Origin of the sequence: Frigoribacterium sp. VKM Ac-2836, assembly GCF_013248995.1 — a bacterium.
Classification (GTDB): Bacteria; Actinomycetota; Actinomycetes; order Actinomycetales; family Microbacteriaceae; genus Frigoribacterium.
On record NZ_JABRPK010000001.1, the window covers coordinates 510,717 to 568,178 of the forward strand.

Consider the following 57,462-nt stretch of genomic DNA (forward strand, 5'->3'; position numbering starts at 1 on the left):
CTGATCGCCTGACCTGACGACCGTCGATGCGCCCCCGAGCCCGGCTCGGGGGCGCATCGACGTCGAACGACGAGGTCGGGCCTGGTCAGAGCACGTGGACGGCGGTGGCCCGCCACCGGCCGTCGTAGGTCTCGAGCCTGACGGCGACGGCTCGGCTGCGACCACGTCCGTGGAGGACGACGACGCTCTCGATCACTCCCGCGGCCGGAGAACTCGACCGGATGCTGCCGATCGTGAACACCGGTCGTCGGGTCCGCGTGCCGTGGGCCGACCGTGCTCGGGCCGCCAGGACCACGCGCTTGTGCAGCGTGCGGTAGACGTCTTCGGTGACCCATCGTGATACCTGGTCCAGCTCTCGGGCCCCGGCCAGGATCTCGACGACGCAGCGCACCAGGTTCTCGACGAGCAGGTCCGGGTCGTCGGGGAAGGGCGACGGGGGCGACGCCCTGGCGGGTGGGACGGGTGGGACGGGGCGGACGTGGGGTCGGCTGCCGGCCCGGGGGACGGCGGGGGTGTCATCCGTCGCCGGGGTGCCCGGGGCCGCGAGGGGAGGAACGGATCTCAGATGCGGCCGAGGTGGTGCCGGGGGACTCTGGGGCTCGGTGAGGGCGTAGGTGCTCGAGGGCATGGGCAGTCTTCCTGTTCACGTTCGACCGGGCATGACTCGAAGATATGACATGTGAGATGCCCACGACCAGGCATACTCCACGGTCTGTGGAGAAACGGTCGCGGCAGGGCCCCGTCTCGGGGTCACGGACGTCGCCCTACGGGTCGTCGACCTAGACTGGACGGGTGTCGACGCTCAGTGATCTCGTTCTCGCCCAGGGCCTCTCGAGCGAGGTGGACGTCGAGTGGTTGCACCTGCTGGTGGGGGACTGGCAGCTGCTGGCCGACCTCGCCTTCGCCGACATCGTCCTCTGGGTTCCCACTCAGGCGGGCAGCTTCGTCGCCGTGGCCCACGCGCGGCCCTCGAGCTCGGCCACGCTCTTCTACCGGGACTTCGTCGGGCAAGAGGTGCGCCTCGAATGGCGCGAGCAGATCGAGCAGGCGTTCACGACGACGCGCATCGTCGACTCGGCGGCTCCCGACTGGTACGAAGAGACGCCCACGAGAGTCCGTGCCGTACCCGTCCTTCGTCGCCTCGGGGCGAGTCGGCCCGACGTCACCGACGCACCGATCGCCATCATCACCAGGCACACGAACCTCAGTGAGGCTCGCACGCCCAGTCGCCAAGAACTGACCTTCAACCAGTGCTCCAACGATCTCTTCGCGATGATCGCCGCCGGCGACTTCCCCGACCTCGGGGCGCCGACGGGGCCGCGTCGCGGCGCACCCCGCGCCTCCGACGGGTTGCTGCGTCTCGACGTCGACGGCATGGTGACCTTCGCCAGTCCCAACGGACTCTCGGCCTTCAATCGAATGGGGTTCGCCGGCGAGCTCGAGGGGGAGTCGCTGGCCGAGGTCACCACCGGGCTGCTCGCCGGCAAGCTCGTCATCGACGAGTCGCTGCCCCTGGTCGTCACGGGCCGGGCCCCGTGGCGCACCGACATCGAGGCACGAGGGGTCACGGTGTCGCTGCGGGCGATCCCGTTGCGCGACCGCGGTGAGCGCGTCGGCGCCATCGTGCTCTGCCGCGACGTGACCGAGCTGCGTCACCAAGAACGCGAGCTGATCACCAAGGACGCCACGATCCGCGAGATCCACCACCGGGTCAAGAACAACCTGCAGACCGTCGCGTCACTGCTGCGCATCCAGGCGCGACGCACCCGCACCGACGTGGCCCGCGAGGCACTCACGCAGGCCATGCGTCGCGTGCAGTCGATCGCCGTCGTGCACGACACGTTGTCCGAGGGGCTCAGCCAGAACGTCGACTTCGACACCGTCTTCGACCGGGTGCTCATGCTCATCGCCGAGGTCGCGTCGAGTCACAACACGACGGTTCGCCCCACCATGACAGGGAGCTTCGGCGCCCTGCCGAGCGAGTACGCGACGCCCCTGGCCCTCGCCCTGACCGAGCTCGTGACGAACGCCGTCGAGCACGGTCTCGACGGCCGTGACGGCGAGGTCGAGATCGTCGCCGACCGCCGGGCGGAAGAACTCACGGTCAAGGTGCGCGACAACGGCGTCGGGTTGCCCGAGGGCAAGGTCGGCTCGGGACTCGGCACCCAGATCGTCCGCACGCTGATCCAGGGCGAGCTCGGCGGCACCATCGACTGGCACACGCTCGTCGGCAACGGCACCGAGGTCACCATCGAGATCCCGTTCCGCTGGCTCACTCAGCCCTGATCCGCCGCGCGCGCCCGAGCACGACGAAGCCCGACACCTGCGATCAGGTGCCGGGCTTCGTCATCGGCCACGAAGGCCGGAGGCCGGCCGCCGAGCGGCGACCGACGGGGGATCAGCTGGCGCGGCGGGCGCGAGCCGCGCGACGCTTCAGCGCGCGACGCTCGTCTTCGCTCAGACCACCCCAGACACCCGAGTCCTGCGAGGTCTCGAGTGCGTACTGCAGGCAGGTCTCGGTGACGGTGCAGCGTCCGCACACGGCCTTCGCCTTGTCGATCTGGTCGACGGCGGGACCCGTGTTGCCGACGGGGAAGAAGAGCTCCGGGTCAGCCTGCAGGCAAGCGGCTTTGTCACGCCAATCCATCGATGGGTACTCCTTAAAAGTGCAGAACCAGGCACGTCGAAGCGCCTGGTTCGTGGTGGGGAAAGAGAAGAATTCGGGAGGCGCGCACCGCAATGTGCGCGTCACTTCGACCTCGAATATGGTCGCATACTGGTACGGCCAAATCAAGGATTTTTCGGAGGCTCACACGTGACGACAGCAGGCCCGGACGGCCCCCGAGACGAGACCGGTCGGTCTGCCGAGACCCGTCGACCCGCCTTGCTCTGGATCGTGATCGTGCTGCTCGCGGCGGAGTTCGCGCTCGTCGCCGCGACGGCGGTGTTCCTGCTCGTCGAACTGCTCGTCGCCCGACCCGACTCGTATCCCTCGGCCGTCGCGATCTTCGTGCTGACCCTGCTGGCCACGGCCTGGCTCGGCTCGATCGTCCTCGGCACGCTCCGCGGACGGGCGTGGATACGAGGGGCGGCGATCGTGTGGCAGGTGCTGCAATTCGCCGTCGGCATCGGCAGCCTGCAGGGCGTCTTCGCCGACCCGCTCATCGGTCTCGCCCTCACCGTGCCGGCCGTCGCGGTCGTCATCCTGCTGCTCGTGCCGTCCGTCGTCGCCGCCACGTCGGCTCGCGACCAAGAGCCACACGTCTACTGAGGCCCCTCGAACACAGGAGGCGCGGTGTCGGCCTCGCGGACCGGCACCGCGCCTCCTGCGCTCGCGTCGACGACAGGCGTCAGTCGAGGCCGAGCTTCTTGCGGAGGGACGCCACGTGCCCCGTCGCCTTGACGTTGTAGAGAGGCAACTCGACGGCGCCCTGCTCGTCGACCACGAACGTGGACCGGATCGTGCCCGTCACGATGCGGCCGTAATTGTTCTTCTCGCCATAGGCGCCGTACGCCTGGTGCACCGTCAGATCGGGATCGCTCAGCAACGGGAAGTTCAGGCCCTGCTCGTCCTTGAACGTCGACAGGGCGGCGGGCTCGTCCTTCGAGACGCCCAGCACCTGGTAACCCGACGACTTCAGCGAGTTGATGTTGTCACGGAAATCGCACGCCTCGGTCGTGCAACCCGGCGTCGACGCCGCCGGGTAGAAGTACACGATGACCTTCTGGCCGGCGTAGTCGGCGAGCGAGACGGGCGAACCGTTCTCGTCGTCGAGGGTGAACGTCGGCGCGGCAGCGCCCTTCTCGAGCTTGGTGGACATGGTGCTCCGATCTGCAGGCGCCACGACGGCGCCGGTGGTTCTGAGAGGGTCAGAACTCATGCTAGTGTTGACCGTCGTTGCGAGAGATCGCAGCACGCACCTCTAGCTCAATTGGCAGAGCAACTGACTCTTAATCAGTGGGTTCTCGGTTCAAGTCCGAGGGGGTGCACGAAAGAATTGGGTCCCCCGTGTTCTGCTTCGCAGAACCGGGGGATTCTTTCGTCGTATGGGTCTGGTCCGCTCCGCGGACCGCGGCCCACCCCGCACGGGCGACCTGCCGGGCCCGCCAGGTCGCCCTTGCACGGGGGTGACGTCGCTTCGCTCGTCACGGGGGTCGAGGGGTGACTTCGCTTCGCTCGTCACAGGGGGGCGTGGGGATTCGGGGGTGGGGAGGCGCGGGGTGGGTTGGGCGACACCGCGCCTCCTGGGGGTGGTGGGGCTACTGGTTGTCGCGGGGGAGCTGCGAGGCGGCGTCGCGGCCGGTCACGGGGTAGGGGCCCGTCATGCCCTCACGGAGGCGGGCGGCGGCCAGGATGCGGTCGCGTTGCAGGTGCCAGCCGAGCATCAGCAACGGGATGATGACGACGAGCGACATGACCGTGAACGACCCGATCGGCCAGTCGATGGCCATGAGGACGACGACCGCGGCCAGGAAGGCCAGCGTCAGATAACTCGTCACCGGCGCACCGGGAAGCTTGAACGAGGGCTCCTTCGCCCTGCCCTGCTTCGCCCACTGACGCAGCCTCATCTGGCAGAGGATGATCGTGCCCCACGCCGTCAGGATGCCCAGGGACGCGATGTTCAGCACGATCTCGAACGCCGTGTTGGCCCCCACGACCGCATTCAGCACCACGCCCAACAGGGTGATGCTCGCAGTCAGCAGGATGCCCCCGAACGGCACGCCGCCCTTCGACATCTTCGTCGTGAACTTCGGGGCCGAACCGTTCATGCCCATCGAGTGCAACACCCGGCCGGTCGAGTAGAGCCCCGCGTTCAGGCTCGACAGCGCCGCCGTCACGACCACGAAGTTCATGATCGAACCCGCGATGTCACCCACCGCGGGGCTGCCGATGCTGCTGAAGAACGTGACGAACGGGCTCTCGCCCGCCTTGTACGCCGTATAGGGCAGCAGCAGCGACAGCAGCACCAACGACCCGACGTAGAACACCGCGATGCGCAGGATCACCGTGTTGATCGCGCGGGGGACCACCTTCTCCGGGTTCTGGGTCTCGCCCGACGCCGTACCCACCAACTCGATCGCGGCGTAGGCGAAGACGACTCCTTGCACGACGATCACGGCGGGCAACAGACCGTTCGGCAAGATGCCCGACGACGCCACGAGGGCCCAGCCGGTGTCGACCGTGGCGCCGTCGTGCGTGACCGGGAACGCCGCCGCGAGCCACACCACGCCGACCACGAGGAACACCACCAGTGCGGCGACCTTGATGATGGCGAACCAGAACTCCATCTCGCCGAAGACCTTCACCGCCAAGAGGTTGACCGAGAGCACCACGGCGAGGGCGACCAGGGCCAGCAGCCAGTCGGGTGCCGCGGTGAACGCCGACCAGTAGTGCAGGTAGAGGGCGACCGCGGTGACGTCGACGATGGCCGTCATGGCCCAGTTCAAGAAGTACATCCAGCCCGCCGCATACGCGAACTTCTCACCGAAGAACTCGCGGGCGTACGAGACGAACGAACCCGACGAAGGGCGGTGCAGCACCAGTTCACCGAGCGCGCGGAGGATGAAGAACGCGAAGACGCCGCAGATCGCGAACACGATCGCGAGCGCCGGGCCCGCCGACGCGAGACGGCCGCCGGCACCGAGGAAGAGCCCCGTGCCGATCGCGCCGCCGATGGCGATCATCTGCAGCTGACGCGGCTTGAGACCGTGTTGGAAGCCCTCTTGCTCGTGCGAGAAGTCTTGGGGGAGGTGCGTCTCGGTGGAGGCGTCGCCGCCCCCGTTCGTGGGACTCGTCATGGGACGACCGTAGCTCTTGTCGGTTCCGGACGCGTGGACGCGACACGGCAGGTGGATGCCCAGGAGGCGCGCAGCCGATCCACACGTCGGTAACGAAAGGGAAACGATCGTGAACCCCGCAGGCATGGGCGACACGCCGGTGCGGGGTACGTCTCGGGTCCCCTGGAAGCGGGTTCGCAATTCGGATGGACGACAGACGTCGGCTACGGTCATTGAGGCCCGAGAGATCGGGCCCGTCATCATCAGGACGCGCCGACCGATGGTCCGACCAGTTCGGGTTCCGGTCGTCGTACGGTCTGGTGACGCGAGGGTCCGGTCCCATGACCGACCCGGCGGAGGTCAGGTTCGCCCCGTGCCATCACGGTGGGCTTGAGTCGACACGATCCGCACGCGTCGTCGACCCGTTCGCCCGACCCGATCGCCGCCGACGGCGAACCGGCCCGAGCGGCCGGTGCCCCCTCGGCGTGCCTGGAGACATCCGTGACCACTACGCCTGCCGTGCGTGCCCGAAACCTGTACAAGGTCTTTGGTCGCCGACCCAAGGACGCCGTCGCCCGACTCGAGGCCGGTGCCTCGCGAGGTGAGGCCGCGGGCTTCGGCACCGCCGCCGTCATCGACGCGTCGTTCGACGTCCAGCCCGGCGAGATCTTCGTCGTGATGGGGCTGTCCGGCTCGGGCAAGTCGACGCTCATCCGCATGCTCAACGGCCTGCTCGAGCCGACGTCGGGTTCGGTCGAGATCGCGGGTTCCACGATCTCCGACGTCCCCTCCAAGCGTCTCCGCGAGGTGCGTCGCCAGAACGTGTCGATGGTGTTCCAGCACTTCGCCCTGCTGCCGCACCGCACCGTGATCGACAACGTCGCGTACGGCCTCGAGGTGCAGGGTGTCGCCAAGGGTGCCCGACTGGCCAAGGCTCGTGAGGTCACCGAGATCGTCGGCCTCGCCGGCTGGGAGGACAAGCTGCCGAGCCAGCTCTCCGGCGGCATGCAGCAGCGGGTCGGTCTCGCCCGCGCTCTCGCCGCCGAGACCGACATCCTGTTGATGGACGAGGCGTTCTCCGCTCTCGACCCGCTGATCCGGCGCGAGATGCAAGAACAGCTGATCGAGCTGCAGGCGAAGCTCGGCAAGACCATCGTCTTCATCACGCACGATCTGAACGAGGCCATGTTCCTCGGCGACCGCATCGCCGTGATGCGCGACGGTCGCATCGTCCAGATCGGCACGCCCGAGGACATCCTCACCGACCCGGCCAACGACTACGTCGCCCAATTCGTGCAGGACGTCGACCGGGCCCGCGTCCTCACCGCGGCGAGCGTCATGGAGCCCGCCCGCGCGGTCGTACCGCTCACGGTCGGTCCCCGGGGTGCCTTGCGCTCGCTGCGCGATCTGCAGACCGCCGCCCTGTTCGTCACCGGCCGCGACCGCAAGCTGCTCGGGTGGGTGCGGGACCGGCACGTCATGCGCCAGGTCAAGGCGAACGACACCGACCTCGCGGCCATCGTCAACACCGAGTTCTCGAGGGTCGGCCCCGACGCGGCTCTCGTCGACCTCTTCGAACTGGCCGTCGAGAGCCCGCTGCCGATCGCCGTGGTCGACGACGCCGATCGCCTGCTCGGCGTCATCCCCCGGGTGACCCTGCTCGCCGCCCTCGGCAACGTCGACACCACCACGTCGCCGATCCCCGTGCTCGAGCCCGTCACCCGCATCTCGGACGTCGAGCTCGACGCCACCCTCGAAGGAGTCACCCGATGAACGAGTACCTGCGCATCCCCTTCGGCGACTGGGTCTCGGACGTCGTCGACTGGATCACCACGAACCTCGGTGGCTTGTTCGACGTCATCCGTCTCGTCTTCTCGTTCTTGTACGAGTGGGTCGCGTACGCCCTGAGCGCGCCTCCGTTCTGGGCCGTCGTGATCGTGATCGCCGCCCTCGCCTTCGTCGCCAAGGGCTGGAAGTTCTCGCTCGGCACGGCAGTGGGCCTCCTGTTCATCGGAACGGTCAACCAGTGGGACAACGCGATGTCGAGCCTCGCGCTCGTGCTCGTCGCCAGCACACTGGCCATCGCGTTGAGCATCCCCCTCGGCGTCCTCGCCGCGAAGTCGAACGTCGCGTCGCAGATCATCCGGCCCGTGCTCGACTTCATGCAGACCACGCCCGCGTTCGTCTACCTGATCCCCGCCCTGCTGCTGTTCCGCGTGGGTGTCGTGCCCGGCATCGTGGCCACCATCGTCTTCGCGATGGCCCCCGGTGTGCGCCTGACCGAACTCGGCATCCGCGGCGTCGACTCGGAGGTGGTCGAGGCCGGCCAGGCCTTCGGCTCGTCACCGTGGCGCATCCTGCGTCAGATCCAGCTGCCGCTCGCGAAGCCGAGCATCATGGCCGGGGTCAACCAGGTCATCATGCTCTCCCTCTCGATGGTCGTCATCGCCGGCATGGTGGGCGCGGGCGGGCTCGGTGGCGACATCGTCGCGAGCCTGAACCGCATCGACGTCGGTCTGGGCGCCGAGGCCGGCGTCTCGGTCGTCATCCTGGCGATCGTGCTCGACCGCATGACGGCGGCCCTCGGGTCCGACCGTCACGGCCGTCGGGTGGCCCGCGCCCAGAACCGCCGGTCCGTCCCGCCGGCCCCCGCCCAGGACCAGCCCGAGACCGAGCAGCCCCTGCCCCCCGCCGACCGCCGCGAACCCGCGACGGCCTCGGCCTAGAGACCGACCATCTGCGGGACGGGAGCAGCCTCGGTTCCCCCGACCCGCGCCTCCTGCACCACCCGAAAGGATCACATGAAGAAGCGCACCATCGCCGCATCGATCGCCCTCGGCACCACGGCCGTCCTCGGACTCGCCGCCTGCTCACCTCCCGGCAGCAGCTCGTCCGCAGAGGGCGAGACCCTCGACAACGGTGACCAGGCCGTCGTCGACCTCGCCGTGTTCAACGGCTGGGACGAGGGCATCGCAGCCTCCTGGCTGTGGAAGACCGTCCTCGAGGAAGAGGGCTACACCGTCAACCTCAAGCCGGCCGACGTCGCCCCCGTCTACAGCGGTCTCACGACCGACGACTACGACGTCGTGCTCGACACCTGGCTGCCCACGACCCACGCGTCCTACATCGAGCAGTACGGCGACGACCTGACCGACCTCGGCGCCTGGAACGAGGGGGCCAAACTGGCCGTCGCCGTGAACGAGGACGCCCCGATCGACTCGCTCGACGAGCTGGCGGCCAACGCCGACCTGTTCGGCGGCAAGATCGTCGGCATCGAGCCCGGTGCCGGCCTGACCGCCGCCGTGCAGGACGAGACGATCCCCACCTACGGCCTGAGCGACATGCAGCTGCAGACCTCGTCGACCGCCGCGATGCTCACCGAGCTCAAGAGCGCCACCGACGCGGGCGAGAACATCGCCGTGACGCTCTGGAGCCCGCACTGGGCCTACGACGCCTTCCCGGTCAAGGACCTCGCCGACCCCGAGGGCACCCTGGGCGACGCCGAAGGCATCCACTCGTTCGGCGGCAAGAGCTTCACCGAGAACTTCCCGCAGCTGACCGAGTGGCTGCAGGACTTCACGATGGACACCGAGACGCTGTCCTCGCTCGAGAACGCGATGTTCAACGGCGAAGAGGTCGACGGTGACGACTACGCCCCCGTCGTCGAGAAGTGGATGTCCGAGAACCAGGACTACGTCGACGGCCTCACCAGCTGATCCGACCCCCGCACGACGACGCCCCGGCCGAGCCCAGCTCGCCCGGGGCGTCGTCGTGTCGGGCGATGCGCCGGGTGACGCGGCCGGGCGAACCCACAGCTGCGCGACACCCGACGCACAGCCAACCCCGAGGTCACACCCCGGGAGGCGCGGGTAGCGTCATCGACGGACGTCACCGAGACCTCCCCGCGCCAAGCGGAGCACCACCACGAGAGGCATCACCCGTGAGCACCACCGCACCGTCCGACGTCCTGAGGAGAATGGCCCGCGTCATCACGCGCACCGTCTCGTCCGACCTCGTCCAGGTGTCGACCCCCGACCGCGTGCTCGGCCACGTCCGAGCCGAGCAGGGTGTGTTCGTCGCCCTGCGCGGTGCCGACCCGCGCTGGGGTGAGGTCGTCGGACGTTACCCCTCCGAGGGTCTCGCCCTCGAAGCGCTGCGCCAGCGCAAGCGGTCCATCTAGGCCGCCGCACGTCCGGCGCTCGGCCGCGCACGTCGCAGTCCCGGCCCGGCGGCCCCCGGCGGCCTAGCCGCCCACGCCGGCGAAGAACGACGTGAGTTCACGCGTGATCCGGTCACGCGCCTCCTCGTCCGAGATGCGCGCCGAGCCGTCGCCCGGTTGCTCGCCGTAGCTGCCGAACTGGGCGTGGTCCGAGCCGTCGATCTCGACCACGGTGGCGCCGGACGGCAACATGTCTCGGTACTCCGCGATCGTCGTCGGGGTGCTCAGGCCGTCCTCCGAGCCACCCAGGCTGAGCACGGCCAGCTCGTCGTCGTCCGAGAGGTCGGTCGTCGCGCAGTACGACCCGAAGAGCACGAGTGCGTCGACCGTGAGGTCGTCGGCGGCGTACCGGCAGGCGCGCACACCGCCGAGTGAATGGCCGCCGACGGCCCACGCGTCGACCTCGGGGGCGAGGTCGGTGAAGGTCGACAGCGGGCGGGGGTCGAGGATGCCGAAGCCGAGCACCGGCCGCTCGATCACGACGGTCACCCCGGTGGCGACCAACCCCGCGAAGGTCTGCTCGTAGGCCTGCGGGTCGACCCGGGCACCCGCCACGAAGACGAGTCCCTGCCCGGTGGGCGCGGTCTCGGCGGGGCGCATGACGACCGTGTCGGGGGTGCTCGTGACGGCGACCCGGTCGTCGTCGGCGACCGCCTGGAGCGAGGAAGCCGTGGCCGACATGGGGGTCTTCGCCCAGACGAAGAACCCGGTGGCCGCGAGTACGACGGTGGCGAAGAGCCCGAGTGCCACGCCTTTCAGCACGCGTCGGCGACGAGAAGGCCTCGGGGTCGTGGCGGACTCGTGTCGGGAAGCTGTGGATCGTCTCACCGTTCCATCGTCCCAGGCTCCAGCCCTGCCGGAGCAGGGCATCTTGCGACAGGCTCGACGGATGCCCTGGACACAACTCGTCATCTCGCTCGTCGCCGCGGTCGTCCTCACCTTCGTCGTCTCGGCCGTGGTCGGCGCGGTCGTCGGAGTCGTCGCCAAGCGCAAGGAGTGGGCGCAGGCCTTCGTCAAGCGCATGCGGCGCCCGTTCCGCGCGACGCTGCTGGTCGTGCTGCTCGTCGTCGCCCTGACCACGTCGTTCGACACGCTGCTGCCCGCGGACTACCCGGGGGAGGGCTGGGTGTCGCAGCTCTTCCGATGCGCGATCATCGTCGTCGTCGCCTGGTTCGTGGGCGCTCTGGCGATCTTCTTCGAAGACCTCGGGCTGTCGCGGTACCGGGTCGACACCCCCGACAACCGGGTGGCCCGCCGCGTCCGCACCCAGGTGCTCATCCTCAGGCGGCTGACCGTGGCCCTCGTCGTCATCCTCGCGGCCGGCACCGTGTTGCTCGGATTCCCGGGGGTCGAGGCGGTGGGCGCGAGCGTGCTCGCCAGCGCGGGGCTCGTCTCGGTGGTCGCCGGCCTCGCGGCGCAGTCGACGCTGGCGAACGTCTTCGCCGGTATCCAACTGGCGTTCAGCGACGCCATCCGGATCGACGACGTGGTCGTGGTCGAGGGTCAGTGGGGTCTCATCGAGGAGATCACCCTGTCGTACGTCGTGGTGCACGTCTGGGACGACCGGCGTCTCGTGCTGCCGTCGACCTACTTCACGACGACGCCCTTCGAGAACTGGACGCGTCGCACCAGCGAACTGCTCGGCGCCGTCGAGTTCGACCTGGACTGGCGCGTCGATCCGGGTGCCATGCGGAAGGAACTCGACGTGATCCTCGCGGGCACCGACCTCTGGGACGGGCGCACGAAGGTGCTCCAGGTGACCGACGCCCAGGCGGGTTACGTCCGGGTGCGGGTGCTCGTGACGGCCAAGGACGCCCCGACCCTGTTCGACCTGCGCTGCCTCGTGCGCGAGGACCTCATCGCGTGGCTGCACTCGAAGAGTCCCCAGTCGATCCCGCGGACGCGCGTCCAGATGGTCGAGGCCGAACCCGTGCCGAAGGGGAGGGTCCACCGGTCGTCGTCGGACGCCTCGGGGCTGTTCAGCGGCGACAACGCCGACTCCGAGCGCACCGCACTCTTCACGGCGGCCATCCCGATCCACGGCATCGCCGAGTACCAGGCCTCGCTCGGTGCCGAGGCGGAACACGATCCGCACGTCGCAGGTCGACCCGGTGGCCGGCCGATCGATCGGCCCGACGGCGACCCGACCGGGCCGACGCCCGGGGTCCGCGGGCGTCGCTGACGCGACCACACGAACGAGGAGGCGCGCCCCGCCAGAGCGGGACGCGCCTCCTCGGTGTCTCGGCGGACGTCAGTCGTCGTCGTTGGCGGCTTCGATGACGTTGCCCACGGCGATCGCGGTGGACGCCGCCCAGCTGAGGGCCATCAGGGCCAGTCGCCAGTCACGGGGGCCGGCGCTGAGACTGCGGAGCAGACTGATGCCGGAGAAGATCGCGCTGATGATCGCGCCGTTGAAGAGGAATTTGCGCACGGTGGGGCTCCCAGGGTTCGTTTCGCCCACGGTACCGCGTGACGTCCCGGGAGTCCGGGTGGGGGTAGGTTGAGCTGCCCGGCGTCCCGTGCCGGTGCGTCCCGCGGTCGAAGGAGAATGCCGTGCGCACTGCCGTGCTCGGAGGGGTGTTCGTGGTCGTCGGTCTCGTCGCCGTGGTCACCGGAGTCCTGAGCGGCGACGAGCTGCTCGCCCTGGTCGAACGGGTCGCTCCCGTCCTGGGGTTCGTCGTCGGCCTCACGATCGTCGCCGAGCTGGCGGCGGAGGCCGGTCTCTTCGCCTGGTTGGCGTCCGCCTCGGCCCGGCTCGCCGGGGGGCGCGTGCTCGTGCTGTGGCTCCTGGTCGTGGCGCTCGCCGTGCTGTGCACGGTGTTCCTCTCGCTCGACACGACCGCGGTGCTCCTCACACCCGTCGTCGTGATCGTCGCCCGGCACGCCGGCCTGCCGCCCATGCCGTTCGCGCTGACGACGGTGTGGCTCGCGAACTGCGCCTCGATGCTGCTCCCCGTCTCGAACCTCACGAACCTCCTGGCCCTCCACGAGCTCGGATCGCCGGCGCCGGTGCAGTTCGCCGCCCTGGTCGCGCCCGCCGCCGTGGTGGGCGTCGTGGTCCCCGTCGTGGCGATCGGACTGCGCTACCGGAGGCAGCTGGTCGGCCGCTTCGACACGCCGCCCTCGGAACCCGTCGCGGACCGCGTCCTGTTCGGCGTGGCCGCGGTCGCGACGGGACTGCTCGTGCCGGCGCTCGTCTCGGGCGTCGAGGTCTGGATACCCGCTGCGATCGCGGCCCTCGTGCTCGTCGTGGCCACGGCCGTCCGTCGCCGGGGCGTCCTGCGGATCGGGTTGGTGCCGTGGGGCACGCTGCTGTTCGCCGGGGGGCTGTTCCTCGTCGTCGAGGCCGCCCACTCGCTCGGCCTGGCCGACCTGCTCGGCAGCGTCGTCGGCACGGGCGACCAGCTGCCCGATCTGTTGCGGCTCGCGGGCGGCAGCGCCGTCGCCGCGAACGTCGCCAACAACCTGCCGGCCTACCTCGCCCTCGAACCGGTGGCCGGGTCGCCCCTGCGGCTCGTCGCGGTGCTCGTCGGGGTGAACATCGGCTGCCTCGTCACGCCCTGGGCGTCGCTCGCGACACTGCTCTGGCACTCGCGGTTGACCTCGATGGGTGTCGAGGTCGCCTGGGGTCGGTTCGTGCTCGCCGGGCTCGGGGTGGCGGCCATCGCGGTGCCGCTGGCCGTCGTCGCGACGGCGCTGTTCGTCTGAGGTGCACGGGCGTCCACGCCCGGTGCCGGTACGGCCGCGAGGTGGCGGCGCGCGAAAGCGAGCGTCTGTCTCAGCTGGCCGAGCCGCGCCTCCTCGTCCCCGTCGGTGTGCACCTCGGCGGCGACGACGCCGGTCCACCCCGACCGGACCAGGTGGGTCAACACCTCGGCGACCGGCTGCGTGCCACGACCGGGCACCCGGTGCTGGTCGTGCAGACCGCCCGGTCGCGACGAGACGACGCCGTCGGTCAGGTGGACGTGGCGCAACCGTGGGCCGAGCGCCAGGGCGAGGTCGAGTGCGTCCCGGCCGGCGACGGCGGCGTGCGAGAAGTCGAGGGTGGCCGCGTCCACGTCGACGGTCGAGGGGTCGTGCCCGGGGCGGTACGGGTCGAACCCGGCCGGTCCGAGTCTCAGCGGGAACATGTTCTCGACCGCGAGGGTGACGCCGGTGGACTCGGCGACCTGCCGTACGACGTCCCCGAAGCGGGCCGCGAACGCCCGCTGCCAGACGAACGGCGGGTGGACGACGACGGTCGTGGCGCCCAGCTCGCGGGCGAGCTCGGCCGAACGTCTGAGCTTGTCGACCTGGTCGCGGCCGAGGGCGAAGTGCGCCACCGGCAGCACGGGGGCGTGCACCGAGAGCACGGGCAGGCCCCAGCGAGCCACGGCCGCCAGGAGCAGATCCGCACGCCGGGTCGCCCGGTCGGCGGTCACCATCACCTCGACCCCGTCGAAGCCGGTGAGCCGAGCGAGACGGAAGGCCTCGTCGGTCGACAGCGGGAAGACGCAGGACGTGCTCATTCCGACCGAGATCACGCCGTCAGGCTACGGCCGGTGCGGGAGGGCGACGGCATGGGGCTCGTCAACGGTCCGCGAACTCGTGGCGAACGATCCGGCCGCGTCGGCGAGGACAGGCCACTACGCTCAGGGCATGGCTGCCGACCGCCCCGGGAAACAGCCCGGCATCGCCGACGTCGCCCGGCTGGCCGGGGTGTCGATCGCCACGGTGTCGAGGGTGCTGAACGGCAGCGAACAGGTCAGCGATCGGCGACGCGCGATCGTCCGCCGTGCCGTCGACGAACTGGGCTACCGTCCCAACGAGGCCGCACGGGCGCTGGTCAGCGGTCGCAACCGTCTGGTGGGTGTGTTGACCGGCGACACCTCGCGCTACGGTTACGCCTCGACCATCCAGGGCATACACGAGGCGGCGATGGCCCACGGCCTCCTCGTGACGGTGGCGGTGGTCCCGGGTGAACACCCCGACGACGTGCGCGCAGCCGTCGACCTGCTGCTGAGCCTCCCGCTGGCCGGGGTCATCGGCATCGAGTTCGACCGGCCGGTCAGCCTCGCGCTCGAGTCGCTTCCCCGTGCCCTGCCCGCGGCGACCGCCACGTTGACGGGCACGCACGTCTCGGGACTGCCGCACGCCTCCATCGACGACGAACTCGGCGCCCGCCTCGCGACCGACCACCTGCTCGACCTGGGCCATGCCACGGTCCACCACCTGTCGGTGGACCACCCCGCCGTGTCGGGGCTCGGCCGCAGCCACGGCTACCTCAGGGCCCTCGCCGACCGTGGGGTCGACGCGCCCCCGGTGGTGCCGACCGGATGGCACCCGCTCCAGGCCCGTGACGCGGTCCTGGACTCGATCGGCCCCGAGGTCACGGCACTGTTCTGCTTCAACGACGACGTCGCCCTGGGGGCCGTGCGGGCGCTCGCCGAGCAGGGCAGACGCGTGCCCGACGACGTCAGCGTGGTCGGGTTCGACGACGCTCCGTCCTCGCAGGTGCTGACCCCGTCGCTCACCAGCGTGCGCATGGACTTCCGTGCTCTCGGACGCGCCGTGCTCGAGCAGCTCGTCGCGCGGGTCGAGGGCGTCGAGCGACCCGACGACGTCGAACTGCCGCCCCTGCTCGTCGAGCGCGAGAGCAGCGCACCGCCCCGCTGACCGAGGACGTGCCGCCCGATCGGCGCGCCCCCGGCCGGCTCAGGAGGCGCGGGTCACCCGGTACACGCGCGCGCCGACACCGGCATCCGGCGTCTCCAGTCGCAGACCGGCATCGGTCCGGACCGCCGTCCAGGCCGCCCCGGTCCCGGCCGGCGGGTAGACCTGCTCGACCTGCAGGTCGTCGGAACCGAGATGTGGCAGCGAGAGCTCGACCGTGGCGTCGGCGTGGTCCTGCCGCCAGGCGATCAGGTACGTCTCGGCCTCGTCGTCCGCCCGGGCGGGCACGTCGAAGGCGACCGTCGTCCAGGCGTCGTCCCACGAGGGCAGCCCGGTGGGGAACCTCGGGGTCGAACGTGCCAGGGCGCCGCGCATCCGTTTGTGCACCGCGACCGCCTGGGCCACCAGGTCGAGACGGTGCTCGTCCATCCCGCTCAGGACTCCGGCCTGGTACAGGCGTCCGGCGAGCCCGGTGCACTCGGTGAAGACGATCATCTCGTCGCTCATGTCGGGCTGCGGGTACGCCCAGTTGCCGGCCTGCTCGGGCAGCACGTGGGCGAGGGCGCCGACCGCGATGGCCGGATAGAGCAGCGGGTCCTGCTGGTCCGAGGTCGATTGCAGCTGCAGGACGCCGAGCATGCCGAAGTCCGAGCGCATGGCGCCCGACCCGCAGTTCTCGAGCACGAGGTCGGGGTGTCGGTCGAGCACCGTCTCGAGCCAGGAGAGCAGGGCCCGGTTGTGCTCGAGCAGCCCGGCCCCGACCGATTCGGCGGCGTAATCGGTGCCCGCCCCCGGGGTGACGTTGTAGTCCAGCTTGAAGAAGCCCACGCCCAGGTCACCGACGAGACGGTCGACCGCCTCGTCGAGGTGTGCGCGGGCCTCGGGTGAACGAAGGTCGAGGAGGTGGCGTTCGTGCTCGACGATCCGGACTCCGCCGCGTTGCAGGAACGCCGAGTCGGGCAGGGTGCCGGCCGCGCGACTCGTCACGCCCACGACCTCTGGTTCGAGCCACAGCCCGGGCACCATGCCGCGGGAACGGATGTGGTCGAGCACCGAGGCGAGCCCGGACGGGAATCGTGCGGTCGAGGGCTGCCAGTCGCCCACGCTGGCCCACCAGCCCGCGGTGTCGTCGTACCACCCGGCGTCGATGCAGAAGTACTCGGCCCCGACCTCGGCCGCGGCGTCGATCAGGGGCAGCAGCTTGCCCTCGGTGGGGTCGCCTTCGAGGGTGTTCATGTAGTCGTTGAACACCACCGGGAGGGTCTCGTCCTGAGGGTGGGGTCGGCGCGTCGCGCGGCGCTGGGCCGTGAGGGCCCCGAAGGCCTCGTCGAGCGAGTCGGCCACGGTGAAGGACACGGGCACGCTGGTGAAGGAGCGATCGCCTTCGAGGACGACGGACCAGTGATGAAGCGTGTCGGTCGGTCCGAGCACGGCGACGTACGCGCCGTCCTCGGAGCGGTCGCCCCGCGGGGGGCCGAACGGCTTCTCGCTGAAGAGGCGGTCCTCGAGGGGGACGCCGCCGTGGCCCCAGTGCGGGCTCTCGCCGAGTTCGAAGGTCCAGGCGCCGTTGTGCTCGATCTGCCAGGCGAGGGTGCGTCCACCGACACGGTCGCGCGCCGCCCCGAGGGGATTCGCGATGCCGGAGGACCACGTGCTGAGGCTCGAGACGGCCAACCGGTTGCGACTCGTCTCGCCCCGGGCCGTGCCATCGATCGCGGTGAGCCCCGGCGATCGCAGGGGCTTCGAGGTCCACCGGTTCTCGCTGCACCAGCCGCTGTCCGCCCACCACAGGTCGACGTCGTTCGGGGAGTCCGAGACGACGGCGCCCGTCGCGAAGCTCGTGACGGCCCAGACCAGCAGCGACGCGCCTCCCGGCTCGAGGGCCACGGTCGTGGTCGTCCTCACGGCCGGGACGCCCGTCCGGGCCTCGAACACCGTGGTGGCGACGAGCCCGGACCCTTCGTGCCGCTGCACGATCTCGAGTCGATCGACGCCCGCCGTGTGGGACGTCGTCGAGTCGACGTAGCGCAGGCCCGCCCCGATCGCGGTGGCGTCGTAGCGGTAGCTGTTGTTGCTGCGACCCCACGCAGGGGCGAGCACCTCGACCAGCGGCTGTCGTGGCGTGCGAGGCCGGGGGAGGGACGCGGAGGCGCGGGTCGCCTCACCGTCCGCGCCCAGGTCGTCGATCGCCACCAGGCGCACCGGCCCCTCCGCGTCGTGGTCGAACAGCAGCCTGAGTCGGGAATTGTCCCAGTAGAGGGTGGTCACGCGGGGTGCGTCGGTGAGGGTCACGATGAGCTTCCTTGCACGAGGTGAGAGATGGTCCTGGCGACTGTAACGGCTGACGACGATTCATGGAAGCGTTTCCATTTCGTTATCTCACCGTTATCTTTCATCGTTGTAACCCGTCGACCCGCCGGGCACACTGGGGCCACGGTGGCTCCGGCCACCGCCACGTCCGCAACGGTGCGGACGAGACGAAGGAGTCTGATGGCACTCTCGACGCACGATCCGGCACCCCTCACCCGCTCGGCGTCCGCGCCGGGACCGTCGTCGCCACCGATCGTCCCCACCCTGCGGGGTGCGCCTCCGGGTCGCCGCCGTCCGGACGACACGAGACTCGCTGTCCTCTTCGTGCTCCCGGCGGCGATCGGCCTCGTCGTCTTCTACTTCTGGCCGCTGCTGAGGGGAATCTGGCTGAGCTTCACCTCGTGGGACCTGCTCTCACCCGCCGAGTTCGTCGGACTGGCGAACTACGAGCGCATGATGGCCGATCCGATCTTCTGGAACGCGGCGCGGGTCACCGTCTACTACGTCGTGCTCAACATCGGGTTCCAGACGGTGATCGCCCTCGGCATCGCCGTCCTGATGCAGCGCCTCACCCGCTCGACCCTCCTGCGGGGAGTGATCCTGGCGCCCTACCTGGTCTCGAACGTGGTGGCCGCGCTGGTGTTCCTGTGGATCCTCGACTACCAGTTGGGCATCGGGAACCAGCTGCTCGACTGGGCAGGACTCGACCGCATCGGCTTCTTCACGACCGAGCAGTGGGTCATCCCCACCGTCGCCGGCGTCAACGTCTGGCGTCACATGGGCTACACGGCCCTGCTCATCTTCGCCGGGCTGCAGGCGATCCCGGCCAACTATTACGAGGCGGCCCGGGTCGACGGCGCGAGCGAGTTCCGCATGTTCCGACAGATCACGATGCCGCTGCTGCGACCGGTGCTCGGGCTCGTGTTGATCATCTCGGTGATCGGATCGTTCCAGGTGTTCGACACCGTGTCGGTGACGACCAACGGTGGCCCCGTCGACTCGTCACGGCTGCTGCAGGTCTACATCTACGACAAGGCCTTCGCGCAGTTCGACTTCGGCTACGCGTCGACACTGAGCGTCGCCATGTTGATCATCCTGGTGATCGTCACCTTCTTCCAGTACCGCATCACGCGGGCCGGCCAGACAGACCTGAACTAGGGGCGCACCATGACACGACTGCAGACACGTCCTGACGACAGTGACTCGACCTCGACCTCGACCTCGACCTCGACCTCCGATGGGACGGCCCGGCTCGACCGCGTCACCCGACCGCGCAAGCCGATCCGGTGGGGCCGGGTCGGTGCCTGGGTGGTGATGGGCCTGATCGTGCTCGTCACGGTCTTCCCGTTCTACTGGATCTTGCGCACGGCCCTGTCGAGCAACGGTGCGCTCTACGCCAACGCCACGTCGTTGCTCCCCGTGGACTTCACCTGGAACGGCTTCGCGCGGGTCTTCGGTGCCCAGTCGGTCGAGGACGCCATCGCCGACGGCGGTTCGGGCGCGAAGCTCGACTTCTGGCGATACCTCGGCAACTCGGTGATCGTCTCGACCACGGTCACGGTCTGCCAGGTGTTCTTCTCGTCGATGGCGGCCTACGCGTTCTCGCGTCTCGTCTGGCGCGGGCGCGACCTCGTCTTCGGGTTCTTCCTGCTGTCGCTGATGGTGCCCGTGATCTTCACGCTGCTGCCCAACTTCTTGTTGGTCAAGCAGCTCGGCCTGATCGACACCCTGCTCGGCGTCATGCTGCCGTCGCTGTTCATGACCCCGTTCGCCATCTTCTTCCTGCGGCAGTTCTTCCTCAACGTGCCGAAGGAGGTCGAGGAAGCGGCCCTGGTCGACGGCGCGAGCAAGATCGCGATCTTCTTCAAGGTGATCGTGCCCATGTCGGTCGCCCCGATCGCGACGGTCGGCATCTTGACCTACATGACCTCGTGGAACGACTACTTCTGGCCTCTCATGGTCAGCTACACCGACGACTCCCGGGTGCTGACGGTGGCTCTGGGGGCCTTCAAGTCACAGAGTCCACAGGGGGGCCCGGACTGGTCGGGCCTCATGGCGGCGACGCTCGTCGCGGCGCTGCCGATGATCGTGCTCTTCGGCGTCTTCGCCAAGCGGATCGTCAACAACATCGGTTTCAACGGGATCAAGTGAGGACCATCATGTCGACGACGACATCCCCCGACCACCGCCCCGACCACCGACCCGATCGTCGTGGTCCACACCGCTCGTCGCGTCTCGGCCGCCTCGTCGCGGGAGCCACGGCTGCGGCCGCCTTCGTGGCGCTCAGCGGCTGCTCGGCCGTCGGCGCACCTGCCGCCGAGGGGACGACGAGCGTCGACTACTGGCTCTGGGAGTCGCTGCAGCTGCCGGGCTACCAGAAGTGCGCGGACGCCTTCGAGGCCGAGAACCCCGACGTCACCATCCGCATCACGCAGTACGGCTGGGCCGACTACTGGCAGAAACTCACGGCCGGCCTGGTCGCCGGCGCGGGGCCCGACGTCTTCACCGACCACCTCACCAAGTACCCCGAATTCGTCACGCGGGGGGTCATCCTGCCGCTCGACGACTTCGAGGCGACGGCCGACATCGACCCCGCCGATTTTCAGGAGGGTCTCGCCGAGCTCTGGAAGGGCCAGGACGGGAAGCAGTACGGGTCGCCCAAGGACTTCGACACCATCGCCCTCTTCTACGACGAGAAGGTGCTGTCGGAAGCCGGTATGACCCCCGCCGACCTCGAGGGTCTCACCTGGAACCCGGAGGACGGTGGCACCTTCGAGGAGGTCATCGCCCACCTCTCGGTCGACGCGAACGGCGTCCGTGGCGACGAAGAGGGGTTCGACCCCACGAACGTCGTCACGTACGGGCTCGGCTCGAACGGCGCGGGCGACACCAACGGTCAGACACAGTGGTCCTGGCTCGCCGGGGCCACCGGCTGGGACTACACGAACGCTCCGGTGTGGGGCGACGAGTACCACTACGACGACCCGCGGTTCAAGGCGTCGATCGCCTGGCTCTTCGGCCTCGTCGACAAGGGGTTCCTGCCGTCGTACGAACGCGTCGGCACGGCGCCGAACCTCGTGCAGCAGCTGGGCTCCGGCCAGGCGGCGCTGACGGCCGACGGGTCCTGGACCATCTCGAGCTATGCCCGTCTCCAGGGAGTCGACCTGGGCATCGCGAGCGTGCCGATCGGCCCGATCGGGCACCCGGTCTCGATGTACAACGGTCTGGGCGACTCCATCAGCGCGCAGACCGACGCCCCGGAGGAATCGGCCCGGTGGGTGCGGTTCCTCGGCTCGGACGCCTGCCAGAAGATCGTCGGCGACGAGGGCGTGATCTTCCCGGCCCGACCGGCCGGTACCGATGCGGCCATCGCGGCGTTCGCCGACGAGGGCATCGACGTCACCCCGTTCACCGACCTGGTGGCGGACGGCGACACGGTGCTGTTCCCCGTCACGAACAACGCGGCCGAGATCCTGTCGATCATGCGACCCGTCATGGACGGCATCTACATCGGCAGCGAGTCCGTGGACTCTCTCGACGCGGTGAACCGGCGGGTCAACGGCCTGTTCGACTGACCACGCCGGAACCGCAGGAGGCGCGGGTCGCCGACACCGCGCCTCCTGCGTCCCTGCCCTCACAACCAGTCGCGTCGCCTGAACTGCCACCAGAGGACGCCGCCGATGGCGACGATGAGCACGGACGAGGTGACGAAACCGGCCGGGGACTGGAACCCCGGATACGGCACGTTCTGCCCGTAGAACCCCGTGATGGCGGTCGGCACCGCGATGATCGCCGCCCAGCTGGTCACCTTCTTCATGATCAGGTTCATGCGGTTGGACTGCAGGTTGAGGTTCGTGTCGAGGATGGTCGAGACGAGGTCGCGCAGCGAGTCGTTCTGCTCGGCCACGCGCAGCACGTGGTCGTAGACGTCCTGGAAGTACGGGTGCATGGCCGCGTCGACCTCCTTCAGGTCGCGGCGCAGCAGGGTGTTCAGCACCTCGCGCATCGGCGACGCGACCCGCCGCAGGTGGACGAGGCTCTTCCGCAGGGCGAACGAGCGCTTCTGCACGTCGATGGTGCGGGGCGCGGGGTCGAAGAGGTCGTCGGCGATGCCCTCGATCTCGTCGTCCAGTGCGTCCGTGGCGTCGAAGTGCCGGTCCACGACGCAGTCGAGCAGACCCCAGAGGAAGTACGAGACGCCGTGCGACGCCAGGTCGCGGTTCTGGTCGAAGGTCGCCTGCAGCCGCGTGACGTCGAACTCCGGATGGTGGATCGTCACGAGGGCGCGCTCCGTGATGAACGCCTTCACCTCGCTCGTGTCGAGCACGCCGCTGGCCCGGTCGAACCGCACGTCGTAGAGAGCGGTGAACAGATGGTTGTCGTAACGGTCGACCTTGGGCCGCTGCCCGTCCTGCAGCGCGTCCTCGACGGCGAGCTCGTGCAATCCGAGTTCGTCCTCGAGCGAGGCGAGGTCGCCGGCGGTCGGGTCGGTGAGGTCGATCCACACGTGACAGCCGTCCGTCTCGAGGTGGTCGCTCACCTCGTGCAGCGGGAAGTCGTGGGCGATCAGCTCGCCCCCTCGGTAGGCGCGCGTGACGATGGTCGTGTCGGCACGGGCGCCGTCGTCGGCGGGGCCGTGGGGCCCCTCGGTGCGCGGAGGACGGGTGTCGGTCATGGGGCGCATGCTATTCCCGTGACCTCTTACACGAAGCAGCGTGCCGACGCCCCCGCCGGGTTCTTCGAGGCCGAGGCGGCCGGTCTGGCCTGGCTCGCCGAGGCCACACCCCGAGGAGGCGCTCGCATCGTGGGCGTGCGGGCCGCGTCCCCGGGGCGCATCGACCTCGATCCCGTGCACGAGGTCCCTCCGACGGCCGAGGCCGCGCGGGCCTTCGGCGCGGCCCTGGCGGTGACCCACGCGAGCGGTGCGGACGCGTTCGGCGCGCCTCCTCGGGGCTGGACGGGGCCGACGTTCATCGGCAGCCGGTCCATGAGCACGCGACCGAAGGCGACCTGGGGCGTCTTCTACGCCGAGCAACGGGTCCTGCCCTACGCGCGGGCCGCCGCCGAGGCGGGCACCCTCGACGGGGCCGGCCTCCAGGTCGTCGAGCGGGCGTGCCGCCTCGTGGCGGACGGCGCCTTCGACGACGACGTGCCCCCGGCCCGACTCCACGGCGACCTGTGGGCCGGCAACGTGCTCTTCGCCACCGGGGGAGTGGTCCTGATCGACCCGGCTGCCCACGGCGGGCACCCCGAGACCGACCTGGCCATGCTGGCGTTGTTCGGCTGCCCGCACCTCGACGACGTGCTGGACGGCTACGAGGCGCGCTCGCCGCTGCGCGACGGGTGGAGGGGGCGCGTGCCGCTGCACCAGCTGCACCCGCTGGCCGTGCACGCGGCCGGTCACGGGCCGAGCTACGGGGTGGCGCTGGTGCGTGCCGCCGAGGCGACCTTGCGGCTGGTCTGAGCCGTGCGGTGCGGGGTACGTCGGTCGCCCGGGGGCGCCGGGGGTACCGCTGATAATCTGGCCGTCCCGCGTCCGTGCGGGCGATCCGACAGGAGTTGACCCACCCCCATGCCTGACACCCCCGATCGCTACGGCTTCGTCGTCGTCTCCAACCGCCTCCCCGTCGACCGTGTCATCGCCGACGACGGTTGGGCGTCGTGGCAGCACTCGCCCGGCGGTCTCGTCACCGCCCTCGAGCCCGTCATGAAGGCCAACGACGGCGCCTGGGTGGGCTGGGCGGGGCAGCCCGACCTCGAGTTCGAGCCCTTCGAGTCCGACGGCATCGAGATCGTCCCCGTGCCCCTCAGCGCCGACGAGGTCCAGCGCTACTACGAGGGCTTCAGCAACGACACGCTCTGGCCCCTCTACCACGACGTCATCGCCGCCCCCACCTACCACCGCGTGTGGTGGGAGTCCTACGTCCAGGTCAACCAGCGTTTCGCCGATCGCGCCGCCGAGATCACCGAAGAGGGCGGCACCATCTGGGTGCAGGACTACCAGTTGCAGCTCGTGCCGAAGATGCTGCGCGAGGCACGACCCGACGTGACCATCGGGTTCTTCAACCACATCCCCTTCCCTCCGCTCGGCATCTTCTCGCAGCTGCCCTGGCGGCAGCAGATCGTCGAGGGGCTGCTCGGCGCCGACGTCATCGGGTTCCAGCGCGCCGACGACGCGTCGAACTTCTCGCGCGCCGTCCGGCACCTGCTCGGCTACTCGACGACGCGCCCGTACATCGAGGTCCCGGTCGACGACGAGTCGGCGCCGGTCTCGCGTCGCGGCACGAAGGTGCGCCGCGTCCTGGCCAAGCACTTCCCGATCTCGATCGACGCCGCGAGCTACGAGGAGCTCGCCGCACGACCCGACGTCCAGGCCAGGGCCCGCGAGATCCGTGAGGGCCTCGGCAACCCGAAGACCATCATGCTCGGCGTGGACCGGCTCGACTACACCAAGGGCATCCGGCATCGCATGAAGGCGTTCGGAGAGCTGCTCGCCGACGGCCGGCTCAGCGTCGAGGACGCCACGCTCGTGCAGGTGGCGAGCCCGAGCCGCGAGCGTGTCGAGACGTACAAGTTGTTGCGCGACGAGATCGAGCTGACCGTCGGTCGCGTCAACGGCGACTACGGAACCATGAGCCACACGGCCATCAGCTACCACCACCACGGCTATCCGCGCGAAGAGATGGTCGCGCTCTACCTGGCCGCCGACATCATGCTGGTCACGGCCCTGCGCGACGGCATGAACCTCGTCGCGAAAGAGTACGTGGCGGTGCGTCGTGACAACGACGGTGTGCTCATCCTGAGCGAATTCGCCGGTGCGGCCGACGAGCTCAAGAGCGCCCTCCTGATCAACCCGCACGACATCGGCGGCCTCAAGAACACGATCATGCGGGCCATCGAGATGCCCAAGCGAGACCGCACCACGCGCATGCGGGCCCTTCGTCGGCGGGTGCTCGAGAACGACGTCGCCAAGTGGTCCGCGTCGTTCCTCCAAGCCCTCGAGGACGTCCGCCCTGGGCAGCAGATCGCGCCGGCCTCGACCGCGAAGGGAGGCGACGCCTCGTGACCGGTTCCGACTCCCTGGCCCTGAGCGACGCCCTCGGACGCCTCGCGACGACGCCGCGCCTCCTCGTGGCCCTCGACTTCGACGGGACCCTGGCCCCCGAGGTCGACGCGCCCCTCCAGGCCAGGGCGCTCCCCGCGGCCATGGACGCGATCACACGTCTGTCGGCTCTCGACCGGACGACCGTGGCCCTGGTGTCCGGCCGCGACCTGGCCTCTCTGATCGAGGTCAGCCAGACGCCCGACGAGGTGCTGCTGGTCGGCTCGCACGGCATCGAGGTGCGGATCGACGGTCACGAGACCTCTCTCAGTGACGACGAACAGGCAGCCCGTGGGCGTCTGTCCGACGCCGTCCACGGTGCGGCCGAGCGTCGCGAGGGCGTCTTCGTCGAAGAGAAGCCGGCGGGCCTCGCCTTGCACACCCGGCTCGCGGACGACGCGACGACCGCAGCCGTCCACGCGGCCGCCCGCGAGGCCGTCGGTGCACTCGGCGACGTGCACGAGCGGGTCGGCAAGAACGTCCTCGAGTTCGCCGTGCGGGCGACCGGCAAGAACGACGGCATCGATCGGCTCCGCGAGGCCGTCGACGCCACGGGCGTCCTCTTCGCGGGGGACGACGTGACCGACGAGGACGGCTTCCGGGCACTCGGCGACGGGGACCTGTCCATCAAGGTCGGCGCGGGCGAGACCGGGGCGATGCACCGCGTCGCCGATCCCGCCGCGATGGCCGATCTGCTCGTCGAACTCGCCGGTCTGCGCGAACATCTGGGGCATGCCTGACGCCGCATGTCTCGTCCGGGCGCGACGGCCCGATCTGGGCATTCCCAGGTGACTGCAAGGTAGTCTGGGTCCCCCGCCGCGACTCCCCGCCACCGCTCAGCCGAGCCGGTTCGACGAGGTCGCCTGCCGACGGAGGTCCCCGTGATCGTAGCCCTGACAGCGTTCGCCGTGGCGGCCGTGGTCGTGGCCTGCGTCGGCGGTCGCCTGGGCCGTTCGCTCTTCCTGTGGTCCTCGGTCGTGCCGTTCGCCGCCTTCGTCTTCACGGCACTCCAGGGCCCCGCGGTGCTGTCCGGCGAGGTGCCCACCGAGGCCGTTCCGTGGATACCCCAACTCGCCATCTCGTTGACGTTGCGCATGGACGTGCTCGCCTGGGTGCTCGCCCTGGTGGTGACCGGCGTCGGCGGTCTGGTGCTCGTCTACTGTGCCCGGTACTTCACGAGCGACGAGGCCGGACGTGCCCGGTTCGCCGCGGTGCTCGTGGCCTTCGCCGGGGCCATGTACGGCCTCGTGACGAGCGACGACGTCTTCGTCCTGTTCGTCTTCTGGGAGGCCACGAGCGTTTTCTCCTACCTGCTGATCGGTCACTACACCGCGAAGCAGGCCAGTCGGGGCGCTGCGTTGCAGGCCCTCATCGTCACGACCGCGGGCGGGCTCGCGATGCTCGTCGGCCTCGTCGTCCTCGCCGTCCAGGGCGGTACGAGCTCCCTGTCGCAGCTCGTCGAGCAGCCGCCGACCGGGACGGTCGTCACGGTCGCCGTCGTGCTCGTGCTCGTCGGAGCCCTCTCGAAGTCGGCACTGGTTCCGTTCCATTTCTGGCTCCCGGCCGCCATGGCGGCACCGACGCCGGTCAGTGCCTACCTTCACGCGGCTGCGATGGTCAAGGCCGGCATCTACCTCGTCGCCCGTCTCGCCCCCGGCTACCACGACCAGCCCGGCTGGCAAGAGATCATCGTGACCGTCGGGGTGGTCACGATGATCCTCGGCGGGTACCGTGCCCTCCGCCAGCACGACCTCAAGCTCGTCCTGGCCTACGGCACGGTGAGTCAGCTCGGGTTCCTGACGATCGTGGTCGGTTTCGGCACCCGCGACGCGGCTCTCGCCGGGCTCGCCCTGCTCGTCGCCCACGCCCTGTTCAAGTCGACGCTCTTCCTGGTGGTCGGCGTCATCGACCATCGCGCGGGTACGCGAGACCTCCGCAAGCTCTGCGGGTTGGGCAGACAGGCCCCCGTCCTCCTCGTGGTCACGCTCCTGGCACTCGCCTCGATGGCGGGCGTGCCGCCGACCTTCGGCTTCGTCGCGAAAGAGGCCGTGCTCACCGCTCTCTACGACGACGCGGTGACCGGGTCGCCCTGGGGCGTCGTCGCCCTGGTGGGCGTCGTCCTCGGTTCGATCCTGACCACCGCGTACAGCCTGCGCTTCCTCTGGGGGGCGTTCGGCCGCAAGAAGGGTGTCGAGCCGGTCGAGTTCGTCCGCGAGCACGTCGACTTCCTCGCGTCGCCGATCGTCCTCGCCGTCCTCGGCCTCGTGCTCGGCCTGGTCTCGTACCAGGTCGGTCCGGTGTTCGCGCTCTACGCCGACACCCTGCCCGCCGGGTCGGGCGAGCACGAACCGTACTATCTGGCGCTCTGGCACGGCCTCGAGCCCGCGCTGGGCTTCACCGCGATCTCGCTCGCCCTCGGTGGACTGATGTTCTGGCAGCGAGACCGGGTCTTCCGGTTGCAGAAGGCCGTCTCGTTCCTGCCCCGCGCCTCCGACGGGTACGTGCGCATCATGGCCACCATCGACCGGACGGCGTCGCGGACCACCGCGACGACTCAGCGCGGTTCGCTGCCGTTCTACCTGGCCACCATCCTCGTCGTGTTCATCGCCTCGTCGGTCGTGACGCTCGCGCTCAACAGCAGCTGGCCGGCCAGCGCCGTGCTCTGGGACTACCCGGCGCAACTCGCCATCGGCGCGTTGATGATCATCGGCGCCATCGCGTCGGCCCTCTCGAACAAGCGGTTCCAGGCCGTCGTCCTCGTCGGGGTGACGGGTTACGGCATGGCGGCGCTGTTCGCGCTGCACGGGGCCCCCGACCTGGCCCTGACACAGGCCCTCATCGAGACCATCACCCTCATCGCGTTCGTCCTCGTGCTGCGTCGGCTGCCGGCGCGGCTGGGCGAGCGCAACGGTCGCACGCACCGGGCGATCCGGGCCGTGATCGGCATCTCGGTCGGGTCCGTCATGGCCGCCATCGCCGTCGTGGCCCTGGGGGCGCGCTCCGTCCCCACCGTCTCGGGTGCCTTCCCCGAGCTCGCCGTCGACGGGGGGCACGGGCGCAACGTCGTCAACGTGACGCTGGTCGACATCCGCGGGTGGGACACCATGGGCGAGATCGCCGTCCTCATCGTCGCCGCCACCGGTGTGGCGAGCCTGGTCTTCCTGACGTCCCGCGCCGACGTCCTGCCCCGGCCCGAGCGGCGTACGCGCGCCCAGCGGTTCCTGGCGCGGGTCCGGCCCGTGCGCGAACCGGCCCCCGTCGTTCCCGTCCACGGGTCGACCGCCCAGATCGGCGACAGCAACGAGGGCGACCGTCGCGCATGGCTGCTGGCCGGACGCAAGCTCGCGCCGCAGAACCGCTCGATATTGCTCGAGGTGGTCGTCCGACTGATCTTCCACGCCATCATCGTCGTCTCGATCTACCTGCTCTTCGCCGGGCACAACACGCCCGGCGGCGGCTTCGCGGGCGGTTTGATCGCCGGCTTCGCGTTCGTGGCCCGGTACCTGGCCGGGGGCCGTTACGAGCTCGGCGCCGCAGCGCCCCTCGACGCAGGCAAGCTCCTCGGTGCAGGTCTTCTCACGGTCGCCGCCACCGCCCTCGCCCCGCTCTTCTTCGGCGTGGACGCGCTGACGTCGACCTGGTTCGAGGGCGACGTACCGTTGCTCGGCCACGTCGAGTTCGTGACCTCCACGTTCTTCGACGTCGGCGTCTACCTGGTCGTCGTCGGGCTCGTCCTCGACGTGCTCCGAAGTCTCGGGGCCGAGGTCGACCGTCAAGAAGAAGAGGACGCGTTCGGTCACCCGAGCGAGGTGTCCGAGCCCGAAGAGGAGCCTCTCCCCGTGTCCGTCGCCGGTACGCCCCCGACCGAGCGGGGTCGCGCATGAGCGTCTCCCTCGTCCTGATCGTCGTCATGGCCGCGCTCTACGCCTGCGGTGTCTACCTCTTGCTCGAGCGCAGCATGACCCGTGTGCTGCTGGGTTTCCTACTCGTGGGCAACGCCACGAACATCCTCATCCTGATCATGTCGGGTCGACGCGGTGAGGCTCCCGTGGTCGACGGCCAAGCCGACCCGGCCGACTTCGCCGATCCCCTTCCGCAGGCCTTCGTCCTCACCGCCATCGTCATCACCTTCGGCATCTCGGCGTTCATGCTCGCGCTGATCTACCGGTCGTGGCGTCTCGCCCAGGGTGACACCCTCGCGGACGACGCCGAGGACCTCGAGATCGGACGTCGAGGCGTGCCGGCCGAAGAAGAGGCCGAACAGGGTGACGGCGACGACGAAGCCGGTGGCGACAGCGAGTTCGGTGACCGAGCGGAAGCGGCCGTCCCGATCGACGGCCGTGTGCGACACGACGACCGGGGCCATCACGACGAGAAAGGGAACCCGGCATGAACTCCAGCTACCTCGTCCCACTCGTCGTCCTGATTCCGCTGCTCGGTGCCGCTGCAGCCCTGATCGCCGGTCGTCGGCCCCGGTTGCAGGCGATCGTCTCGATCGTCGCGCTCGCCCTCGTGGTCGTCATCAGCCTGGTGCTGCTCGTCGTCGTCGACACCCAGGGCGCGATCGCCGTGCAGGTGGGCGGCTGGCAGGCACCGTTCGGGATCACGCTCGTGGTCGATCGTCTCGCGGCCCTCATGCTCAGCATCTCGTCGATCGTCCTGCTGGCGGTCTTCGTCTTCTCGGTCGGTCAAGGGCAGGCCGACGGTGACGGCGAGGCCCCCGTCTCGATCTACAACCCGACGTACCTCATCCTCGCCACGGGGGTGTTCAACGCCTTCGTCGCGGGTGACCTCTTCAACCTCTACGTGGGCTTCGAGATCCTCCTCGTGGCCAGCTACGTGCTGATCACGCTCGGCGGCACCGAGCAGCGGATACGGGCCGGTGTGGTCTACATCGTCGTGAGCCTGGTGTCGTCCGTGCTGTTCCTCGCGTCGATCGCGATGATCTACGGGGCCCTCGGGACGGTCAACATCGCCGACATCGCGCAGAAGATGGACACCATCCCTCCCGACGTGCAGACGATCATCCACGTCATGTTGCTCACGGCGTTCGGCATCAAGGCCGCGATCTTCCCGCTGTCGTTCTGGCTGCCGGACTCGTATCCGACCGCACCCGCCCCCGTCACCGCGGTGTTCGCCGGTCTGCTGACGAAGGTCGGCGTCTACGCCATCATCCGCACCGAGACCGTGCTCTTCGTCGAGAGCAACGTCAACGTCTACCTGCTGATCATCGCCCTGCTGACGATGATCGTGGGCATCCTCGGCGCCGTGGCCCAGGCCGACATCAAGCGACTGCTCTCGTTCACCCTGGTCAGCCATATCGGCTACATGATCTTCGGCATCGCGCTCGGCACCGTCGAGGGGTTGGCGGCGACGATCTACTACGTCGTCCACCACATCACGGTCCAGACGACGCTCTTCCTCGGTGCAGGCCTGATCGAACGTCGGGGCGGTACGGCGTCGATCACCCGGCTGGGCGGCCTGCTCAAGGCGGCGCCCCTCGTCGCCGTCCTGTTCTTCATCCCGGCGCTCAACCTCGGCGGCATCCCGCCGTTCTCGGGGTTCATCGGCAAGGTGGCCCTGTTCGAGGCCGGGGCACGGCTCGACGACCCGCTCGTCTACGTGCTGATCGGAGCCGGGGCCCTCACCTCGTTGCTCACGCTCTACGCCCTGATGCGGGCCTGGAACCTCGCGTTCTGGCGCCCCAAGGCCGACGTCGAGGACCACGAGTCGCCGTTCACCGAGCACCTCGAGGAAGCCCCCGGTCGAGTCGCCGTCCAACGACGTCGCACCAATCCCCGCACGATGGTGGGCGCGACCGCGGGCATGGTCCTGGTCTCCCTCGCCCTGACGTTCGCCGCCGGGCCCCTCTACGGCGTCGCCGAGCGGGCGGCGGGCCGGGTCTACGGCTCGAACGACTACGTGCGGACGGTCTTCCCGGACGGTCAGGGCGAGACGAGGTCCGATCCGTCGTCCCCCGAGCCCGAACCCGCCTCGGACTCCGGCGACGAGGGGAGCACCCCGTGACCGGACGTCCCACCCGCAGCGAGGTCGGCCGGAGCCTCGCACGTCAACTGCCGCTGCTCGTCGGGCTGGTCGTCCTCTGGATGGCCCTGTGGAACCAATTCACCGTCCTGGCGTTCGTGACCGGCGTCGCGGTGGCACTGCTGGTGACGCGGGTGTTCTTCCTGCCGCCGGTCGAGCTCAGCGGCCGCTTCAACCTCTGGTACGCCGTGGTCTTCCTGGCGCACTTCGTGGTCGACCTCGTGCGCGCCTCCGTCACCGTCGCGTGGCAGGCCGTTCGGCCACGCGGGGTCGACTCGAACGCCATCGTCGCGGTCCAGCTGCACACGAGGTCGGACTTCATCATGACGCTGGTCGCCGAAGCGATCTCGCTCGTTCCCGGCTCACTCGTGGTCGAGGCCGATCGTGAGCGGTCGATCCTCTACCTGCACTCCCTCGCGGTCGAAGACCTCGCCGGCGTCGAGGGCGTCCGCGACGGTGTCCTGGTCGTCGAGGCCCGACTCGTCCGGGTGCTCGGCAGCGACGACGACCTCCGTCGCATCGCCGAGGGCACCCCGGCCGCCGCCGAGGTCCACGAGTCGGTCAGTCCGTCCTCGTCCCACGAAGGAGGTCCCTCGTGACCGTCGTCGCCTACGTCGTCGGCGCCCTGTTCGCGTTCGCCGCGCTCGCCTCGGTGATCCGCATCGTGCGGGGGCCGTCGATCCTCGATCGCATGATCGCGTCCGACATGCTGCTGACCACCCTGATCTGTGTGCTCGCCGCCGACATGGTCTTCAACGGCCACACCCGGACCATCCCGGTCATCCTCGCGCTCGCGTTGACGGCCGTCCTCGGCTCGATCACGGTGGCGCGCTACGTCTCGAAGCAGGACCCGTCGTGATCCCCGAGATGGTCTACGACGTCGCCGCCTCGATCCTGTTGATCGCGGGCGCGCTGCTCTCGCTGGCCGCCGGCATCGGCCTCCTGAGGTTCCCCGACGCCCTCTCGCGCATGCACGCCGCGACCAAGCCTCAGATCTTCGGTCTCATCCTGGTGCTGGCGGCGATCGCCCTCGACCAGCACACGGTCGGCACGATCGCGTCCCTGCTCGTCGTCCTCGTCTTCCAGATGCTCACGGCTCCCATCTCGGCGCACATGATCGGGCGGGCGGGATACCGTAACGGCGACCTGCTGCGGGAGCAGTTGGTCGTCGACGAACTGGACGACGCCGTGGCCCGGGCCGCTGGCGAGATCGCCGAGACCACCGAGGGCGACGTCGCCGATCTCGACGTGTCCGAGCTGCCCGTCGGCTCGGCCGACGCGTTGGCCGTCGAGATGGACAGGGTGGGCGACACCTCGGGACTCGACGACAGCGAGGGAGACGACGAGGCACGCGACGAGGAGGGGCGCCGCACGCGATCGGGTGGTCTCACGGCGGGGGAGCCGGGAGAGCTCTGAAGCCGTCGGCGACGGTGGACGGCAAGGGCGCGGTCACGCCCTAAACTCGACCCATGCCAGAGAAGCCCACCCCGGACGGGATCGACATCAAACCCCGCAGCCGCGTCGTCACCGACGGCGTCGAGGCCACCACGTCACGAGGCATGCTGCGTGCCGTCGGCATGGGCGACGAAGACTGGAGCAAGCCCCAGATCGGCATCGCCAGCAGCTGGAACGAGATCACCCCCTGCAACCTGTCGCTCGATCGACTCGCCCAGGGCGCCAAGGAAGGCGTTCACGCCGGCGGTGGCTACCCCCTCCAGTTCGGCACCGTCTCGGTGTCGGACGGCATCTCGATGGGTCACGAGGGCATGCACTTCTCGCTCGTCTCACGCGAGGTGATCGCCGACAGCGTCGAGGTCGTGATGAACGCCGAACGACTCGACGGGTCCGTGCTGCTCGCCGGCTGCGACAAGTCGCTGCCCGGCATGCTGATGGCGGCGGCCCGGCTCGACCTCGCCAGTGTCTTCCTCTACGCGGGCAGCGTGGCCCCGGGCTGGGTGAAGCTCAGCGACGGCACCGAGAAGAACGTCACGATCATCGACTCGTTCGAGGCGGTCGGTGCCCACAAGGCCGGCAACCTGAGCGACGACGACCTCAAGGCCATCGAATGCGCCATCGTCCCGGGCGAGGGTGCCTGCGGCGGCATGTACACGGCCAACACCATGGCCAGCGTCGCCGAGGCCCTCGGCATGAGCCTTCCCGGTTCGGCGTCGCCGCCTTCGGCCGACCGCCGCCGGGACTACTTCGCCCACCGCTCGGGTGAAGCCGTCGTCGAGATGCTGCGTCAGGGCATCACGACGCGCGACATCCTCACGAAGAAGGCGTTCGAGAACGCCATCGCGGTGGCCATGGCGTTCGGTGGCTCGACCAACGTCGTGCTGCACCTGCTCGCGATCGCGTACGAGGCCGAGGTCGACCTGACCATCGACGACTTCAACCGTATCGGCGACAAGGTGCCGCACATCGGCGACCTCAAGCCGTTCGGCAAGTACGTGATGAACGACGTCGACCGCATGGGCGGCGTCCCCGTCGTGATGAAGGCCCTCCTCGACGCGGGCCTGCTGCACGGCGACTGCTTGACGGTCACCGGCAAGACCGTCGCCGAGAACCTCGAGTCCGTCAGGCCCAAGCCGCTCGACGGCGAGGTGCTGCGCACCCTCGACAACCCGATCCACGCGACCGGCGGTCTCACCGTCCTCAGCGGCTCGATGGCTCCCGAGGGGGCCGTCGTCAAGACGGCAGGCTTCGACGCCTCGGTGTTCGAGGGGCCGGCCAAGGTGTTCGAACGTGAGCGTGGCGCCATGGACGCCCTGACCGAGGGGCGCATCGAGGCCGGTGACGTCGTCGTCATCCGCTACGAGGGCCCCAAGGGTGGCCCGGGCATGCGCGAGATGCTCGCCATCACCGCCGCCATCAAGGGTGCTGGGCTCGGAAAAGATGTACTACTCTTGACGGACGGACGATTCTCAGGCGGCACAACCGGCCTGTGCATCGGCCACATAGCACCCGAAGCGGTCGACTCCGGTCCGATCGCCTTCGTGCGCGATGGTGACTTGATTCGGGTCGACATCGCCGCTCGCTCGATCGACCTACTCGTCGACGCCGCTGAGCTGGACGCCCGCCGAGACGGCTGGGCACCGCTTCCCCCGCGATACACCCGCGGTGTCCTCGCGAAGTACGCACGCCAGGTCCGCTCCGCGGCCGAGGGTGCCGTCACCTACTGACGTCTCCCGCCTCGGGTCCGAGCCGATGCGTCGTCGCACCTCCGTGCACGACCGCGTCCCGCACCGTCATCACCGATCACCGACCACGAACAGGGAACCGGCACTGATGCCTGCAGAGTCCACCCCCACGCCCGGCACCGCGACGCGGACGGCCCGGTCGACTTCCGGCGCGCCCGTCGGAGCGTCCACCGCGCCTCCCGTACTGACGGGGTCGGGTGCCATCCTCAAGTCGTTGGAGCACCTCGGCGTGACCGACGTCTTCGGCCTGCCCGGTGGCGCCATCATCCCGTTCTACGACGAGCTGATGGCCTCGACGGCGATCCGGCACATCCTCGTCCGCCACGAACAGGGCGCCGGTCACGCCGCCGAGGGCTACGCCGCCGCGTCGGGCCGAGTCGGAGTGGCCATCGCGACGTCCGGCCCCGGTGCGACGAACCTGGTCACGGCCATCGCCGACGCCTACATGGACAGCATGCCGCTGTTGGCCATCACCGGGCAGGTCTTCTCGACCCTGATGGGCACCGACGCCTTCCAGGAAGCCGACATCGTCGGCATCACGATGCCCATCACGAAGCACTCGTTCCTGGTCACCAAGCCCGAGGACATCCCGTCCACGCTCGCCGCGGCCTATCAGATCGCCAGCACGGGGCGACCCGGCCCGGTGCTCGTCGACATCACGAAGGACGCCCAGCAGAACAGCGCCCCGTTCGTGTGGCCCCCCGTCGTCGACCTCCCGGGTTACCGTCCGGTCACGCGGGCCCACGGTAAGCAGATCACCGCGGCCGCCCAGATGATCGCGGACGCGAAGCGACCCGTCTTCTACGTCGGCGGCGGCGTCATCCGCGCCGAGGCCTCGGACGAACTGAAGGCCCTCGTCGAGCTCACCGGGGCACCCGTGGTCACCACGCTGATGGCCCGCGGGGCGTTCCCTGACTCCCATTCGCAGCACCTCGGCATGCCCGGCATGCACGGTACCGTTCCGGCGGTGCTCGGCCTGCAAGAGAGTGACCTCATCATCGCCCTCGGCGCCCGGTTCGACGACCGCGTCACCGGTAAGGCCGACCTGTTCGCGCCCGACGCGAAGGTCGTCCACGTCGACATCGATCCTGCCGAGATCTCGAAGATCCGTGTCGCCGACGTGCCGATCGTCGGCGACGCGAAGGTCGTCATCCCCGACCTCACGAGCGCGTTCGCCGAGGTCACGGGTGGTGTGCGGCCCGACATCGCCGCCTGGTGGGAACACCTCGACGGGCTCCGCGAGCAGTTCCCGCTCGGGTACACCGAGCCCGACGACGGCCTCCTCTCGCCGCAGGCGATCATCCAGCGCATCGGCCAGCTCTCCGGGCCCGAGGCGATCTACGCGTCGGGCGTCGGGCAGCACCAGATGTGGGCCGCCCAGTTCATCCAGTACGAGCGTCCTCACGCCTGGCTCAACTCCGGAGGCGCGGGCACGATGGGTTATTCGGTTCCGGCCGCCATGGGGGCCAAGGTCGCCCAGCCCGACCGCGTGGTCTGGGCCATCGATGGTGACGGCTGCTTCCAGATGACCAACCAGGAGCTGGCGACCTGCGTCATCAACGACATCCCGATCAAGGTCGCCATCATCAACAACTCGTCGCTCGGCATGGTCCGTCAGTGGCAGACGCTCTTCTACGAGGGCCGACACTCGTTCACCGACCTCAACACCGGTCACGACACGCGCATGGTGCCCGACTTCGTCAAGCTGGCCGACGCCTACGGGGCGCTCGGCATCCGCGTGACCCGCGAGGACGAGATCGACGCCGCCATCGAACTGGCCCTCGCCACCGATGACCGTCCCGTCGTGATCGACTTCGTCGTCAGCCGTGACGCCATGGTCTGGCCGATGGTGCCGCAGGGCGTCTCGAACTCCGAGATCCAGCACGCCCGTGCCCTCGCCCCCGAATGGGATGACGAGGCGCCCGGAACCAGCGCGTCCGACACCACCCGCGACGGTGACATGACCGGAGAGCACGCATGAGCCACGTCTTGAGCCTCCTCGTCGAGGACAAACCCGGTCTACTGACCCGCGTCGCAGGCCTCTTCGCCCGTCGGGGCTTCAACATCGAGAGCCTCGCCGTGGGCAAGAGCGAGCTCGACGGCTTCAGCCGCATCACCGTCGTCGTCGACGTCGAGGAACTCCCGCTCGAGCAGGTCACCAAGCAGCTCAACAAGCTGGTCAACGTGATCAAGATCGTCGAGCTCGACTACTCGCAATCGGTGCAGCGCGAGCACCTGCTGATCAAGGTGCGCGTCGACAACACCACCCGGTCGCAGGTGCTCGAGGCGGTGACCCTCTTCCGGGCCTCGGTCGTCGACGTCTCCACCGACGCCCTCGTGATCGAGGTCACCGGCGACACCGGCAAGACCACGGCCTTGCTCCGCGTCCTCGAGCCCTACGGCATCAAGGAGATCTCGCAGTCGGGTCTGCTGGCCATCGGCCGCGGCGCGAAGTCGATCACCGATCGCGTCTTCAAGAACTGAACCCGCGAGGGGTCGCGCACCGTGCCTCCTCGCCTCGACACCCCCGTCACCACCCAAGGAGAACCACACCGTGACTGAAATCGTCTACGACAACGACGCCGACCTGTCGATCATCCAGGGCAAGAAGGTCGCCGTCATCGGCTACGGCTCGCAGGGCCACGCCCACGCGCTCAACCTCCGCGACTCCGGCGTCGAGGTCGTCGTCGGGCTGAAGGAGGGCTCGAAGAGCCGCGCCAAGGCCGAAGAGGCCGGCTTCACCGTGCAGACGCCCGCCGAGGCCTCGGCCTGGGGAGACGTCATCGTGATCCTCGCCCCCGACCAGGTGCAGCGCCACGTGTACGCCGACGACATCGCGCCGAATCTCGCCGACGGCAAGGCCCTCGTCTTCGGTCACGGCTTCAACATCCGTTTCGGCTACATCGAGGCACCGGAAGGCGTCGACGTGCTGCTCGTCGCCCCCAAGGGGCCGGGCCACACCGTGCGACGCGAGTTCGAGGCCGGCCGTGGGGTCCCCGTCATCGTCGCCGTCGAGAACGACGCCTCGGGTTCGGCCTGGGACCTCGCCTGGTCGTACTCCAAGGGCATCGGTGGTCTGCGCGCCGGTGGCATCAGGACCACCTTCACCGAAGAGACCGAGACCGACCTCTTCGGCGAGCAGGCCGTGCTCTGCGGTGGCACCTCGCAGCTGATCCAGTACGGCTTCGAGACCTTGACCGAGGCCGGTTACCAGCCGCAGATCGCCTACTTCGAGGTGTTGCACGAGCTCAAGCTGATCGTCGACCTCATCTGGGAAGGCGGCCTGGCCAAGCAGCGCTGGAGCGTCTCCGACACCGCCGAGTACGGCGACTACGTCTCGGGCCCCCGGGTCATCACGCCCGACGTGAAAGAGAACATGAAGGCCGTGCTCGCGGACATCCAGTCGGGTGCGTTCGCCAAGCGGTTCATCGACGACCAGGACGCCGGGGCCCCCGAGTTCCAGCAGCTGCGCAAGAAGGGTGAAGAGCACCCGATCGAGGCCACCGGTCAAGAGCTGCGTGCCCTCTTCGCCTGGAAGCAGCAGGACGTCGACTACGTCGACGGCAGCGCCGCGCGCTGACCCGTCGCCGTACCGGAACCACCCGAGAGGGCTCCGCACCACCCGGTGCGGGGCCCTCTCGCCGTCGGTCGGTCCCGTGACCTCGTGGCATGATCTAAGGCATGGCTCACAGCAAGAAGGCCGTGCACTTCGGCGCCGGCAACATCGGTCGGGGCTTCGTCGCCCAGTTCCTCCACGCGAGCGGTTACGAGGTCGTCTTCGCCGACGTCAACGACGACCTGATCGGGGCGCTGCAGTCGCAGCCGTCGTTCGAGGTCCACGAGGTGGGCGAAGACAGCCGCACGACGGTCGTCGACGACTATCGCGCGATCAACAGCCGCACCGACGAGGCGACCCTGGTCGCCGAGATCGCGACGGCCGACGTGGTCACGACGGCCGTCGGCGCCCGCATCCTGCCGTTCGTCGCCCCGGTCATCGCCAAGGGGCTCGCCCAGCGGGCGACCGACCTGGCCCCGCTCGCCGTGATCGCGTGCGAGAACGCCATCAACGCGACCGACTCGCTGGCCACCGCCGTCCGAGAGCACGACCCGGCCGAGAACGCGGTCTTCGCGAACTGCGCCATCGACCGCATCGTGCCCGAGCAGGCCGGCGGCACGCTCGACGTGACCATCGAGTCGTTCTTCGAGTGGGTGGTCGAGAGCACGCCGTTCCAAGATCACCGCCCCGAGATCGAGGGCGTCACCTGGGTCTCCGACCTCGAGCCGTTCATCGAGCGCAAGCTCTTCACGGTGAACACCGCTCACGCCGCAGCGGCCTACCACGGGTTCCGCAAGGGGCTCACGAGCATTCGCGAGGCCCTCGACGACGACGAGGTCATGGCCGAGGTCCGTGGCGTGCTCGCCGAGACCAAGGGGCTCCTGGTCGCCAAGCACGAGCTCGACGCCGACGCGCAACAGGCCTACATCGAGAAGAACCTCGTCCGCATCGCCAACCCGCACCTGCCCGACACCACCGAGCGCGTCGGCCGCAACCCGCTGCGCAAGCTCAGCCGCCACGAGCGGTTCGTCGGCCCCGCGGCCCAGGCGGCCGAGCGCGGGCTGCCCTACGACGCCCTCGTCCGCGCCGTGCGGGCCGCCCTCGACTTCTCGGTGCCCGACGACGTCGAGAGCGTCGAGCTGCAGTCGCTGCTGAGCTCGGGCCTCGCGGCCGACGAGCTGACGCGGACGCTGACGGGCGTCCAGGACGACCACCCCCTGTTCCCCGCGTTGCTCGCGGCGGTCTCGTCCAAGCTCACGGCATGACGCCGGCCGAGCCGCAGGCACCCGCCGGCGGCGACGCGGACGACGCGCTGAACTGGGGTGACGAGGCCGACAGCAGTCACGTCGAAGGCCCCGCACCGGCGATTCGCCAGCGCCGTGCTCGACGGTCCGCCGACGACGAACTCGACCTCGAAGCGGGCGACCCCGACGACGAGGACGACATCGACGACGGCCCGGCCGTGATGAGTTCGGCCTCGCTGGTCGTGCACGGCGTGCTCGGCGGGGTGTTCCTGCTCTGGGCGGCGGGCTGGATCGTGGCCGTGGGCGACTTCACGAACCCGTTCACCGACGCGATCTCGTCGCTCATGTGGAACCTCGGCGAGCTCTTCGCCGTGGTGGCCCCGATCGCGTGGTTCGTGGCCGTCATCGCTCTCGTCCCCGTCGATCGCACCGGTCGACGTCTCGGCTGGATGGCAGCAGGGGCGCTCCTCGTGGCCCCGTGGCCGCTCGTGATCGGAGGCTCCGCTTGAGCGACCACGAGCCCGACGCCCTCTCGGTGACGGCCGGCGACGCGAGCGAACCGGGCCGCGCCTCCTTCTTCTTCTACCTCGCCGTCGCGATCGTCTTCGCCGTCTTCTTCGCCTTCGACCTGTTCGAGGCGATCTCGAACCTCGTGCTCGTGCCGCAGGTGTTCACGCAGAACAACGACTTCTACCGGGAGAACGGCCTCGACGGTCTCGTGGTCTCGCCGCCGTGGGTGCCGCTGGTGGTCGGGGTCCTCCTGCCGCCCGTGGCCTTCCTCGCGGCGATCGTCCTCGCTCGTCGTCGCGAGCTCTGGAAGTTCACGCTGGCTCTGGTCGCTGCCCTCGGGCTGGTGGCGGCGGTGTCGTTGTCCCTCACGGCGTACGTCACGACCGTCTGAGCGGAACGAGGAGGCGCGGGTCGGGGCGTCGAGGTGGCCCACCGGTGCCCGCGTCATCGGGACGAAACAATCCGTCCGAGTCGATAGAGTCGTCAGCAGCCGCGCCCACGGCGCGTCGCGGCCCCTCCCCGAACACCTCCTAGAGAAGGACGTCCGTCCCGTGGCGAAGCCCGTCGTGTTGATCGCAGAAGAACTGTCACCCGCAACCGTCGACGCCCTCGGGCCCGACTTCGACGTGCGATCGGTCGACGGTACCGATCGGCCCGCGTTGCTGGCCGCCCTCGCCGACGCCGACGCGATCCTCGTGCGGTCGGCGACGCAGGTCGACGCCGAGGCCATCGCCGCCGCCCCCTCGCTCAAGGTCGTCGCACGCGCGGGCGTCGGGCTCGACAACGTCGACATCAAGGCGGCCACCACGGCCGGCGTCATGGTCGTCAACGCGCCCACGTCCAACATCATCTCGGCCGCCGAGCTCACGGTCGGCCACATCCTCAGTCTCGCGCGCCACATCCCGGCGGCCCACTCCGCCCTGGCGCAGGGGCAGTGGAAACGCTCGAAGTACACCGGCGTCGAACTCTTCGAGAAGACGGTCGGCATCGTCGGCCTCGGCCGCATCGGCGCCCTGATCACGGCCCGCCTGCAGGCCTTCGGCGTGAACGTCGTCGCCTACGATCCGTACGTCACGCCGGCGCGTGCCCAGCAGCTCGGCGTCACCCTGCTGTCGCTCGACGATCTGCTCGCCACGAGCGACTTCGTCACGATCCACATGCCCAAGACCCCCGAGACGACCGGCATGATCGGCCTCGAGCAGATGAAGGCCATGAAGAAGTCCGCCTTCGTCGTGAACGTCGCCCGCGGCGGTCTCATCGACGAGGACGCGTTGTACGAGGCCCTGACCACGGGCGAGATCGCCGGCGCCGGTCTCGACGTGTTCGTCAAGGAGCCCCCGGTCGACCAGAAGCTCTTGGGGCTCGAGAACGTCGTGGTGACCCCTCACCTCGGGGCCTCGACGCATGAGGCTCAAGAGAAGGCGGGTGTCTCGGTCGCTCGTTCGGTGCGTCTCGCGCTCGGCGGCGAACTCGTCCCCGACGCCGTCAACGTGGCCGGCGGCGTCATCGACCCCTATGTGCGGCCCGGCATCCCCTTGGTCGAGAAGATCGGCCAGGTGTTCTCCGGCCTTGCCGACAGCCCCCTGACGAGCGTGGACGTCGAGGTCCGGGGAGACCTCGTCGAGTACGACGTCAGCGTGCTCAAGCTGGCGGCTCTGAAGGGCATCTTCACGAACATCGTCAGCGAGTCGGTCAGCTACGTGAACGCACCGCTTCTCGCCGAACAGCGCGGCATCACCGTGCGGCTGCTCACCGACCCGACCAGCGACGAGTACCGCAACGTCATCACCCTGCGCGGCTCGTTGAGCGACGGATCGCGGATCTCGGTCTCGGGCACCCTGACCGGCACGAAACAGGTCGAGAAGATCGTCGAGATCAATGGCTACGACGTCGAGGTCCCCATCGCCGCCCACCACCTCGTCATGGTCTACACCGATCGCCCCGGCATCGTGGCGGTCTACGGGCGCGAGTTCGGCGACGCCGGCATCAACATCGCAGGCATGCAGATCGCCCGTCGGAGCGCAGGTGGTCAGGCCCTCAGCGTGCTGACCATCGACAGCCCCGCACCCGACGAACTCGTCGAGAAGGTGCGTGTCGCCATCGACGCCCAGGTGCTGCGCGAGATAGACGTCACGCTGTAGGCGAGGCACATCGCGACGAACCGCCCCTCACCCGGCCAGACCGGGGAGGGGCGGTTCGTCGTCGGGGGAGCACCCGTCCTTTGTCGGCTCAGAGGTCGAGCGACTCGTGTGCCTCGAGCTTGACGGCGTCACCGCCGACCGACTGCGCGGAGGCCTTCATGCGGTCGAAGTGCATCGCCAGCCCGGGGCCCGAGAGGGTCTGCTCGTGTGTGGGGAAGGCGAGGCGGGGCGAGACGGCGGCCACGTAGTCGATCACCTCGGCGACCTTCAGCCACGGTGCCCCCACCGGTGCCGCGAGGACGTCGACCGGCACGGGAGGGACCGTGAACTGGTCGCCCGGGTAGAAGAGCGAGCCGTCGACCAGGACGCCGACGTTGTCGATGACCGGGATGCTCTCGTGGATGACCGCGTGGCGCGAACCGTAGAACGCGAGCGTGAAGGGGCCGACCTCGACGGTGTCGCCCTCGGCCACGACGTGCACGTCGAAGCCTTCGACAGCCGCGGCCACGCCCGCCGGACCGTAGACGGTCACCCCGGGATTGGTCGCGAGCAGGTGTGACAATTGATCGGGGGTCCAGTGGTCGGCGTGCTCGTGGGTCACGACGACGGCGTCGACGTCGTGCAGGTCGATCAGGGGGGTCGTGAATGACCCGGGGTCGACGACGAGCTTGCGCCCGTCCTTCTCGAGGATCAGGCAGGCGTGTTCGAGCTTCGTGAGGCGCATGAGAGCGACTGTACGCGCGTCGCTCGGATCGATCTCGACTCGCGGGCGCCTCGATTTGTGACGGGCTGGCGGGGTGTGGCATACTCGACGAGTTGCAAATACGGCCCCATCGTATAGCGGCCTAGTACGTCGCCCTCTCACGGCGGTAACACGGGTTCGAATCCCGTTGGGGTCACCAGTAGCGACGAGAAACCGCCAGGCTCAGGCCCGGCGGTTTTTTCGTGTTCGTCCAGACGACACGAGACCGCCAGGCGTGGGCCGGGCGGTCTCGTGCCGTGCGTGGTGGGTCACCCCTTCGTGGCACCCGCCAACAGGCCGCGGACGAAGAACCGCTGCAGGGCGAAGAACACGATCAGCGGCACGATGATCGAGATGAACGCCCCTGCCGTCAGCAGCTCCCACGACTGTCCGTACGACCCCGACAGGTCTTGCAGGGCCTTCGTGATCGGAAGTCCCTGCCCGGACGTGAACACGGTGGCCACGAGCAGGTCGTTCCAGACCCACAAGAACTGGAAGATGCCGAACGAGGCGATCGCCGGCATGGACAGCGGCAGCACGATGCGGAAGAAGACCTGCCCGTGGCCGGCGCCGTCCATGCGGGCGGCCTCGATCACCTCGGCCGGGATCTCCGAGATGAAGTTGTGCAGCATGAAGATCGCCAGAGGGAGGGCGAAGATCGTGTGCGCGATCCAGACCTTGGCGTACGAACCGTCGAGCCCGTTCACCCCGAGTCCCGGCAGGATGTACAGGCCTCCGATGCGCAGACCGTCCGAGAACAGACGCAGCAACGGCACGAGGGCCATCTGGATCGGAACGATCTGTAGGGCGAAGACGAGCACGAACAGCGTGTTGCGACCCTTGAACTCGATCCAGGCGAAGGCGTAGGCCGCGAGGCTCGCGATGGTGATGGGGATCAGTGCCGCCGGCAACGTGATCACCAGCGAGTTCAGGAAGGCCTTGCCGAGGGTGAGACTGTCGCCCGAGTTCAGCGCGTTGACGTAGTTGTCGAACGTGAACCCCGGGTTGGCGAAGACGGTCCACCAGCCCGTGGTCTTGATGTCGTTCGCGGGGCGGAAGGACGAGATGAACAGGCCGGCCGTCGGCAGCGTCCAGACGACGGCGATGATCAGGGCGGCGATCGTCGCACCGCGACTGGTCGTGCCGCGCTTCAGCTTGCCGCTCGAGCCCTCGATCCGGGCGACACCGCGTTTCAGCTGCCTCTCGGTCCTCGAGCCGACGGCGACCCCGATGGGGGTAGGGGTGGCGCTCATCGGATCTCCCTCTGTTTCTGGATCTGGCGGGCGTTGTAGATGACGATCGGCAGGACGAGCACGAACAGGATGACCGCGAGAGCCGAGCTGTAGCCGGTGCGGCTGCCGAGCTGGAACTGCCGGACCATCTCGAACGCGAGGATCGTCGTGTCGTTGCGTCCGCCGGTCATGGCCGAGACGATGTCGTAGACCTTGAGGGAGGCGATGGAGATGGTTGTCAGCACGACGATGATCGTGGTGCGGATGCCGGGGACCGTGATGTGCCGGAACGCCTGGAACCCGTTGGTGCCGTCGAGTGAGGCGGCTTCGAGCTGTTCTGCCGGAACCCCCTTGATGGCCGCCGAGAGGACGGTCATGGCGAACCCGGCCTGGGTCCAGATCAGCACGATCACGAGCAGCAGGGTGTTCCACGGTTCGAGCCCCAGCCAGTCGACCGGCTGCCCGCCGAAGGCGACGAGGATGCCGTTGAGCAGGCCGATCTGCTCGCCCTGCCGGATGTCGTAGAAGAACTTGAAGATGATCGAGGCGCCGACGAACGAGATGGCCATCGGCATGAAGACGAGCAGCTTGAGGAACTTCTCCCCGCGACTCTTGTCGATGAACACGGCATAGGCGAGACCGATCGCCGTGGCGGTGATCGGTGCCAGCAGGACCCAGACGAGGGTGTTGCCGAAGGCGGTGAGACCGTCGGGGCTCGTGAACACCCAGACGAAGTTGTCGAGCCCGGCGAAGCCCGACCCGTCGTTCTTCATGAAGGCTTGACCGGCCGTCGTGATCGTCGGGTAGATCAGGCCGATGATCAAGAAGAACACGGCGGGGGTCATGAAGGCGATCAGCTGGAGCGAGTACCCGGCGCCACGCTTCGACCGATAGTCGAGCAGGAACAGCCCGCCACCGAGGACGGCCGCGACGGCGGCGACCCAGATGACCGAGTTGTACAGGCCGAACGCCATGAGCACGGCGACGGGGACGACGACGCAGACGGCCAGCCGGATGATCGTGTACTGGAGACCTCGACGAGGGGCGAACTCGACGAAGACGAGCACCACGGCCACGAGGGCGGTGAAGGCGATGAGGATCAGGGGGATCTGCGCCAGGGGCGGTATTCCCGCCAACCACTGGAAGAAGCTGGACATCTCTGTCCTTTCACGTTCGAGTCCGAACTGGACGCGGCCTGCCGCCGCCCGAGGTGGCGGGCGGGCGCGGGGTCAGGGGCCACCGGCGTGCGGTGGCCCCTGCGGCGGCGCGTGTGTTACGAGGTGTAGCCGGCCTGGATCTCGCTGAGCACCGAGTCGGTGTCGGTGCCGTCGATCCAGTCGACCATGCCCTTCCAGAAGCTGTCGGAACCGACCGCCTTGGGCATCAGGTCCGAGCCGTCGAAGCGGAACTGGGTGTCGGTGCCCTGCAGGATCTCCACGGCGCCCTTCAGCAGGTCGCTGCCGGCGTTCTCGGGGTCGAGGCCCTTGTTGGCCGAGATGACGCCACCCAGCGAGACGCGGCTGTTGGCCCAGTCGGCGCTGGCGAGGTACGCCTGCACCTTGGCGGTGTCGTCGTCGTTCGAGAACGCGGCGACGAACTCGCCACCACCGGTGACCGCCGCCGGGTCACCTTCCTTCATCGGCGGGGTCAGGAAGGCCCAGACGTCGCCGTCCTCGGCGACCGTGGCGGGCTGACCGCTCGCGTTGTTCGCAGCGGTCAGGAAGCCCTCGAAGAACGAGGCCTGGTGGGTCAGGGCGCAGCTGCCGTTCGCCACGTTGGTGGCGACGTCTCCGAAGGCCGTCGAGTTGATGGACTTCACGTCGCCGTAGCCGGCGTTGACGAGGCTCGGGTCGAGCAGGATGTCGCCGACCGAGTCGAACGCGGCCTTGATCTCGGGGTCGGTGAACTTCGTGTCGCCCGCGACCCAGGAGTCGTAGACGTCGGGGCCGGCCTCGCGCAGGACGAGGTCCTCGATCCAGTCGGTCCCGGGCCACCCCGAGGCCTCACCCGAGTTGAAGCCGGCGCACCACGAGGGGCCGCCGGTCTTCTCCTGGATGGTCTTCGACAATGCGACGAGGTCGTCGTAGGTCTTGGGGACCCCGACGCCCCATTCCTTGAACTTGGCGGGGGAGTACCAGACGTATCCCTTGACGCTGGCCATCAACGGGGCGCCGTACTGCTTGCCGTCGACCTGGCCGTACTTCTGCCAGTCCTCGGACCAGCCCTCCTTCACGTTGGCGAGCGCGTCGTCGGGCAGTTCTTGCACCTTGCCCGAGGCCACCGTGTCGGCCAGCAGGCCGGGCTGGGGGAAGATCGCGAGGTCGGGGGTGTCGCCACCCTGCACCTTGATGCCGATCTGCTTCTCGAATTCTTTGTCGCCCGTGTACTTGATGTCGATGTCGTTGGCCTTCTCCCAATCGGCCCACGACTTCTCGAGCAGGGTCGCCTCGTCGCCGTTGATCGTGCCGTAGATGTTGACCACGCCGTCGGCCGTCCCGACGTCACCGGCGTTGCCCCCGCCCGCGTTCGGGTCGTTGGGGTCGGCCGAGCCGGAGCACCCGGCCAGAAGGAAGCTGGAGGCCGCCAGGATGGCCAGGGGCCCCGTGAAACGGCGGTGCAGGGATGCTCGCATTGGTTTCTCCTCGTTGAGTCGCAAGAGCGGACGACCCTCGTGCTGTCGATGGCGCCGTCCGCCGCGCATCGTCGTCGACGCGCGTCGACGATGAGTGTCACACACTCGCAGATGGTGCGCAACCGCGTCTGCTACCGACGTTCTCCGGCCGGAGCGGGGCCCGACGTGCCCCGGACCGTCAGCCGCGGCCGCACGACGACCTGGGGTGCCTCGTGGCGGACGCCCTCGATCCGATCGACCAGGTCGTCGACGGCTGCCGCGGCGATCTCGCGGCCCGGTGGGTTGACCGTGGTCAGCGGCGGTGACGTCATCTCGGCGGCGAGGTCGCCGATGCTCAGGGCGACGACCGTCAGTTCGGCCGGGATCGCCCGACCGGCCGTCGCGGCGGCCTGCACGAAACCCGCGAGCGCCATCTCGTTGAAGGCGATGACGGCCGTCGGGGAGTGGGGGGACGCGGCGAACGCCTCGTAGGCCGCGCGACCCCCGGGCACCGAGTTGTCGGCGAGGTACGTCTCGAGGGTGACTCCGCGCCGTGCCACGGGATCGCGGAGGCCCGTCGTGGCTCGATCGAGCGGACCGGAGCCCCGCTCGGGTGCGGCGATCGCCTGGCTCAGGAAGAAGACGTCCCGGTGCCCGAGGTCGGCGACATGGTCCACGGCCTGGCGGCCGAGCGACTCGTAGTCGGCGTCGACGAACCAGAGCCCGTCGGAGTCCTCGGGGCGTCCGATGTTGGTGAACGGCAGATGCGACCGCGACAGGACGACGACACGGTCGTCGCGAGCCGTGAGTTCCATCAGGATCACGCCGTCGACCAGTCCCTCGCTGACGAGGCTGCCCAGCCCCTCGACGTCGTCGATGGGGTTCGACCACAGCAGCAGGTGGTACCCCCGCTCCCTCGCCCGGTCGGTGGCCGCCGCGACGTACTCGAACTCGGACGACGTGACGCCTCGACGTCCGTAGGGGTAGTGCAGGGCGAGGATGCCGCCTCGTGCGCCGGCGAGTCCCCGGGCGAACGCGTTGGGCGTGTAGTTCAACTCGACCATCGCCGCTTCGACGCGACGGCGGGTGGCCGCGGAGATGGTCCGTCGGCCGCTGATGGCGTACGACACGGTGCTCGACGAGACGCCTGCCAGACGCGCCACGTCGTCACGGGTTGCCGGCATTCTCGTCCACCTCGTCGTCGATCGTGTGCACAGCATACGAGCGACGGCCTCGCCGTCCGCGCGGCGGTCCGGCCCGGCGGTCGCTGCCTAGCTGGGCCACACGGGGCGGAACTGCACGCTGATGCGGGGCCCGACGGCTTTCTTGGTCTTGGCGATGGCGTGCTCGTGGGTTCGCTGGCAGCTGCCGCCCATGACGAGCAGGTCGCCGTGGCCGAGGGGGAACCTGCGGGTGGTGCCCGTCGACCGCGAGCGCACCGCGAGTGTTCGTGGTGCCCCGAGAGAGAGGATGCCCACCATCGTGTCGCGGTCGATCGTGCGCCCGACGTTGTCGCCGTGCCAGGCGATGCTGTCGTCACCGGTGCGGTAGAAGCACAGGCCCGCCCGGTCGAAGCGCTGCTCGACCGGGGTGCCGCGCTCGTGCGCGTAGTACGTGTTGAGGTCGTCGCGGGCCCGGGCCAACACGGGGTCGGGCAGTGGCTCGCCCGCGCCGTAGGACGAGACCAGCCGCGGCACCTCGACCACCCGGTCGTACATCTGCCGCCGGTCGGCCCGCCACGGCACGTCGGTCACGAGGCGCTCGAAGAGGGCGTCGGAGTGCGACGCCCACCCCGGGACGACGTCGAGCCAGGCGCCCTCGCCCAGGTCGAGGTGGTCGACCCGCCCGACGAGCGGCGCGAGGTCGGGGCCGTCGGAGAGCCCGTCGAGCAGCGAGGCGGTGAAGGGGATGCTCATGCCGACACCCTATGCGAAGATCGAACACGTGTTCGAATGCGACCGGACGTCGATCACCCTCCGGTGGAATCCTGTACGACCGTCGATCGCTCGGGTGAGACCAGCTCGCGGGCGATCCCCTCGACGTCCACGTCGACCAGCCGTCCCGCCCAGACGGAGACCTGCAGCTCCGCGGCGTGCTGCCACAGAGCGCGCCCGCTCGACAGGTCGAACGCCACGAGCGTCGACCGCCCGCCCGAGCTGCCGTACGCCAGGGCGTAGCCGACCGTGCGGCCCGCCGCCGCCAGCACGGCTCCGTCGGGCAGCGACACCCGGGAGCCGGCCGAGCCGGTGGAGCCGTCGAGCGCGCGCACCACGACCGGGCCGGGCCCGGCGGCGGTCGCGGTCGCGAAGACGCGGTCGTCGGTCTGTCCCGGCAGGCCGTCCACGGCGGACGAGCTCGACGCCGGGTCCGTCCAGCGCACCTCTCCCGTCGAGAGGTCGAGACAGGTGACGGTCTGTGAGCGTACGTCGGTCACGGCCAGGCAGGACCGTGTCACCGAATAGCTGCCCCGGACCCCGCGGTCCGAGCTCCAGAGGCGCTCGCCGTCGGCGGTCAACGCCACGAAGCCGGCGTCTCCTCGTCCCGTGGCCGCGCCTCCTCGGGGGGCGTAGACGACGTCGTCGTGCACGACGTAGCCGATCAGTCGGTCGAGCCGCGCGGCCCAGGGTCGTTCGACGCCCGTGGCCAGGTCGACCTGGACGGTGCCGTCCGCTCCGGCCACCACGAGTCGGTCGCTCAGGGCGAGGGCGGTTCCCGCGGTCGAGGCGGCGCCGCTCCACACGACCCGGTCGAGGTCGCGCGCGTCCCGGAGGTCGTATCGATAGACGCCGCCCACGCCCTGCTGCCGGCCGGTGACGACGACGGCTCCGACGGTCTGGAACTGGTCCCCGTCGCCGGCCGAGCCGGTCTCGACCACGTCGACGGGGCGACCCGTCTCGACCGACAACGTCAGCAGCACCTGCGCGCCGTCGGCCGAGGCTCGGACCAGCACCAGCCCGGTATCCGCCACCGTCGTGACGGACGACACGAGCGCCGGGCCGACCAGGCCGAGGCGATCGAGGTCGTCGGCGACGTCGTGCACCCACCGGAATGCGCCGTGGTCGACGTCGAGCGCGCCGATGCGCGTCCCGACACCCTGGGTCGGGGTGGCGCAGTCGCCGTCGTTGGCGAAGCCGTAGGTCCAGGCCCCGGCGGCACTCACGAGCGCGACCCCGTGGTCGACGGGCGTGGCCCGGTAGCGCAGGCATTCGGCCGGAGCCTCGGGCGCGAGGGCGCCCTGCAGGTCGACACGCCATCCGGACGTGGTGGGTCGCTGCCGCAGGTCGTCGACGGCGATGCCCTGCCAGGGCTCGTCGCCGCCGTACTCCGGCTGCGTGGGCGCGACGAGGACCGTGGTGGCGAGCGCGGCCACGGCCAGGGCGACGTAGGTCAGCGCGAGCCGGCGCCCGGCTCTCACGAGGTGGCCCCGACCCGCGCGGTGTCGACGAGTCGTCGGGCGACCCCCTGCTCGTCGATGCTCACGAGGTGGCCGCCCCAGAACACCACGGTGCCCGACGTCGAGGTCGACCAGAGTCGCCGTCCGTCGTCCAGGTCGAGCGCCGCCACGTCACGTCCCGACGACCGACCGTCGTCGGTCTGCAGGTAGAGCACCGACCGACCCGCCACCGCCAGGTCGTCGAGCAGCCCGACGGACGCGCTGAACCGGGTGTGCCCGTCGGCGCCGTCCAAGGCGAGCAGGCGCGACCCGCCCGACCGTTGCACGATGACGAACACGTCGTCGCCGCGTTGGCCGGGCACGGCTTCGACCGCGAACGGTGCGCCCAGGTCGGTGGTCCAGCGGGCCGTGCCGTCGCGCGGGTCGAGGCACTCCGCCGTCGTGTCGTCGCCGGTCACCACCAGGACGCAGGACGGCGTGACGGACAGGCGACGGCCACTGGTCGGCCTGCTCCAGACGGCTTCGCCGTCCTCGTCCAGCGCCTCGACGGTGCCGTTCGCGCGGGTCCGCTCGATGCCGAAGGCGACGACGCGGCGGCCGCCGCCGGCCGTCACGGACGAGCCGTCGGGTGGCACGGCGATCTCATCGGGCGACGCCGCGAAGGGACGTTCCCGGCCCGTGACGCCGTCGACGAACACCGTCTCGCCGCCCCTCGACACGAGGGCGCCGTCGTTCAGCAGCGCGGGTGAGCTGCCCGTGTCGACCCCGCCCTCCCACACCGGGTCGGCGAGACGGGAGGCGTCCACGAGCTGGTACCGGTCGCCCGATCCGGCGATGCCCGAGAACGTGCGCAGTTGCAGGCGTCCCCGCGAGTCGACGCCGACGCTCGGCAGGTCGCGTCGGCCGCGGGTGGACTCGGCCAGGGTCCCGTCCTCGAGGTCCAGCGCCGCGAGCACCGTCGCCCCCGTCGTCTGCGTCTGCACCAGCACGCGACCGGCCGAGGGCACGACCTCGGTCGCGGGGATGCTCAGGGCGTCGGTGTCGGGGACGTCCCTGGCGAGGTCGTGAACCCACCGGACCGTGCCCGTGGCCGTCTCCACCAGGCCGATCAGGCTCGTGCTGGCCTCTGAGGCGTACGACCGGCAGGCCGGCGCGCCCAGGGCGTCGCCGAAGTCGAGGTCGACCGAGGTGCCGACCGCCACGAGCCCGTCGACGGCCGGCGACGTCCAGAAGTTCAGGCAGCGGCGGGGCGCGTCCGGGGCGAGCGCCGCGGCCAGGTCGAGCGTCCAGCCGGTCGCGTCGGGCGACCGTCTGAGGTCGTCGACCGCGAGACCGGTCCACGGTCGGCCGTCACCGTAGTGCGGAGCCACCGAGACCGCCCCGGCGGCCACGATCGTGGCCGCCCCGACCAGAGCGGCCAGCACGGCGACGAGGCGACGACCCGGGGAGGCGCGGTGCCAGCGGTCGACGGCCCGCGCCTCCTCGGGGCGGTCGCGTGCGCTCTCGGAGTGGCTCATGGTCGGCCTCCTCGTCGAGCGCTGCCGTCGTCCGCCGGACGGGTGTCGTCATGCTATTCGGAGCCCTCGCCCCAGGTGCTCGCCACGGACCCGGTGACGCACCGGGAATGGTCGTCGCCGCGGCGGCGTTCACCCCGCGAGCGTCGAGAAACGTGCCGGAAACACTGGCGTAGACTCCACGGATCATCTTGCCGTCGATACAGGAGAAGGGGCGTGCCCGTGGGTAGGACGCTGGCCGAGAAAGTGTGGGACGACCACGTCGTCGTCAAGGGCGAAGACGGCGCCCCCGACCTTCTCTACATCGACCTCCACCTCGTGCACGAGGTCACCAGCCCCCAAGCGTTCGACGGACTGCGCCAGGCCGACCGGCCCCTCCGCCGCACCGACCTGACGATCGCCACCGAGGACCACAACACGCCGACCCTGGCGATCGACAAGCCGATCGCCGACCTCACCAGTCGCACCCAGATCGAGACCCTCCGCCGCAACACGGCCGAGTTCGGCGTGCGTCTGCACCCGCTGGGCGACGCCGAGCAGGGCATCGTGCACGTCGTCGGCCCGCAACTCGGCCTGACCATGCCGGGCATCACCGTCGTCTGCGGCGACTCCCACACCTCGACCCACGGGGCCTTCGGGGCCATGGCGTTCGGCATCGGCACGAGCGAGGTCGAGCACGTCATGGCCACGCAGACGCTGCCGCTCAAGCCGTTCAAGACCATGGCGGTCACGGTCGAGGGCACGCTGCGCCCCGGCGTCACGGCGAAGGACATCATCCTCGCCGTCATCGCGCAGATCGGTACCGGCGGCGGCCAGGGCTACGTGCTCGAGTACCGGGGCAGCGCCATCCGGGCCCTGTCGATGGAGGGGCGCATGACGATCTGCAACATGTCGATCGAAGCCGGTGCCCGGGCGGGCATGGTGGCGCCCGACCAGACCACGTACGACTACCTCCAGGGCCGGCCGCACGCTCCGACCGGGACGGACTGGGACGACGCCGTCGCCTACTGGGACACTCTGCCGACCGACGACGACGCCGTGTTCGACGCCGAGATCTTCCTCGACGCCGATGTTCTCGAGCCCTTCGTCACCTGGGGCACGAACCCGGGCCAGGGCGTGTCGCTCAGCGACTCCGTGCCCGACCCCGAGGCCGTGGTCGACCCCAACGAGAAAGCCGCGGCGACTCGCGCGCTCGAGTACATGGCGCTCGAGGCCGGTACTCCGATGAAGGCCATCCCCGTGGATGCCGTCTTCATGGGCTCGTGCACCAACAGCCGCATCGAAGACCTCCGGGCATTCGCGTCCATCATCCGTGGCCGCACCAAGGCCGAGGGTGTGCGCGTCATGGTCGTGCCGGGCTCGGCCCGCGTGCGACTCGAGGCCGAGGCCGAGGGGCTCGACGAGGTGTTCACCGACTTCGGTGCCGAGTGGCGTTTCGCCGGATGCTCGATGTGCCTGGGCATGAACCCCGACCAGCTCGCTCCGGGCGAACGCTGCGCGTCGACCTCGAACCGCAACTTCGAGGGCCGCCAGGGCAAGGGCGGACGGACGCATCTCGTCTCGCCGCTCGTCGCCGCGGCGACCGCCGTGCGCGGCACGCTGTCCTCTCCGTGGGATCTCCAGGCCGACGATGCCGCGGCGGCATCCGCCGACGTCCGGATGACCGACGAGCCCGTCCTCGCCGACGGCACCGACCGGGCAGGGGCCCTCTGATGCAGAAGTTCACGACCGTCACCGGGGTCGCCGCGCCGCTCCAGCGATCGAACGTCGACACCGACCAGATCATCCCCGCGCAATTCCTCAAGCGGGTCACCAAGACCGGCTTCGAGGACGCCCTCTTCTTCGGTTGGCGCAACGACCCCCAGTTCGTGCTCAACCGGCCCGAGTTCCAGGGCGCCCGCGTCCTCGTCGCCGGCCCGGACTTCGGCACCGGCTCGAGCCGCGAGCACGCCGTCTGGGCGCTGCGCGACTTCGGCTTCGACGTCATCATCAGCTCGCGCTTCGGCGACATCTTCCGGGGCAACTCGGGCAAGCAGGGACTGCTCGCCGCGGCCGTCGACGAAGCGGACGTCGAGAGCATCTGGGCCGAGATCGACCGTCGGCCGGGCATCGAGATCACGGTCGACCTCGAGGCGCAGACCGCCACGATCGGCAGCCTCACCGTCGGATTCGAAGTCGATGCCTACACTAAGTGGCGTCTCCTCGAAGGCCTCGACGACATCGGCCTGACCCTCCGCGACGAAGCGGCCATCACAGAATTCGAATCCCGCCGCGCCACCTGGCGCCCGAAGACATTGCCGGTGAAGTAAGTGAACTCTCTCGTCCAAGACGCAGCAGCAGCAGGCGCCCGTGTGGGACTGACCTCCGATGAGATCGTCATCCGAGGCGGCAAGCCGCTGATCGGTCGCATCGAGGTGCGTGGTGCCAAGAACCTGGCCACCAAGGCCATGGTCGCGGCCCTGTTGGGTGACACGCCCAGCATCCTGAAGGACGTCCCCGACATCAGCGACGTCAACGTCGTCCGCGGTCTTCTCTCGGTGCACGGTGTGCGCATCACCGACCCGGCTCGTGGCGAGATGATCCTCGACCCGTCGAACGTCGAGTCGGCGCACTTCGCCGAGATCGACGCCCATGCCGGCTCGAGCCGCATCCCCATCCTCTTCTGCGGCCCGTTGCTGCACCGTCTGGGCGAGGCGTTCATCCCCGACCTCGGCGGTTGCCGCATCGGTGACCGGCCGATCGACTTCCACCTCGACGCCCTGCGTGCCTTCGGCGCCGTCGTCGACAAGTCGTACAACGGCATCCACCTCACCGCACCCAACGGTCTGACCGGTGCCAACATCGAGCTGCCCTACCCGAGCGTCGGTGCCACCGAGCAGGTGCTGCTGACCGCGGTGCTCGCCAAGGGCGTCACCGAACTGCGCAACGCCGCGATCGAGCCCGAGATCATGGACCTCATCGCCATCCTCCAGAAGATGGGCGCCGTCGTCTCGGTCGAGCCCAACCGCGTCATCTTCATCGAGGGCGTCGACAAACTGCGCGGCTACACGCACCGAGCGATCAACGACCGCAACGAGGCCGCGAGCTGGGCCTCGGCCGCACTCGCGACCAAGGGCGACATCTTCGTCGAGGGCGCCGACCAGAAAGACCTCATGACGTTCCTCAACGTCTTCCGCAAGGTCGGCGGCGACTTCGACGTCCACGAGGACGGCATCCGCTTCTTCCACCCGGGTGGTGAGCTCAAGCCCGTCGTCGTCGAGACCGACGTCCACCCCGGGTTCATGACGGACTGGCAGCAGCCGCTCATCGTCGCCCTCACCCAGGCCCAGGGCACCTCGGTCGTCCACGAGACGGTCTACGAGAACCGCTTCCAGTTCACCGAGGCCCTCAACGACATGGGTGCCGACATCACCGTCCACAAGGACGGTCTGCCCGACCACGACCGCCGTGTCGCCCGACGTGAGTTCGAGCAGGCCGCCGTCATCAACGGACCGACGGCCCTGCACGGTGCCGACATCCGCGTGCCCGACCTGAGGGGCGGGTTCAGCCACCTCATCGCCGCTCTGACCGCCGAGGGCGAATCGAAGATCAGCAACGTCGGCATCATCAGCCGCGGCTACGAGCACTTCATCGCGAAGCTGCGCAAGCTGGGCGCCGACTTCGACTTCAAGGGCTGATCGACCGGTGTCGACAGCCGACCCCGACGCTCCCGTCGTCCCGGTCCCGGCGAGCCGGCGTCGCAAGGAGAAAGGCGCGATCTTCCGCCTCCTCGCGACGCCCGCCGCGCCGCTCTTCGACCTGATGGCGTCCATCGACATCCTCGACGGGCACAAGTTGCCGGCCGAGGGCGCGTTCGTCCTCACGCCGAACCATTACACGAACATCGACCCGGTCGTCGTCGGCCGCGTGATGTGGGCCCTCGGGCGCGTGCCGCGCTTCCTCGCCAAGGCGTCGTTGTTCCGTGTGCCGGTGTTCGGTCGGCTGATGCACGCCATGGGCCACATCCCCGTCGAACGGGCCGGCCGCACGCACGACAACGATCCTCTGGCAGCCGGTCGCACGCTCGTCGCCAGCGGGGGTGGTGTGATCGTGTATCCCGAGGGCACGCTGACCCGCGACCCCGACCTCTGGCCGATGAAGGGCAAGAGCGGTGCGGTCCGTCTCGCCCTCGCCGCCGGGGTCCCGGTCATCCCCATGGCGCACTGGGGCAGCCAGCACCTCATGGGACGCTATTCGAGCCGTCTGCGGGCCTTTCCTCGCAAGCGCATCACCGTCGTGGTCGGTGATCCGGTCGACCTCTCGGCCTACCGCGGCCGGCCCCTCGACCAGGCGTCCGTCACGGCCGCCACCGCGCTGGTGATGGAGGCCGTCACCGAGCTCGTCGAACGGCTCCGCGGCGAGAAGGCCCCCGTCGAACGGTGGAACCCTGCCAAGAACCACCAGAAAGAGACAGGTCGTTTTGAGTAGCTCCGAGTCACGCGAAGGCGCCATCGAGGCACTCGGAGAAGGGGCGGTCACGACCGAGGCGATCTCGATCGTCCTGCGCGATTCGATCCCGCGCCGGGTCGCCGTGCTGGGCTCGGGCAGCTGGGGCACCACCTTCGCCAAGGTCCTCGCCGAGGGCGGCGCCGACGTCACCCTCTGGGCCCGTCGCCCCGAGGTCGCCCGAGAGATCACCGAGAGCAAGCGCAACAGCGACTACCTGCCCGGCATCAACCTGCCCCGCACGCTGGTCGCCACCCCGTCGGTCGAGCAGGCATTGGCGGGGGCCGAGCAGGTCTACCTGTCGGTGCCCAGCCAGACGTTGCGTGACAACCTGACGGCGATCCGCGGCATGGTGCCGTCCGGGGTTCCGGTCGTGAGCCTGATGAAGGGCGTCGAGAAGGCCACCGGATTGCGCATGAGCGAGGTCATCGAGGCCGAGCTCGGTGTCGACCGCGACCTGATCGCCGTCGCCTCGGGGCCCAACCTCGCACTCGAGATCGCGAAGCGCCAGCCCACGGCCGCCGTCGTGTCGTCGCACAGCCTCGACACGGCCACCCTGGTGGCGACCACCGCCACGAACCCGTACTTCCGCTCGTTCGTGAACACCGACGTGATCGGTACCGAGTTCGGCGGTGTGCTCAAGAATCTCATCGCCGTCGCGATCGGCATCGTCGACGGTGTCGGTTACGGCGAGAACACCAAGGCGTCGATCATCACCCGCGGGCTGGCCGAGATGACGGCGTTCGCGGTGTCGTTCGGGGCGAAGGCCGAGACCCTCGCCGGACTCGCGGGGCTCGGTGACCTCATCGCCACCTGCGAGTCGCCGTTGTCACGCAACAACACCGCCGGCCGCTTGCTCGGGCAGGGCTACGCCTTCGGCGACGTCGTGCGGCAGATGAACCAGACCGCCGAAGGGCTGGCGTCGGTCGCGCCGATCCTCGAACTCGCCCGGTCGCGCGGTGTCGACATGCCCATCGTCCAGCAGGTGGCCGAGGTGCTCGCCGGTACACTCGACCCGCGCAACATCGCCCCGCATCTCACCGAGACGGACGAACCGCAGGGCGAGTGACCGCGAGGTCGTGCACGCCGGGGGTGTGCGACGACCAGAGCCCGCGAACCGCGGGTCGGCCTTGCGGGCCGTGACACCGACGAAAGGCCCCTCATGGCGAGCACCGAGCCCACAGCGACCACCCGCCTCGACTCGGTCGACGCTTCGTCTCCCGAGGTGGCCAGGACGGTCGTGGTCGTCCTCTTCGGCGGTCGTTCCAGTGAGCACTCCATCAGCTGCGCCACGGCCGGGGGAGTCCTCTCGGCGATCGACCGCACCCGCTACGACGTGGTCCCCGTGGGCATCACGGTGGACGGCGCGTTCACCCTGCAGCCTGACGACGCGAAGCGGTTCGCGCTCGACGCCGAGACGTTGCCGACCGTCGAGGACAACGGCACGCGCATCCATTGGCCGGAGTCGTCCACCACCCGTGAGTTGACCGTCACCGACTCCGACGGCTCGACCCGTCTGCTGGGCGAGGTCGACGTGGTGTTCCCGATCCTCCACGGCCCGTTCGGCGAGGACGGCACGGTGCAGGGCCTGCTCGAGCTGACCGGCCTGCCCTACGTCGGGGCGGGCGTGCTCGCGTCGTCGCTCGGAATGGACAAGCACTTCACCAAGACCGTGCTGCAGGCCGCCGGCCTGGCCGTCGCCCCGTGGCGCACCGTCCGTCGTCGCG

52 protein-coding genes, 2 tRNA genes and 1 pseudogene (2 of these 55 running past the window's edge) are annotated in these 57,462 nt (G+C 69.5%); 38 read left to right on the top strand and 17 right to left on the bottom strand.

Going from position 1 to position 57,462, the window contains the following annotated elements:
- A protein-coding gene (secA, locus tag HRF36_RS02395) for a preprotein translocase subunit SecA (protein ID WP_173205657.1) crosses the window boundary here: on the top strand, positions 1–4 show its 3' end. 2,843 nt of this gene lie to the left of the window's left edge; the window shows 4 of its 2,847 coding nt (coding positions 2,844–2,847); the start codon falls outside the window, past its left edge; the stop codon is at positions 2–4.
- A gap of 81 nt (positions 5–85) precedes the next feature.
- Here the strand turns inward: secA and HRF36_RS02400 are convergent, their stop codons facing one another.
- Positions 86–628: an Rv3235 family protein gene (locus HRF36_RS02400; protein WP_254280988.1), complete on the bottom strand. Its 543-nt coding sequence runs from the start codon at positions 626–628 to the stop codon at positions 86–88.
- 164 nt (positions 629–792) lie between these two features.
- Here HRF36_RS02400 and HRF36_RS02405 point away from each other — a divergent pair, with 164 nt between their 5' ends.
- The gene (locus HRF36_RS02405) at positions 793–2,286 is read left to right on the top strand and encodes a PAS domain-containing sensor histidine kinase (protein WP_173205661.1); all 1,494 of its coding nucleotides are present in this window, start codon (positions 793–795) and stop codon (positions 2,284–2,286) included.
- A gap of 112 nt (positions 2,287–2,398) precedes the next feature.
- Here the strand turns inward: HRF36_RS02405 and HRF36_RS02410 are convergent, their stop codons facing one another.
- A complete protein-coding gene (locus HRF36_RS02410) occupies positions 2,399–2,647 on the bottom strand; it encodes a WhiB family transcriptional regulator (protein ID WP_043594001.1) in 249 nt (82 codons plus the stop codon).
- Positions 2,648–2,815: 168 nt separating this feature from the next.
- Between HRF36_RS02410 and HRF36_RS02415 the strand changes: the two genes are divergently transcribed.
- Entirely contained in the window at positions 2,816–3,271 is a 456-nt protein-coding gene (locus tag HRF36_RS02415; protein WP_173205664.1) for a hypothetical protein, read from the top strand.
- Between the two features lie 79 nt (positions 3,272–3,350).
- Here the strand turns inward: HRF36_RS02415 and bcp are convergent, their stop codons facing one another.
- Positions 3,351–3,821 carry a thioredoxin-dependent thiol peroxidase gene (gene bcp / locus HRF36_RS02420; protein ID WP_173205665.1) on the bottom strand — a complete coding sequence of 157 codons (471 nt, stop codon included), beginning with the start codon at positions 3,819–3,821 and terminating at the stop codon, positions 3,351–3,353.
- A 96-nt stretch (positions 3,822–3,917) separates the two neighbouring features.
- On the opposite strand from bcp, the gene HRF36_RS02425 reads away from it, so the two are divergent.
- Positions 3,918–3,990 (top strand) — tRNA-Lys (locus HRF36_RS02425).
- Between the two features lie 270 nt (positions 3,991–4,260).
- On the opposite strand, the gene HRF36_RS02430 is transcribed toward HRF36_RS02425, so the two are convergent.
- Positions 4,261–5,799: an amino acid permease gene (locus HRF36_RS02430; protein WP_173205668.1), complete on the bottom strand. Its 1,539-nt coding sequence runs from the start codon at positions 5,797–5,799 to the stop codon at positions 4,261–4,263.
- Positions 5,800–6,279: 480 nt separating this feature from the next.
- On the opposite strand from HRF36_RS02430, the gene HRF36_RS02435 reads away from it, so the two are divergent.
- The 4 genes from HRF36_RS02435 (at position 6,280) to HRF36_RS02450 (ending at position 9,958) form a co-directional block, all read left to right on the top strand.
- Positions 6,280–7,551, top strand: coding sequence for a glycine betaine/L-proline ABC transporter ATP-binding protein (locus HRF36_RS02435; protein ID WP_371739970.1), 1,272 nt, complete (start codon positions 6,280–6,282; stop codon positions 7,549–7,551).
- On the top strand, positions 7,548–8,504 hold the full coding sequence (locus HRF36_RS02440) for a proline/glycine betaine ABC transporter permease (RefSeq protein WP_173205671.1): 957 nt from the start codon (positions 7,548–7,550) through the stop codon (positions 8,502–8,504). Before HRF36_RS02435 ends, HRF36_RS02440 begins: the two co-directional genes overlap by 4 nt.
- Before the next feature lie 75 nt (positions 8,505–8,579).
- A complete protein-coding gene (locus HRF36_RS02445; protein WP_173205673.1) occupies positions 8,580–9,494 on the top strand; it encodes a glycine betaine ABC transporter substrate-binding protein in 915 nt (304 codons plus the stop codon).
- A gap of 224 nt (positions 9,495–9,718) precedes the next feature.
- Entirely contained in the window at positions 9,719–9,958 is a 240-nt protein-coding gene (locus tag HRF36_RS02450) for a hypothetical protein (RefSeq protein ID WP_148076755.1), read from the top strand.
- A 63-nt stretch (positions 9,959–10,021) separates the two neighbouring features.
- Here HRF36_RS02450 and HRF36_RS02455 read toward each other — a convergent pair whose 3' ends face one another.
- Positions 10,022–10,759: an alpha/beta hydrolase gene (locus HRF36_RS02455; RefSeq protein ID WP_371739971.1), complete on the bottom strand. Its 738-nt coding sequence runs from the start codon at positions 10,757–10,759 to the stop codon at positions 10,022–10,024.
- A 127-nt stretch (positions 10,760–10,886) separates the two neighbouring features.
- On the opposite strand from HRF36_RS02455, the gene HRF36_RS02460 reads away from it, so the two are divergent.
- A complete protein-coding gene (locus HRF36_RS02460) occupies positions 10,887–12,179 on the top strand; it encodes a mechanosensitive ion channel family protein (RefSeq protein ID WP_173205679.1) in 1,293 nt (430 codons plus the stop codon).
- Positions 12,180–12,248: 69 nt separating this feature from the next.
- Here the strand turns inward: HRF36_RS02460 and HRF36_RS02465 are convergent, their stop codons facing one another.
- Positions 12,249–12,428, bottom strand: coding sequence for a hypothetical protein (locus HRF36_RS02465; protein ID WP_173205682.1), 180 nt, complete (start codon positions 12,426–12,428; stop codon positions 12,249–12,251).
- A 122-nt stretch (positions 12,429–12,550) separates the two neighbouring features.
- Between HRF36_RS02465 and HRF36_RS02470 the strand changes: the two genes are divergently transcribed.
- A complete protein-coding gene (locus HRF36_RS02470; RefSeq protein WP_173205685.1) occupies positions 12,551–13,705 on the top strand; it encodes an SLC13 family permease in 1,155 nt (384 codons plus the stop codon).
- A 59-nt stretch (positions 13,706–13,764) separates the two neighbouring features.
- Here HRF36_RS02470 and HRF36_RS02475 read toward each other — a convergent pair.
- Positions 13,765–14,505 (bottom strand): annotated as a pseudogene (locus HRF36_RS02475) (sugar phosphate isomerase/epimerase family protein); the annotation flags it as partial.
- Positions 14,506–14,635: 130 nt separating this feature from the next.
- Here HRF36_RS02475 and HRF36_RS02480 point away from each other — a divergent pair.
- Positions 14,636–15,652: a LacI family DNA-binding transcriptional regulator gene (locus HRF36_RS02480; protein WP_173205687.1), complete on the top strand. Its 1,017-nt coding sequence runs from the start codon at positions 14,636–14,638 to the stop codon at positions 15,650–15,652.
- A gap of 39 nt (positions 15,653–15,691) precedes the next feature.
- Here HRF36_RS02480 and HRF36_RS15690 read toward each other — a convergent pair whose 3' ends face one another.
- Entirely contained in the window at positions 15,692–17,941 is a 2,250-nt protein-coding gene (locus HRF36_RS15690; RefSeq protein ID WP_173205689.1) for a glycoside hydrolase family 36 protein, read from the bottom strand.
- A gap of 198 nt (positions 17,942–18,139) precedes the next feature.
- Between HRF36_RS15690 and HRF36_RS02490 the strand changes: the two genes are divergently transcribed.
- From HRF36_RS02490 to HRF36_RS02500, 3 genes are read left to right on the top strand one after another with little or no spacing between them, the layout of a single operon-like run.
- Positions 18,140–19,117: a carbohydrate ABC transporter permease gene (locus tag HRF36_RS02490; RefSeq protein ID WP_173205691.1), complete on the top strand. Its 978-nt coding sequence runs from the start codon at positions 18,140–18,142 to the stop codon at positions 19,115–19,117.
- 9 nt (positions 19,118–19,126) lie between these two features.
- Complete coding sequence (locus tag HRF36_RS02495) at positions 19,127–20,110, top strand: carbohydrate ABC transporter permease (RefSeq protein ID WP_173205692.1); 984 nt, start codon at positions 19,127–19,129, stop codon at positions 20,108–20,110.
- An 8-nt stretch (positions 20,111–20,118) separates the two neighbouring features.
- Complete coding sequence (locus HRF36_RS02500; protein ID WP_173205694.1) at positions 20,119–21,534, top strand: sugar ABC transporter substrate-binding protein; 1,416 nt, start codon at positions 20,119–20,121, stop codon at positions 21,532–21,534.
- A gap of 59 nt (positions 21,535–21,593) precedes the next feature.
- Here HRF36_RS02500 and HRF36_RS02505 read toward each other — a convergent pair whose 3' ends face one another.
- Positions 21,594–22,634: a magnesium transporter CorA family protein gene (locus HRF36_RS02505; RefSeq protein WP_173205696.1), complete on the bottom strand. Its 1,041-nt coding sequence runs from the start codon at positions 22,632–22,634 to the stop codon at positions 21,594–21,596.
- An 18-nt stretch (positions 22,635–22,652) separates the two neighbouring features.
- On the opposite strand from HRF36_RS02505, the gene HRF36_RS02510 reads away from it, so the two are divergent.
- From HRF36_RS02510 to serA, 17 genes are all read left to right on the top strand, one after another.
- The gene (locus HRF36_RS02510; RefSeq protein WP_173205698.1) at positions 22,653–23,423 is read left to right on the top strand and encodes a fructosamine kinase family protein; all 771 of its coding nucleotides are present in this window, start codon (positions 22,653–22,655) and stop codon (positions 23,421–23,423) included.
- Between the two features lie 108 nt (positions 23,424–23,531).
- Positions 23,532–25,025 carry an alpha,alpha-trehalose-phosphate synthase (UDP-forming) gene (gene otsA, locus HRF36_RS02515; RefSeq protein WP_173205700.1) on the top strand — a complete coding sequence of 498 codons (1,494 nt, stop codon included), beginning with the start codon at positions 23,532–23,534 and terminating at the stop codon, positions 25,023–25,025.
- Positions 25,022–25,801, top strand: coding sequence for a trehalose-phosphatase (otsB, locus tag HRF36_RS02520; protein WP_173205718.1), 780 nt, complete (start codon positions 25,022–25,024; stop codon positions 25,799–25,801). The genes otsA and otsB overlap by 4 nt, the downstream gene beginning before the upstream one ends.
- A gap of 141 nt (positions 25,802–25,942) precedes the next feature.
- Entirely contained in the window at positions 25,943–28,945 is a 3,003-nt protein-coding gene (locus tag HRF36_RS02525; protein ID WP_173205720.1) for a Na+/H+ antiporter subunit A, read from the top strand.
- Complete coding sequence (locus HRF36_RS02530; RefSeq protein ID WP_173205722.1) at positions 28,942–29,454, top strand: Na(+)/H(+) antiporter subunit C; 513 nt, start codon at positions 28,942–28,944, stop codon at positions 29,452–29,454. Before HRF36_RS02525 ends, HRF36_RS02530 begins: the two co-directional genes overlap by 4 nt.
- Complete coding sequence (locus HRF36_RS02535) at positions 29,451–31,088, top strand: Na+/H+ antiporter subunit D (RefSeq protein ID WP_173205724.1); 1,638 nt, start codon at positions 29,451–29,453, stop codon at positions 31,086–31,088. The genes HRF36_RS02530 and HRF36_RS02535 overlap by 4 nt, the downstream gene beginning before the upstream one ends.
- Complete coding sequence (locus HRF36_RS02540; protein ID WP_173205726.1) at positions 31,085–31,705, top strand: Na+/H+ antiporter subunit E; 621 nt, start codon at positions 31,085–31,087, stop codon at positions 31,703–31,705. Before HRF36_RS02535 ends, HRF36_RS02540 begins: the two co-directional genes overlap by 4 nt.
- Complete coding sequence (locus HRF36_RS02545) at positions 31,702–31,965, top strand: monovalent cation/H+ antiporter complex subunit F (protein WP_173205728.1); 264 nt, start codon at positions 31,702–31,704, stop codon at positions 31,963–31,965. Before HRF36_RS02540 ends, HRF36_RS02545 begins: the two co-directional genes overlap by 4 nt.
- Positions 31,962–32,522: a monovalent cation/H(+) antiporter subunit G gene (gene mnhG / locus HRF36_RS02550; RefSeq protein WP_371739972.1), complete on the top strand. Its 561-nt coding sequence runs from the start codon at positions 31,962–31,964 to the stop codon at positions 32,520–32,522. Before HRF36_RS02545 ends, mnhG begins: the two co-directional genes overlap by 4 nt.
- A gap of 53 nt (positions 32,523–32,575) precedes the next feature.
- Complete coding sequence (gene ilvD, locus HRF36_RS02555) at positions 32,576–34,288, top strand: dihydroxy-acid dehydratase (protein ID WP_173205731.1); 1,713 nt, start codon at positions 32,576–32,578, stop codon at positions 34,286–34,288.
- A 106-nt stretch (positions 34,289–34,394) separates the two neighbouring features.
- Positions 34,395–36,287, top strand: coding sequence for an acetolactate synthase large subunit (locus HRF36_RS02560; RefSeq protein WP_173205734.1), 1,893 nt, complete (start codon positions 34,395–34,397; stop codon positions 36,285–36,287).
- A complete protein-coding gene (gene ilvN, locus HRF36_RS02565) occupies positions 36,284–36,790 on the top strand; it encodes an acetolactate synthase small subunit (protein WP_173205749.1) in 507 nt (168 codons plus the stop codon). Before HRF36_RS02560 ends, ilvN begins: the two co-directional genes overlap by 4 nt.
- Positions 36,791–36,860: 70 nt before the next feature.
- Entirely contained in the window at positions 36,861–37,886 is a 1,026-nt protein-coding gene (gene ilvC, locus HRF36_RS02570) for a ketol-acid reductoisomerase (RefSeq protein WP_173205752.1), read from the top strand.
- A 101-nt stretch (positions 37,887–37,987) separates the two neighbouring features.
- Positions 37,988–39,127, top strand: coding sequence for a mannitol-1-phosphate 5-dehydrogenase (locus HRF36_RS02575; RefSeq protein ID WP_173205755.1), 1,140 nt, complete (start codon positions 37,988–37,990; stop codon positions 39,125–39,127).
- Positions 39,124–39,615, top strand: a complete 492-nt coding sequence (locus tag HRF36_RS02580) for a hypothetical protein (protein WP_173205757.1) — start codon at positions 39,124–39,126, stop codon at positions 39,613–39,615. Before HRF36_RS02575 ends, HRF36_RS02580 begins: the two co-directional genes overlap by 4 nt.
- Positions 39,612–40,007 (top strand): hypothetical protein, encoded by a 396-nt coding sequence (locus tag HRF36_RS02585; protein WP_173205760.1) that lies wholly within the window; start codon positions 39,612–39,614, stop codon positions 40,005–40,007. The genes HRF36_RS02580 and HRF36_RS02585 overlap by 4 nt, the downstream gene beginning before the upstream one ends.
- 160 nt (positions 40,008–40,167) lie before the next feature.
- Positions 40,168–41,757, top strand: coding sequence for a phosphoglycerate dehydrogenase (gene serA, locus HRF36_RS02590; RefSeq protein ID WP_173205763.1), 1,590 nt, complete (start codon positions 40,168–40,170; stop codon positions 41,755–41,757).
- 88 nt (positions 41,758–41,845) lie between these two features.
- On the opposite strand, the gene HRF36_RS02595 is transcribed toward serA, so the two are convergent.
- Positions 41,846–42,481 (bottom strand): MBL fold metallo-hydrolase, encoded by a 636-nt coding sequence (locus tag HRF36_RS02595; protein WP_173205766.1) that lies wholly within the window; start codon positions 42,479–42,481, stop codon positions 41,846–41,848.
- 102 nt (positions 42,482–42,583) lie between these two features.
- On the opposite strand from HRF36_RS02595, the gene HRF36_RS02600 reads away from it, so the two are divergent.
- Positions 42,584–42,659, top strand: a tRNA-Glu gene (locus HRF36_RS02600).
- A gap of 109 nt (positions 42,660–42,768) precedes the next feature.
- On the opposite strand, the gene HRF36_RS02605 is transcribed toward HRF36_RS02600, so the two are convergent.
- From HRF36_RS02605 to HRF36_RS02635, 7 genes are all read right to left on the bottom strand, one after another.
- Positions 42,769–43,752 (bottom strand): carbohydrate ABC transporter permease, encoded by a 984-nt coding sequence (locus HRF36_RS02605; RefSeq protein ID WP_173205769.1) that lies wholly within the window; start codon positions 43,750–43,752, stop codon positions 42,769–42,771.
- A complete protein-coding gene (locus tag HRF36_RS02610; RefSeq protein WP_173205772.1) occupies positions 43,749–44,888 on the bottom strand; it encodes a carbohydrate ABC transporter permease in 1,140 nt (379 codons plus the stop codon). Before HRF36_RS02610 ends, HRF36_RS02605 begins: the two co-directional genes overlap by 4 nt.
- A 116-nt stretch (positions 44,889–45,004) precedes the next feature.
- Positions 45,005–46,363 carry an ABC transporter substrate-binding protein gene (locus HRF36_RS02615; protein WP_173205789.1) on the bottom strand — a complete coding sequence of 453 codons (1,359 nt, stop codon included), beginning with the start codon at positions 46,361–46,363 and terminating at the stop codon, positions 45,005–45,007.
- A gap of 131 nt (positions 46,364–46,494) precedes the next feature.
- Positions 46,495–47,526: a LacI family DNA-binding transcriptional regulator gene (locus HRF36_RS02620; protein WP_173205791.1), complete on the bottom strand. Its 1,032-nt coding sequence runs from the start codon at positions 47,524–47,526 to the stop codon at positions 46,495–46,497.
- An 87-nt stretch (positions 47,527–47,613) separates the two neighbouring features.
- The gene (locus HRF36_RS02625) at positions 47,614–48,258 is read right to left on the bottom strand and encodes an alpha-ketoglutarate-dependent dioxygenase AlkB (protein ID WP_173205794.1); all 645 of its coding nucleotides are present in this window, start codon (positions 48,256–48,258) and stop codon (positions 47,614–47,616) included.
- Positions 48,259–48,311: 53 nt separating this feature from the next.
- The gene (locus tag HRF36_RS02630; RefSeq protein ID WP_173205796.1) at positions 48,312–49,757 is read right to left on the bottom strand and encodes a hypothetical protein; all 1,446 of its coding nucleotides are present in this window, start codon (positions 49,755–49,757) and stop codon (positions 48,312–48,314) included.
- Positions 49,754–51,253 carry a PQQ-binding-like beta-propeller repeat protein gene (locus tag HRF36_RS02635; protein ID WP_173205799.1) on the bottom strand — a complete coding sequence of 500 codons (1,500 nt, stop codon included), beginning with the start codon at positions 51,251–51,253 and terminating at the stop codon, positions 49,754–49,756. The genes HRF36_RS02630 and HRF36_RS02635 overlap by 4 nt, the downstream gene beginning before the upstream one ends.
- A 219-nt stretch (positions 51,254–51,472) precedes the next feature.
- Between HRF36_RS02635 and leuC the strand changes: the two genes are divergently transcribed.
- The 6 genes from leuC to HRF36_RS02665 all read left to right on the top strand — a co-directional run.
- Positions 51,473–52,963, top strand: a complete 1,491-nt coding sequence (leuC, locus tag HRF36_RS02640) for a 3-isopropylmalate dehydratase large subunit (protein WP_371739973.1) — start codon at positions 51,473–51,475, stop codon at positions 52,961–52,963.
- On the top strand, positions 52,963–53,559 hold the full coding sequence (gene leuD / locus HRF36_RS02645) for a 3-isopropylmalate dehydratase small subunit (protein WP_173205802.1): 597 nt from the start codon (positions 52,963–52,965) through the stop codon (positions 53,557–53,559). Before leuC ends, leuD begins: the two co-directional genes overlap by 1 nt.
- Entirely contained in the window at positions 53,560–54,927 is a 1,368-nt protein-coding gene (murA, locus tag HRF36_RS02650; protein WP_173205805.1) for a UDP-N-acetylglucosamine 1-carboxyvinyltransferase, read from the top strand.
- A gap of 7 nt (positions 54,928–54,934) precedes the next feature.
- Positions 54,935–55,717 carry a lysophospholipid acyltransferase family protein gene (locus HRF36_RS02655; RefSeq protein WP_371739974.1) on the top strand — a complete coding sequence of 261 codons (783 nt, stop codon included), beginning with the start codon at positions 54,935–54,937 and terminating at the stop codon, positions 55,715–55,717.
- 103 nt (positions 55,718–55,820) lie between these two features.
- Positions 55,821–56,804, top strand: a complete 984-nt coding sequence (locus HRF36_RS02660; RefSeq protein WP_371740046.1) for an NAD(P)H-dependent glycerol-3-phosphate dehydrogenase — start codon at positions 55,821–55,823, stop codon at positions 56,802–56,804.
- A gap of 156 nt (positions 56,805–56,960) precedes the next feature.
- Positions 56,961–57,462, top strand: partial view of a D-alanine--D-alanine ligase family protein gene (locus HRF36_RS02665; RefSeq protein WP_371740047.1) — the beginning only. Its footprint extends 590 nt past the window's final position; 502 of the gene's 1,092 nt are visible here — the first part of the coding sequence; the start codon lies at positions 56,961–56,963; its stop codon lies beyond the right edge, outside the window.

What these genes read in the sequence shown, in the direction of transcription:
- HRF36_RS02490 (WP_173205691.1), top strand. Translation starts at nt 18,140, where the DNA reads ATGGCACTCTCGACGCACGATCCGGCACCCCTCACCCGCTCGGCGTCC.
- HRF36_RS02410 (WP_043594001.1), bottom strand. Translation starts at nt 2,647, where the DNA reads ATGGATTGGCGTGACAAAGCCGCTTGCCTGCAGGCTGACCCGGAGCTC.
- leuD (WP_173205802.1), top strand. Translation starts at nt 52,963, where the DNA reads ATGCAGAAGTTCACGACCGTCACCGGGGTCGCCGCGCCGCTCCAGCGA.
- HRF36_RS02595 (WP_173205766.1), bottom strand. Translation starts at nt 42,481, where the DNA reads ATGCGCCTCACGAAGCTCGAACACGCCTGCCTGATCCTCGAGAAGGAC.
- HRF36_RS02575 (WP_173205755.1), top strand. Translation starts at nt 37,988, where the DNA reads ATGGCTCACAGCAAGAAGGCCGTGCACTTCGGCGCCGGCAACATCGGT.
- HRF36_RS02625 (WP_173205794.1), bottom strand. Translation starts at nt 48,258, where the DNA reads ATGAGCATCCCCTTCACCGCCTCGCTGCTCGACGGGCTCTCCGACGGC.
- HRF36_RS02430 (WP_173205668.1), bottom strand. Translation starts at nt 5,799, where the DNA reads ATGACGAGTCCCACGAACGGGGGCGGCGACGCCTCCACCGAGACGCAC.
- otsA (WP_173205700.1), top strand. Translation starts at nt 23,532, where the DNA reads ATGCCTGACACCCCCGATCGCTACGGCTTCGTCGTCGTCTCCAACCGC.
- HRF36_RS02560 (WP_173205734.1), top strand. Translation starts at nt 34,395, where the DNA reads ATGCCTGCAGAGTCCACCCCCACGCCCGGCACCGCGACGCGGACGGCC.
- HRF36_RS02605 (WP_173205769.1), bottom strand. Translation starts at nt 43,752, where the DNA reads ATGAGCGCCACCCCTACCCCCATCGGGGTCGCCGTCGGCTCGAGGACC.
- ilvD (WP_173205731.1), top strand. Translation starts at nt 32,576, where the DNA reads ATGCCAGAGAAGCCCACCCCGGACGGGATCGACATCAAACCCCGCAGC.
- HRF36_RS02505 (WP_173205696.1), bottom strand. Translation starts at nt 22,634, where the DNA reads ATGACCGACACCCGTCCTCCGCGCACCGAGGGGCCCCACGGCCCCGCC.
- HRF36_RS02620 (WP_173205791.1), bottom strand. Translation starts at nt 47,526, where the DNA reads ATGCCGGCAACCCGTGACGACGTGGCGCGTCTGGCAGGCGTCTCGTCG.
- HRF36_RS02610 (WP_173205772.1), bottom strand. Translation starts at nt 44,888, where the DNA reads ATGTCCAGCTTCTTCCAGTGGTTGGCGGGAATACCGCCCCTGGCGCAG.
- HRF36_RS02615 (WP_173205789.1), bottom strand. Translation starts at nt 46,363, where the DNA reads ATGCGAGCATCCCTGCACCGCCGTTTCACGGGGCCCCTGGCCATCCTG.
- HRF36_RS02460 (WP_173205679.1), top strand. Translation starts at nt 10,887, where the DNA reads ATGCCCTGGACACAACTCGTCATCTCGCTCGTCGCCGCGGTCGTCCTC.
- HRF36_RS02495 (WP_173205692.1), top strand. Translation starts at nt 19,127, where the DNA reads ATGACACGACTGCAGACACGTCCTGACGACAGTGACTCGACCTCGACC.
- HRF36_RS02535 (WP_173205724.1), top strand. Translation starts at nt 29,451, where the DNA reads ATGAACTCCAGCTACCTCGTCCCACTCGTCGTCCTGATTCCGCTGCTC.
- HRF36_RS02635 (WP_173205799.1), bottom strand. Translation starts at nt 51,253, where the DNA reads ATGAGCCACTCCGAGAGCGCACGCGACCGCCCCGAGGAGGCGCGGGCC.
- HRF36_RS02500 (WP_173205694.1), top strand. Translation starts at nt 20,119, where the DNA reads ATGTCGACGACGACATCCCCCGACCACCGCCCCGACCACCGACCCGAT.
- HRF36_RS02480 (WP_173205687.1), top strand. Translation starts at nt 14,636, where the DNA reads ATGGCTGCCGACCGCCCCGGGAAACAGCCCGGCATCGCCGACGTCGCC.
- ilvN (WP_173205749.1), top strand. Translation starts at nt 36,284, where the DNA reads ATGAGCCACGTCTTGAGCCTCCTCGTCGAGGACAAACCCGGTCTACTG.
- HRF36_RS02445 (WP_173205673.1), top strand. Translation starts at nt 8,580, where the DNA reads ATGAAGAAGCGCACCATCGCCGCATCGATCGCCCTCGGCACCACGGCC.
- bcp (WP_173205665.1), bottom strand. Translation starts at nt 3,821, where the DNA reads ATGTCCACCAAGCTCGAGAAGGGCGCTGCCGCGCCGACGTTCACCCTC.
- HRF36_RS02440 (WP_173205671.1), top strand. Translation starts at nt 7,548, where the DNA reads ATGAACGAGTACCTGCGCATCCCCTTCGGCGACTGGGTCTCGGACGTC.
- HRF36_RS02580 (WP_173205757.1), top strand. Translation starts at nt 39,124, where the DNA reads ATGACGCCGGCCGAGCCGCAGGCACCCGCCGGCGGCGACGCGGACGAC.
- HRF36_RS02400 (WP_254280988.1), bottom strand. Translation starts at nt 628, where the DNA reads ATGCCCTCGAGCACCTACGCCCTCACCGAGCCCCAGAGTCCCCCGGCA.
- HRF36_RS02530 (WP_173205722.1), top strand. Translation starts at nt 28,942, where the DNA reads ATGAGCGTCTCCCTCGTCCTGATCGTCGTCATGGCCGCGCTCTACGCC.